Source organism: Streptomyces sp. NPDC090083, from assembly GCF_044747445.1.
Taxonomy (GTDB): domain Bacteria; phylum Actinomycetota; class Actinomycetes; order Streptomycetales; family Streptomycetaceae; genus Streptomyces.
In genome coordinates this window covers 1,090,202-1,147,872 of record NZ_JBIVED010000001.1, presented here as the reverse complement: position 1 = coordinate 1,147,872, position 57,671 = coordinate 1,090,202, and the positions used below count along the sequence as shown (strand labels likewise).

General features: G+C 70.5%; 48 protein-coding genes (2 of these 48 running past the window's edge). 24 read left to right on the top strand and 24 right to left on the bottom strand.

Annotated features, from left to right (window positions below):
- A protein-coding gene (locus tag ACIPTO_RS04815) for a hypothetical protein (protein ID WP_401189466.1) crosses the window boundary here: on the top strand, nt 1–402 show its final stretch. 35,919 nt of this gene lie to the left of the window's left edge; 402 of the gene's 36,321 nt are visible here — the last part of the coding sequence; its start codon lies beyond the left edge, outside the window; the stop codon is at nt 400–402.
- A 37-nt stretch (nt 403–439) separates the two neighbouring features.
- Nucleotides 440–1,678 carry a ricin-type beta-trefoil lectin domain protein gene (locus tag ACIPTO_RS04810; protein ID WP_401189464.1) on the top strand — a complete coding sequence of 413 codons (1,239 nt, stop codon included), beginning with the start codon at nt 440–442 and terminating at the stop codon, nt 1,676–1,678.
- A gap of 61 nt (nt 1,679–1,739) precedes the next feature.
- On the opposite strand, the gene ACIPTO_RS04805 is transcribed toward ACIPTO_RS04810, so the two are convergent.
- Entirely contained in the window at nt 1,740–3,269 is a 1,530-nt protein-coding gene (locus ACIPTO_RS04805; RefSeq protein ID WP_366312396.1) for a UDP-N-acetylglucosamine 1-carboxyvinyltransferase, read from the bottom strand.
- Nucleotides 3,270–3,333: 64 nt separating this feature from the next.
- Complete coding sequence (locus ACIPTO_RS04800; protein WP_366312394.1) at nt 3,334–3,531, bottom strand: DUF4236 domain-containing protein; 198 nt, start codon at nt 3,529–3,531, stop codon at nt 3,334–3,336.
- Nucleotides 3,532–3,789: 258 nt separating this feature from the next.
- On the opposite strand from ACIPTO_RS04800, the gene acnA reads away from it, so the two are divergent.
- From acnA to ACIPTO_RS04785, 3 genes are all read left to right on the top strand, one after another.
- Entirely contained in the window at nt 3,790–6,504 is a 2,715-nt protein-coding gene (gene acnA, locus ACIPTO_RS04795) for an aconitate hydratase AcnA (protein ID WP_366312392.1), read from the top strand.
- Nucleotides 6,505–6,649: 145 nt separating this feature from the next.
- Nucleotides 6,650–7,375: a response regulator transcription factor gene (locus ACIPTO_RS04790; protein ID WP_366312390.1), complete on the top strand. Its 726-nt coding sequence runs from the start codon at nt 6,650–6,652 to the stop codon at nt 7,373–7,375.
- Nucleotides 7,372–8,910 (top strand): ATP-binding protein, encoded by a 1,539-nt coding sequence (locus tag ACIPTO_RS04785; protein WP_401189461.1) that lies wholly within the window; start codon nt 7,372–7,374, stop codon nt 8,908–8,910. Before ACIPTO_RS04790 ends, ACIPTO_RS04785 begins: the two co-directional genes overlap by 4 nt.
- Before the next feature lie 25 nt (nt 8,911–8,935).
- Here the strand turns inward: ACIPTO_RS04785 and ACIPTO_RS04780 are convergent, their stop codons facing one another.
- Nucleotides 8,936–9,505 (bottom strand): hypothetical protein, encoded by a 570-nt coding sequence (locus ACIPTO_RS04780; protein WP_401189460.1) that lies wholly within the window; start codon nt 9,503–9,505, stop codon nt 8,936–8,938.
- A gap of 224 nt (nt 9,506–9,729) precedes the next feature.
- Between ACIPTO_RS04780 and ACIPTO_RS04775 the strand changes: the two genes are divergently transcribed.
- The 3 genes from ACIPTO_RS04775 (at nt 9,730) to ACIPTO_RS04765 (ending at nt 14,862) form a co-directional block, all read left to right on the top strand.
- Nucleotides 9,730–10,824, top strand: a complete 1,095-nt coding sequence (locus tag ACIPTO_RS04775; RefSeq protein WP_401189459.1) for a lytic polysaccharide monooxygenase — start codon at nt 9,730–9,732, stop codon at nt 10,822–10,824.
- 323 nt (nt 10,825–11,147) lie between these two features.
- Nucleotides 11,148–14,420: a GH92 family glycosyl hydrolase gene (locus tag ACIPTO_RS04770; protein ID WP_401189458.1), complete on the top strand. Its 3,273-nt coding sequence runs from the start codon at nt 11,148–11,150 to the stop codon at nt 14,418–14,420.
- A gap of 67 nt (nt 14,421–14,487) precedes the next feature.
- Nucleotides 14,488–14,862 (top strand): hypothetical protein, encoded by a 375-nt coding sequence (locus tag ACIPTO_RS04765; RefSeq protein ID WP_366312380.1) that lies wholly within the window; start codon nt 14,488–14,490, stop codon nt 14,860–14,862.
- Between the two features lie 7 nt (nt 14,863–14,869).
- Here the strand turns inward: ACIPTO_RS04765 and ACIPTO_RS04760 are convergent, their stop codons facing one another.
- The gene (locus ACIPTO_RS04760) at nt 14,870–18,664 is read right to left on the bottom strand and encodes a GH92 family glycosyl hydrolase (protein ID WP_401189455.1); all 3,795 of its coding nucleotides are present in this window, start codon (nt 18,662–18,664) and stop codon (nt 14,870–14,872) included.
- 366 nt (nt 18,665–19,030) lie between these two features.
- On the opposite strand from ACIPTO_RS04760, the gene ngcE reads away from it, so the two are divergent.
- The 9 genes from ngcE (at nt 19,031) to ACIPTO_RS04715 (ending at nt 31,194) form a co-directional block, all read left to right on the top strand.
- Nucleotides 19,031–20,479, top strand: a complete 1,449-nt coding sequence (gene ngcE, locus ACIPTO_RS04755; protein WP_366312376.1) for an N-acetylglucosamine/diacetylchitobiose ABC transporter substrate-binding protein — start codon at nt 19,031–19,033, stop codon at nt 20,477–20,479.
- A gap of 59 nt (nt 20,480–20,538) precedes the next feature.
- The gene (locus ACIPTO_RS04750; protein WP_366312374.1) at nt 20,539–21,474 is read left to right on the top strand and encodes a sugar ABC transporter permease; all 936 of its coding nucleotides are present in this window, start codon (nt 20,539–20,541) and stop codon (nt 21,472–21,474) included.
- A gap of 17 nt (nt 21,475–21,491) precedes the next feature.
- Nucleotides 21,492–22,427 (top strand): carbohydrate ABC transporter permease, encoded by a 936-nt coding sequence (locus ACIPTO_RS04745; protein WP_366312372.1) that lies wholly within the window; start codon nt 21,492–21,494, stop codon nt 22,425–22,427.
- 199 nt (nt 22,428–22,626) lie between these two features.
- A complete protein-coding gene (locus ACIPTO_RS04740) occupies nt 22,627–23,826 on the top strand; it encodes an ROK family transcriptional regulator (protein ID WP_366312370.1) in 1,200 nt (399 codons plus the stop codon).
- Between the two features lie 132 nt (nt 23,827–23,958).
- Nucleotides 23,959–25,056, top strand: a complete 1,098-nt coding sequence (locus ACIPTO_RS04735; protein ID WP_401189711.1) for a sugar ABC transporter substrate-binding protein — start codon at nt 23,959–23,961, stop codon at nt 25,054–25,056.
- A gap of 209 nt (nt 25,057–25,265) precedes the next feature.
- Complete coding sequence (locus ACIPTO_RS04730) at nt 25,266–26,054, top strand: ATP-binding cassette domain-containing protein (protein WP_366312369.1); 789 nt, start codon at nt 25,266–25,268, stop codon at nt 26,052–26,054.
- A complete protein-coding gene (locus tag ACIPTO_RS04725; RefSeq protein WP_366312368.1) occupies nt 26,051–27,367 on the top strand; it encodes an ABC transporter permease subunit in 1,317 nt (438 codons plus the stop codon). Before ACIPTO_RS04730 ends, ACIPTO_RS04725 begins: the two co-directional genes overlap by 4 nt.
- Nucleotides 27,368–27,560: 193 nt before the next feature.
- Nucleotides 27,561–29,489, top strand: a complete 1,929-nt coding sequence (gene dxs / locus ACIPTO_RS04720; RefSeq protein WP_401189709.1) for a 1-deoxy-D-xylulose-5-phosphate synthase — start codon at nt 27,561–27,563, stop codon at nt 29,487–29,489.
- A 181-nt stretch (nt 29,490–29,670) separates the two neighbouring features.
- Nucleotides 29,671–31,194, top strand: coding sequence for an amino acid permease (locus tag ACIPTO_RS04715; protein ID WP_366312366.1), 1,524 nt, complete (start codon nt 29,671–29,673; stop codon nt 31,192–31,194).
- Between the two features lie 84 nt (nt 31,195–31,278).
- Here ACIPTO_RS04715 and ACIPTO_RS04710 read toward each other — a convergent pair whose 3' ends face one another.
- Nucleotides 31,279–31,650, bottom strand: a complete 372-nt coding sequence (locus ACIPTO_RS04710; protein WP_366312364.1) for an NTP pyrophosphohydrolase — start codon at nt 31,648–31,650, stop codon at nt 31,279–31,281.
- 67 nt (nt 31,651–31,717) lie between these two features.
- Here ACIPTO_RS04710 and ACIPTO_RS04705 point away from each other — a divergent pair, with 67 nt between their 5' ends.
- A complete protein-coding gene (locus ACIPTO_RS04705) occupies nt 31,718–32,737 on the top strand; it encodes a hypothetical protein (protein ID WP_366312362.1) in 1,020 nt (339 codons plus the stop codon).
- 10 nt (nt 32,738–32,747) lie between these two features.
- The gene (locus tag ACIPTO_RS04700; RefSeq protein WP_401189707.1) at nt 32,748–33,128 is read left to right on the top strand and encodes a hypothetical protein; all 381 of its coding nucleotides are present in this window, start codon (nt 32,748–32,750) and stop codon (nt 33,126–33,128) included.
- A 58-nt stretch (nt 33,129–33,186) separates the two neighbouring features.
- Here ACIPTO_RS04700 and ACIPTO_RS04695 read toward each other — a convergent pair whose 3' ends face one another.
- The 5 genes from ACIPTO_RS04695 to ACIPTO_RS04675 form a co-directional block, all read right to left on the bottom strand.
- Entirely contained in the window at nt 33,187–35,316 is a 2,130-nt protein-coding gene (locus tag ACIPTO_RS04695; protein ID WP_401189451.1) for a 3-hydroxyacyl-CoA dehydrogenase NAD-binding domain-containing protein, read from the bottom strand.
- Nucleotides 35,313–36,530 carry an acetyl-CoA C-acyltransferase gene (locus ACIPTO_RS04690; protein ID WP_366312358.1) on the bottom strand — a complete coding sequence of 406 codons (1,218 nt, stop codon included), beginning with the start codon at nt 36,528–36,530 and terminating at the stop codon, nt 35,313–35,315. The genes ACIPTO_RS04695 and ACIPTO_RS04690 overlap by 4 nt, the downstream gene beginning before the upstream one ends.
- Nucleotides 36,531–36,742: 212 nt before the next feature.
- The gene (locus ACIPTO_RS04685) at nt 36,743–38,020 is read right to left on the bottom strand and encodes an HRDC domain-containing protein (RefSeq protein ID WP_401189449.1); all 1,278 of its coding nucleotides are present in this window, start codon (nt 38,018–38,020) and stop codon (nt 36,743–36,745) included.
- A gap of 215 nt (nt 38,021–38,235) precedes the next feature.
- Nucleotides 38,236–38,898, bottom strand: a complete 663-nt coding sequence (locus ACIPTO_RS04680; protein ID WP_030605794.1) for a response regulator transcription factor — start codon at nt 38,896–38,898, stop codon at nt 38,236–38,238.
- Between the two features lie 237 nt (nt 38,899–39,135).
- Entirely contained in the window at nt 39,136–39,798 is a 663-nt protein-coding gene (locus tag ACIPTO_RS04675; RefSeq protein WP_366312354.1) for a DUF3000 domain-containing protein, read from the bottom strand.
- Between the two features lie 104 nt (nt 39,799–39,902).
- Here ACIPTO_RS04675 and hemE point away from each other — a divergent pair, with 104 nt between their 5' ends.
- Entirely contained in the window at nt 39,903–40,970 is a 1,068-nt protein-coding gene (gene hemE / locus ACIPTO_RS04670; protein ID WP_366312352.1) for a uroporphyrinogen decarboxylase, read from the top strand.
- 6 nt (nt 40,971–40,976) lie between these two features.
- Here the strand turns inward: hemE and ACIPTO_RS04665 are convergent, their stop codons facing one another.
- Nucleotides 40,977–41,801 carry a rhomboid family intramembrane serine protease gene (locus ACIPTO_RS04665; protein ID WP_366312350.1) on the bottom strand — a complete coding sequence of 275 codons (825 nt, stop codon included), beginning with the start codon at nt 41,799–41,801 and terminating at the stop codon, nt 40,977–40,979.
- A 125-nt stretch (nt 41,802–41,926) separates the two neighbouring features.
- On the opposite strand from ACIPTO_RS04665, the gene ACIPTO_RS04660 reads away from it, so the two are divergent.
- Entirely contained in the window at nt 41,927–42,250 is a 324-nt protein-coding gene (locus ACIPTO_RS04660) for a hypothetical protein (protein WP_366312348.1), read from the top strand.
- Between the two features lie 5 nt (nt 42,251–42,255).
- Here the strand turns inward: ACIPTO_RS04660 and ACIPTO_RS04655 are convergent, their stop codons facing one another.
- Both ACIPTO_RS04655 and ACIPTO_RS04650 read right to left on the bottom strand, forming a co-directional pair.
- Nucleotides 42,256–43,656 (bottom strand): FAD-dependent oxidoreductase, encoded by a 1,401-nt coding sequence (locus tag ACIPTO_RS04655; RefSeq protein WP_401189446.1) that lies wholly within the window; start codon nt 43,654–43,656, stop codon nt 42,256–42,258.
- A 27-nt stretch (nt 43,657–43,683) separates the two neighbouring features.
- A complete protein-coding gene (locus tag ACIPTO_RS04650; RefSeq protein WP_401189444.1) occupies nt 43,684–44,625 on the bottom strand; it encodes a DUF4349 domain-containing protein in 942 nt (313 codons plus the stop codon).
- A 162-nt stretch (nt 44,626–44,787) separates the two neighbouring features.
- Between ACIPTO_RS04650 and hemG the strand changes: the two genes are divergently transcribed.
- Together hemG and hemQ are read left to right on the top strand one after the other, a co-directional pair.
- On the top strand, nt 44,788–46,218 hold the full coding sequence (gene hemG, locus ACIPTO_RS04645; RefSeq protein WP_401189443.1) for a protoporphyrinogen oxidase: 1,431 nt from the start codon (nt 44,788–44,790) through the stop codon (nt 46,216–46,218).
- Between the two features lie 4 nt (nt 46,219–46,222).
- Nucleotides 46,223–46,954 carry a hydrogen peroxide-dependent heme synthase gene (hemQ, locus tag ACIPTO_RS04640; protein WP_366312340.1) on the top strand — a complete coding sequence of 244 codons (732 nt, stop codon included), beginning with the start codon at nt 46,223–46,225 and terminating at the stop codon, nt 46,952–46,954.
- 78 nt (nt 46,955–47,032) lie between these two features.
- Here hemQ and ACIPTO_RS04635 read toward each other — a convergent pair whose 3' ends face one another.
- The 7 genes from ACIPTO_RS04635 to ACIPTO_RS04605 all read right to left on the bottom strand — a co-directional run bounded on the left by ACIPTO_RS04635 (nt 47,033) and on the right by ACIPTO_RS04605 (nt 54,312).
- Nucleotides 47,033–48,637, bottom strand: coding sequence for an alpha/beta hydrolase (locus ACIPTO_RS04635; protein WP_401189440.1), 1,605 nt, complete (start codon nt 48,635–48,637; stop codon nt 47,033–47,035).
- 134 nt (nt 48,638–48,771) lie between these two features.
- Nucleotides 48,772–49,548 carry a TIGR04222 domain-containing membrane protein gene (locus ACIPTO_RS04630; protein ID WP_366312336.1) on the bottom strand — a complete coding sequence of 259 codons (777 nt, stop codon included), beginning with the start codon at nt 49,546–49,548 and terminating at the stop codon, nt 48,772–48,774.
- Nucleotides 49,549–49,665: 117 nt separating this feature from the next.
- Nucleotides 49,666–50,436, bottom strand: a complete 771-nt coding sequence (locus ACIPTO_RS04625) for a DUF4142 domain-containing protein (protein WP_401189438.1) — start codon at nt 50,434–50,436, stop codon at nt 49,666–49,668.
- 124 nt (nt 50,437–50,560) lie between these two features.
- Nucleotides 50,561–51,895, bottom strand: coding sequence for a DUF692 domain-containing protein (locus ACIPTO_RS04620; protein ID WP_401189436.1), 1,335 nt, complete (start codon nt 51,893–51,895; stop codon nt 50,561–50,563).
- Nucleotides 51,896–52,036: 141 nt separating this feature from the next.
- Nucleotides 52,037–52,825, bottom strand: a complete 789-nt coding sequence (locus ACIPTO_RS04615) for a DUF4142 domain-containing protein (RefSeq protein ID WP_366312330.1) — start codon at nt 52,823–52,825, stop codon at nt 52,037–52,039.
- A gap of 107 nt (nt 52,826–52,932) precedes the next feature.
- Complete coding sequence (locus tag ACIPTO_RS04610) at nt 52,933–53,559, bottom strand: TIGR03086 family metal-binding protein (RefSeq protein ID WP_401189434.1); 627 nt, start codon at nt 53,557–53,559, stop codon at nt 52,933–52,935.
- An 81-nt stretch (nt 53,560–53,640) separates the two neighbouring features.
- A complete protein-coding gene (locus ACIPTO_RS04605; protein WP_401189432.1) occupies nt 53,641–54,312 on the bottom strand; it encodes a TetR/AcrR family transcriptional regulator in 672 nt (223 codons plus the stop codon).
- A 180-nt stretch (nt 54,313–54,492) separates the two neighbouring features.
- Here ACIPTO_RS04605 and ACIPTO_RS04600 point away from each other — a divergent pair, with 180 nt between their 5' ends.
- The gene (locus tag ACIPTO_RS04600; RefSeq protein ID WP_401189430.1) at nt 54,493–55,116 is read left to right on the top strand and encodes a methyltransferase family protein; all 624 of its coding nucleotides are present in this window, start codon (nt 54,493–54,495) and stop codon (nt 55,114–55,116) included.
- 17 nt (nt 55,117–55,133) lie between these two features.
- Here ACIPTO_RS04600 and ACIPTO_RS04595 read toward each other — a convergent pair whose 3' ends face one another.
- The 4 genes from ACIPTO_RS04595 to ACIPTO_RS04580 all read right to left on the bottom strand — a co-directional run.
- The gene (locus ACIPTO_RS04595; protein ID WP_366312322.1) at nt 55,134–55,889 is read right to left on the bottom strand and encodes a peptidyl-tRNA hydrolase; all 756 of its coding nucleotides are present in this window, start codon (nt 55,887–55,889) and stop codon (nt 55,134–55,136) included.
- Nucleotides 55,890–55,982: 93 nt separating this feature from the next.
- Nucleotides 55,983–56,126, bottom strand: a complete 144-nt coding sequence (locus tag ACIPTO_RS04590; protein ID WP_366312320.1) for a hypothetical protein — start codon at nt 56,124–56,126, stop codon at nt 55,983–55,985.
- A gap of 30 nt (nt 56,127–56,156) precedes the next feature.
- Nucleotides 56,157–56,999: a polysaccharide deacetylase family protein gene (locus tag ACIPTO_RS04585; RefSeq protein WP_401189428.1), complete on the bottom strand. Its 843-nt coding sequence runs from the start codon at nt 56,997–56,999 to the stop codon at nt 56,157–56,159.
- A gap of 62 nt (nt 57,000–57,061) precedes the next feature.
- Nucleotides 57,062–57,671 carry the 3' portion of a polyphosphate kinase 2 family protein gene (locus tag ACIPTO_RS04580; protein WP_401189427.1) on the bottom strand. Its footprint extends 344 nt past the window's final position, so 610 of the gene's 954 nt are visible here — the last part of the coding sequence; its start codon lies beyond the right edge, outside the window — the gene reads right to left on this strand; the stop codon is at nt 57,062–57,064.

The following is a 57,671-nucleotide window of genomic DNA, read 5'->3' as shown; positions in this document are numbered from 1 at the left end:
CTCCTCGCCTGGGCCCAGGCCGACGTGACGGCTCACGGCGCCCCGGACGACGCCCCGCTCCCCACGCCGGAGACCGCGGTGCCGACCGACCTGCTCGCCGAAATCGGCGCGCTCACCGAGGAGTTGCGCGCCCAGTCGATCCTGCAGAGCGGCACGGTGACCGTCGGGGAGGCCGGGCTCGACGACACCGCGCGGCTCGCCCTGGTACTGGCCCGCCCCGACGACGCCGCCTACGCGGCCACCCTCGCGGCCCTGGTCGCACGGGACACCGGGCGGCCCCTCGTGCTGCACGGCCCCGGCGCGCTCACCCGGCGCTTCGGCCCGGCCGAGGGCGCCCCGCTGACCTTGTATTTTGACGGCAACCGGTTCACGGTCAACCCGCCCGCCCCGGACGACGACTGACCGGTCGTCCCCCGATCCCCTTTCTGGAAGGACCCTCATGTCCGGCAAGAACAGCCCGCAGCACCAGGCAGCGACGGGCGGGGCGGAGCCCACTCCGGCCCCGGACACCACCGCGAGCGGCGCCCCCGAGGCAGGCACCGAACTCCCGGCGACGAGCGGTGAGTCGGAGAGCGGTCGCACGGCCGCCACCGGCACCCAGGAGACCGCGGCGACGGCGGAGGCGGCGCCGACGCCTCCCGCGCAGCCCGCCGCGACGGCCCAACTCCCCGCCGCGGAAGCCGCCGTGGACACTGCCGCGGGAACCGATGCCGGCACCGATGAGGGTGCGACCGCGGAAGCGGCACCGGCTCCGGGGCACGCCGACCCTGACCCCGACCCGGCTCCCGAGGCCCTCGCCGGAGCGGCGACGGCCGAGTCCTCGGGCGGAGCGGGGGCGGGGACGGGTGAGGACGCCGCCACCGCGGCCCCCGCCTTCGGCCGCCCCTCCCGGGGGCTGCTCGCCGGTGCGGCGATAGCCGGCGCGCTGCTGATCGGGGTGCCGTTCCTGGTGTCGGGGATGCTCGGCAAGTCGAGTTCGGACAGCAAGCCGTCCGATCAGGTCGCCGACGCCGGCACGGTGTTGAACGGTGCGACGACGGACAGCGGCGCGGGCGCCTACGGTTCGGCCAGCCCGGACCCGACCTCGCCGAAGCCGACGCCCTCGCACCCGTCCGGCGGCAAGAACAACACGGTGAAGAACGGCGCGGGAGCGGTGGTGGCCGGTGCCGGTTCCGGTGCCGGGGTGATCGCGGGCAGTTCCGCCGAGGCCCCCAAGAAGGCGTCCTCCGGGAAGAGTTCGACGAAGAAGTCCACCACGCCCAAGGTCACGGCCACCAAGACGGTGATCAGCGCGCCCGGCACCACCATCTACAGCCACGCCTCCAACAAGTGCATCGAGATGGTGGGTCACAAGGGCGCCGACGGTTCGCCGCTCCAGATCAACAGCTGCACCGGCAAGAACTGGCAGAAGTGGGACTTCCGTTCGGACGGCACGATCCGCTCGATGGGCCTGTGCATGGACGTCGCCTGGGGTTCGTCGGCGAACGGCGCGGTGATCCAGATCGCGGTGTGCAGCGGCAACCCGGCCCAGCAGTTCCGTCTCAACTCCAGCAACGACCTGGTCAATCCGCAGGCCAACAAGTGCGTAGACGTGAAGGACCAGAAGACCGGCAACGGCACCCGGCTCCAGCTCTGGGACTGCAACGGCCAGGACAACCAGAAGTGGAGCACCCGCTGAACACGGCGGTGCCGCCGCACCGGTGACGGCACGGCGGCACCCGGGACATCCGGAACGCGTCCTAGATGTCGCGGAAGATCTCGATCTGCGCCCCGATCGAGTTGAGCCGCTCCGCCAGATCCTCGTAACCGCGGTTGATGACGTACACGTTGCGCAGCACGGACGTGCCCTCCGCCGCCATCATCGCGAGCAGGACGACCACCGCGGGCCGCAGCGCCGGCGGGCACATCATCTCGGCCGCCCGCCAGCGGGTCGGACCCTCGACCAACACCCGGTGCGGGTCCAGGAGCTGGAGCCGGCCGCCGAGACGGTTGAGGTCCGTGAGGTAGATCGCGCGGTTGTCGTAGACCCAGTCGTGGATGAGGGTCTGGCCCTGCGCGACCGCCGCGATGGCCGCGAAGAACGGCACGTTGTCGATGTTCAGGCCGGGGAACGGCATCGGGTGGATCTTGTCGATCGGCGCCTCCAGTTTGGAGGGCCGGACCGTCAGGTCCACCAGGCGCGTGCGGCCGTTGTCCGCGACGTACTCCGGGGTGCGGTCGTGGTCGAGGCCCATCTCCTCCAGGACCGCGAGCTCGATCTCCAGGAACTCGATGGGCACCCGGCGGACCGTCAGCTCCGACTCGGTGACGACGGCGGCGGCCAGCAGGCTCATCGCCTCGACCGGGTCCTCGGAGGGGGAGTAGTCCACGTCGACGTCGATGGTCGGCACGCCGTGCACGGTGAGGGTGGTGGTGCCGATGCCCTCGACCTCGACGCCCAGCGCCTCCAGGAAGAAGCACAGGTCCTGGACCATGTAGTTGGAGGACGCGTTGCGGATGACCGTGACACCGGCGTGGCGGGCGGCGGCCAGCAGCGCGTTCTCGGTGACCGTGTCGCCGCGCTCGGTCAGCACGATCGGGCGGTCGGGGGAGACGGACCGGTCGATCCGCGCGTGGTAGAGACCCTCGGTCGCGGCGATGTCGAGGCCGAAGCGGCGCAGCGCGATCATGTGCGGTTCGATCGTGCGCGTCCCGAGGTCGCAACCGCCCGCGTACGGCAGCTTGAAGCTCTCCATGCGGTGCAGCAGCGGGCCGAGGAACATGATGATCGAGCGGGTGCGGCGGGCCGCCTCGGCGTCGATCGACTCCATCTCCAGCTCGGCCGGCGGCACGATCTCCAGGTCGACGCCCTCGTTGATCCAGCGGGTGCGGACGCCGATCGAGCCGAGTACCTCCAGAAGGCGGTACACCTCCTCGATCCGCGCGACCCGGCGCAGCACTGTGCGCCCCTTGTTGAGGAGCGAGGCGCACAGCAGTGCCACGCACGCGTTCTTGCTGGTCTTCACGTCGATCGCGCCGGACAGCCGGCGTCCGCCGACCACCCTCAGATGCATCGGACCGGCGTAGCCCAGGGAGACGATCTCGCTGTCCAGGGCTTCACCGATTCGGGCGATCATCTCAAGGCTGATGTTTTGGTTGCCGCGCTCGATGCGATTGACGGCGCTCTGACTGGTGCCGAGCGCCTCGGCGAGCTGCGTCTGTGTCCAGCCCCGATGTTGCCGGGCGTCACGGATGAGCTTGCCGATACGTACGAGGTAGTCGTCTGCCATGAGGCCGAGGTTATCTCAGATATGAGATGGCACCTCTTGGGGGGTCCATTCGGGTGACGCCCGGTCAGTCGTCCTTCTTCGTGCGGGTCTTGCGCCACCCGAAAGGTCCGGGCAAATCCATCGATGTCGTACGACGTCCCGTGGTGCTGCGCGTGTAGCGCGGACCGCGCTTGCCTCCTGTCGTGATCGACATGGAGCGCTTGTTGATGTTCAGCCGGAGCCAGGGGAGGATCCGGAAACTCTTGCGGAACGTGAGCGGCATTCCCGCCCCCTTTCGTCCCGCACCGGATACCCCGAAGGCGCGCGGATATGGCCGCGGAGGAGGTCCGGGCATGACCAGCCCGCCCCCATGTACTAGAGTTATCTCGACATCGAGATATCTGCCGAGGTGCACCGCAGCCGCACACTCCGCCGATCCAGCAGTAAGGCTTACCTAACTTAGCCTTACCTTAGCGGATCGGCCAAGGGGTCGTAGCGGCAGGATGCGGTGGGAACGCGCACATCAATGAAGGAGACTGTCGTGTCGGCGAACAGCTTCGACGCCCGCAGCACACTGCAGGTGGGCGACGAGTCGTACGAGATCTTCCGCCTGGACAAGGTGGAGGGCTCGGCCCGGCTCCCCTACAGCCTGAAGGTCCTGCTGGAGAACCTGCTCCGCACCGAGGACGGCGCGAACATCACCGCCGACCACATCCGCGCCCTCGGCACCTGGGACTCGCAGGCCCAGCCGTCGCAGGAGATCCAGTTCACGCCGGCCCGTGTGATCATGCAGGACTTCACCGGTGTGCCCTGCGTGGTGGACCTCGCGACCATGCGTGAGGCCGTCAAGGAGCTGGGCGGCGACCCGGCGAAGATCAACCCCCTCGCGCCGGCCGAGCTGGTCATCGACCACTCCGTCATCGCCGACAAGTTCGGCACCCACGAGGCGTTCGCGCAGAACGTCGAGCTGGAGTACGGCCGCAACCGCGAGCGCTACCAGTTCCTGCGCTGGGGCCAGACCGCGTTCGACGAGTTCAAGGTCGTCCCGCCGGGCACCGGCATCGTCCACCAGGTCAACATCGAGCACCTGGCCCGCACCGTCATGGTCCGGGGCGGCCAGGCGTACCCCGACACCCTCGTCGGCACCGACTCGCACACCACGATGGTCAACGGCCTCGGTGTGCTGGGCTGGGGCGTCGGCGGCATCGAGGCCGAGGCCGCGATGCTCGGCCAGCCGGTCTCCATGCTCATCCCGCGCGTCGTCGGCTTCAAGCTCACCGGCGAGCTGACCCCGGGCACCACCGCCACCGACCTGGTCCTCACGATCACCGAGATGCTGCGCAAGCACGGTGTCGTCGGCAAGTTCGTCGAGTTCTACGGCGAGGGCGTCGCCGCCACCTCCCTCGCGAACCGCGCCACCATCGGCAACATGTCGCCGGAGTTCGGTTCCACCGCCGCGATCTTCCCGATCGACGACGAGACCCTGAACTACCTGAAGCTGACCGGCCGCAGCGCGCAGCAGGTCGCGCTCGTCGAGGCGTACGCCAAGGAGCAGGGCCTCTGGCTCGACCCGGCCGCCGAACCCGACTTCTCCGAGAAGCTGGAGCTCGACCTCGCGACGGTCGTCCCCTCGATCGCCGGCCCGAAGCGCCCGCAGGACCGCATCGTCCTCGCGAACGCCGCCGAGCAGTTCAAGAGCGACGTACGCAACTACGTCTCGGACGACGACGAGGCGGGCAAGGAGTCCTTCCCGGCCTCCGACTCCCCGGCCGCGAGCAACGGCGTCCCGTCGAACCCGGTCACGGTGACCGCCCCCGACGGCTCGACCTACGAGCTGGACCACGGCGCGGTGACGGTCGCGGCCATCACCTCCTGCACCAACACCTCGAACCCGTACGTCATGGTCGCCGCCGCGCTCGTCGCGAAGAAGGCCGTGGAGAAGGGCCTGACCCGCAAGCCGTGGGTCAAGACCACCCTCGCCCCGGGCTCCAAGGTCGTCACCGACTACTTCGACAAGGCCGGGCTCACCCCCTACCTCGACAAGGTCGGCTTCAACCTCGTCGGCTACGGCTGCACCACCTGCATCGGCAACTCCGGCCCGCTGCCGGAGGAGGTCTCCAAGGCCGTCAACGACCATGACCTCGCCGTCACTTCGGTGCTCTCCGGCAACCGCAACTTCGAGGGCCGGATCAACCCGGACGTCAAGATGAACTACCTGGCGTCCCCGCCGCTGGTCGTCGCCTACGCGCTGGCGGGCTCCATGAAGGTGGACATCACCCGCGACGCCCTCGGCACCGACCAGGACGGCAAGCCGGTCCACCTCGAGGACATCTGGCCCACCGAGGCCGAGGTCAACGACGTCGTCGCCAACGCCATCGGCGAGGACATGTTCAACAAGTCCTACCAGGACGTCTTCGCGGGCGACGCCCAGTGGCAGGCGCTCCCGATCCCGGAGGGCAACACCTTCGAGTGGGACGCGGAGTCGACCTACGTCCGCAAGCCCCCGTACTTCGAGGGCATGACGATGGAGACCACCCCGGTCTCGGACATCGACGGCGCCCGCGTGCTGGCCAAGCTCGGCGACTCGGTCACCACCGACCACATCTCCCCGGCCGGTGCCATCAAGGCCGACACCCCGGCCGGCAAGTACCTCACCGAACACGGCATCGAGCGGCGTGACTTCAACTCCTACGGCTCCCGCCGAGGCAACCACGAGGTCATGATCCGCGGCACCTTCGCCAACATCCGCCTGCGCAACCAGGTCGCGCCCGGCACCGAGGGCGGCTTCACCCGCGACTTCACGCAGCCGGACGCCCCCGTCTCCTTCATCTACGACGCCTCGCGCAACTACATCGAGCAGGGCGTCCCGCTGGTCATCCTGGCCGGCAAGGAGTACGGCTCCGGCTCGTCCCGCGACTGGGCCGCCAAGGGCACCGCGCTCCTCGGCGTCAAGGCCGTCATCGCCGAGTCGTACGAGCGCATCCACCGCTCGAACCTCATCGGCATGGGCGTCGTCCCGCTCCAGTACCCGGCGGGCCAGAACGCCGAGTCCCTCGGCCTGACCGGCGAGGAGTCCTTCTCCGTCGCCGGCATCACCGAGCTGAACGACGGCACCACCCCGAGCACGGTCAAGGTCACCACCGACACCGGCGTGGAGTTCGACGCGGTCGTCCGCATCGACACCCCCGGCGAGGCCGACTACTACCGCAACGGCGGCATCCTGCAGTACGTCCTGCGCAACCTGATCCGCAACTAGCGGCTCCGGTACGGCAGTTGAGGGCCGCATCCCCGGCGACGGGGGTGCGGCCCTTCGCGTTCGCCGTCGTCAGAGGCGTACCGGACATCGCCAGGACTCAGGTGGAACACAGGGTTCCCTCAGCGGGCCGGGACAGAATCGGGACATGACTGGCACCTCGGGGTCCCGCAGCAGCCGTGTCCGCGTGCTCATCGTCGACGACGAGCCCGCGCTCACCGAGCTGCTCTCCGTCGCGGTCACCGAGGCCGGCTGGCGGCCCTACCCCGCGCCGGACGGACACAGCGCGCTGCGCATCGCCCGCGGCTGCGCCCCGCACGCCGTCGTCCTCGACGGCATGCTGCCCGACCTCGACGGCATCCAGGTACTGCGCAGGCTCCGCTACGAGAACCCGCGGCTGCCCGTCCTCATGCTCACCGCCCGCGACGCCGTCGAGCACCGCCTCGACGGCCTCGAAGCGGGCGCCGACGACTACGTCACCAAGCCCTTCTCCCTGGAGGAGGTCGTCCTGCGGCTGCGCGGACTGCTCCGCCGCGCGGGCGGCGAACGCACCCCGGCCGACGACTCCGTCCGCGTCCTCGGCGACCTCGTCCTGACCGGCGAGACCCGCGAGGTCCGCCGCGCCGGAGCACCGATCCGGCTCACCGCCAAGGAGTTCGACCTGCTCACCCTGCTCCTCGACCACCCTCGCCAGGTGCTGAGCAAGGCCCAGATCCTCGACCGGGTGTGGAGCAGCGCCTTCGACGGCGGCGGCAACCTCGTCGAGGTCTACATCTCCAGCCTCCGCCGCAAGATAGACCGCGGCCGGGCACCGATGATCCACACGGTGCGCGGCATGGGATACGCCCTACGGCCCGTGGAGGACGGCAGATGAACCTCCTGACCCGCAACCCAGGCCGCCGGCACGGCCGTTCACTCCGCACCCGCCTCCTCCTCTTCATCAGCGCCACCCTGGTCGTCGTGTGCGCCGCGATGTCCCTCACCACCGTGTTCGTGCAACGCGCCTATCTGATCGGCAACTTGGACGACCGCGTCGGCAACGCGGCCGAACGCAGCCTCGGCGGGGCCGAACTGCAGCCGACGCTGGCCGACAACCTCGGCTTCCTCCTGGAGAACGGCCACGCCGTCGGGACGCTCGCCGCGCGGTTCGACGACCAGGGCACGATCACCGCCGCGGCCGTCGTCCGGCAGGACGCCCCGCCCCAGGCCCTGACCGCCGCCCAGCGCACGGCCCTCAAGGGCATCGGCGCCGACGGCGCCATGCACACCCGGACCGTGCCCGGCCTCGGCACCTACCGGCTCACGGCGCTCGACAGCGACGGCGTCCGGGTCCTCACCGGCCTCCCGATGGACGACGTGCAGGACATGATCAGCGGTCTGGTCGTGGTCGAGGCGCTCCTCGCCCTCGCCGGCCTCACCGTCGCGGGCTGCCTGTGCGCGGTCGTCATACGACGGCAGCTACGGCCGCTGGGCCGCGTCGCCGCCACCGCCGTCGAGGTCTCCCGCGCCCCGCTCGGACGCGGCGAGGTCACCGCCCTCACCCGGGTGCCCGAACAGGACACCGACCCCGGCAGCGAGGCCGGCCAGGTCGGCGCCGCGCTCAACCGCATGATCGACCACGTCGAGTCCTCCCTCGCCGAACGCCGGCGCGGCGAGGAGCGGATGCGCCGCAGCGAGGAACGCATGCGCCGCTTCCTCGCCGACGCCAGCCATGAACTCCGCACCCCGCTCGCCTCCATCGCGGGCTACGCCGAGCTGATGAACCGCGGCACCGACCGCATCGAACCCGGCCTCGCCTGGCGCCGGGTCACCGCCGAATCGGCGCGCATGACAGGCCTGGTGGAGGACCTCCTGCTGCTCGCCCGCCTCGACGAAGGCAGGCCCCTCCAGTCCGCCGAGGTCGACCTCGCGGCCCTCCTCGCCGAGGCGGTGTGGGACGCGCGCGCGGCCGGCACCGGCCACGAGTGGCAGCTCCACCTCTCGCTGGACGCACCGGCCCTGGTGACCGGCGACGAGGCCCGCCTGCACCAGGTGCTGGCCAACCTCCTGGCCAACGCGCGCGTCCACACACCCGCCGGCACGACCGTCACGGCGAGCGTCGAGGCCACCGCCGCCCGGACCGTCGTCGTCCGGGTGCGCGACGACGGCCCCGGCATCCCAACGGCCCTCCTCCCCACGGTCTTCGAACGCTTCACCCGCGCGGACGCCTCCCGCGCCCGCGCCGCCGGAAAGGAGGGCGGCTCCGGCCTGGGCCTCGCCATCGCGACGGCGATCACCCGCGCCCACGACGGCCGCATCGACGTGACCAGCGTCCCGGGCCGCACGGAGTTCACCGTCGAACTCCCGGCGGCCACCTCCGAACTCCCGCCCGGTGAAACGGCGTTGCACGTCCGCACGGCACCGGTCTAGGACGCGGCGGACGGGATGGTGGGCGTCACCGCGGTCCCGCCGTGGCGCCGCCCGCACGCCCGCCCAGCAACCGCGCCTGCTCCCGCTTCAGTTCGCCGAAGGCCCGCCGCGCGTACCCGGCCAACTCCGCACTCGGGAACGCGACCAGCGACAGGTGCTCCGTGAGGTCACCCCGCGCCCAGCGCGCCACGGTGATCTCGTAGCCCGCCGCGTGCGCGCACAACTCCAGCAGCAGCGGCGGCATTTCCGGCTCCCGCAACAGATCGGCCCGCCCTACGACGAGTTCGCGCATCTCGCGCAGCACCGGCAGGAAGACCGTCGTCACCCACAGCCGCCACTCCGCGAGTTCCTCGTCCGTCGGCGGGGTCGCGTCGCTGAAGGGCGAGGCGCCCGCGGCACGGCCGTGCCGCTGCGCGAACGCGGCGAAGGTGCGCGCGTTGGCCTCCGTCAGCGCGAACAACGGCCCGTAGAAGTCGCTGAGTTGGCGATTGACCCGGGCGAGCCGCTCCTGCCGCTGCGTCAGCCGCAGCCCGTTGAGATACGTGGCGGCGTACCCGGCGAAGGCCAGCGCGACCGTGACGACGACTGCGATCATCCCGGGATCGTACGAGACCCGGCCCCACCACACTCCAGCACCACTTCGGCAGCCACCAGACGTTTACAGCCCCCCGAGTCCGCGCTAACTTCACGGACAGGTGGGGTGGGAGCGCTCCCATCCGTTCGGTGGTCCGGAACCCGCCGGGCGGTCGGACCGCCCCGCCCCGCCCGTCCATCCCGCACGTTCCTCGCACCCGCCGACCGAAGGGACGTAGAACTGTCATGTCTGCGCCAATTCCACGCGCAACTCCCGCCCCCGTACCGCGATTACCGCACCCCACCCCGCACCGGGCCCTCTTCCTCGTACTCCTGGCACTCCTCACCACCGTCCCCGCCCTGGCCCTGATCCTCGCCACCGGCGGACGGGCCGAGGCGCACGGTACGCCGATGAAGCCCGGCAGCCGGACCTTCCTCTGCTGGCAGGACGCGCTCACCGACACCGGGGAGATCAAACCCGTCAACCCGGCGTGCAGGGCGGCCCAACAGGTCAGTGGGACCACGCCGTTCTACAACTGGTTCTCGGTGCTGCGCTCCGACGGCGCAGGCCGCACCCGGGGCTTCGTGCCGGACGGTTCGCTGTGCAGCGGCGGCAACCCGAACTTCACGGGCTTCGATCTCCCGCGCGACGACTGGCCGTTGACCCACCTCACCTCGGGCGCGACGGTCGACTTCTCCTACAACGCCTGGGCGGCACACCCGGGTTGGTTCTACGTCTACCTCACCAAGGACGGCTTCGACCCGACGAAGACGCTCACGTGGGACGACATGGAGGACACCCCGTTCCTCACGGTCGACCACCCGCCGCTCAACGGCACGCCGGGCACGGTCGAGGCCAACTACTCCTGGAGCGGGCGGCTTCCGGTGGGCAAGTCGGGGCGCCACATCATCTACATGGTGTGGCAGCGCTCGGACAGCGCGGAGACCTTCTACTCGTGCTCGGACGTCGTGTTCGACGGCGGCAACGGCGAAGTGACGGGTATTCACGACCCGGGCAACCCCACCGACCCGGTCCCCGGCGTCTGCTCGGCCACCCGCCGCACGACCGGCAGCTGGCCCGGCGGCTACCAGTCCGAGGTGACCGTCACCAACTCCGGCGACGTCCCGATGCTCGGCTGGATGGTCAACTGGTCACTCCCCGCAGGGCAGTCGGTCGCCAGCCTCTGGAGCGGCAACGCGACCTACAGCGGCCAGGACGTGATGGTCCACAACGCCGACTGGAACGGCTCGCTGAGTCCAGGACAGACCGCCACCTTCGGCTACGTCGTCAACGGCGACGGCGGTGATCCGGCGACCGCCCTGCCCTGCCAGGTCGGTTGACCCGGTGCTCGGGGCGGACCCGGTGGACGGGGGCCACCGGGTCCGCGAGCCGGGCGGGGAATGGGGGTTCGACCCGCCCGGGTGGTGCGTGGCTTGGTACGGCACTGCGGTGCGACAACGTTGTCGAATGATCTGCCCCTGACTGTACCGCCCCAACGGACAACGATGTCAACCCACTTGGCCCACGGACGCCGTCCGGGTGGGTGCCGCGCGTGCCCCACCGGCGCACGCGGTCTTCCGTGGTACGGGTGGCGCACGTTACTGTCCACGCGGCTTGTGCGACCTGTGGTGCGCGACCCGTCCGGAGGAGGAGGGGCCGCGTCATGCGTTTCCGTCCCATGTCCCTGCTGCTGGCCGCCGCACTCGCGGTCGCCGGTGCCACCCCCGCCCTGGCGGCGACCGCCGCCCCGCCACGACTCGTCAAGGACCCCAGCGCCTACGTCGATCCGCTGATCGGCACCAAGAACGGCGGCAACGTCTTCCCGGGCGCCGTCGTGCCCTTCGGCATGCTCTCCTGGAGCCCGGAGAACACCAGAGGCAGCGCCACCAGCACGGCCGCGCCCGGCGGTTACCAGTACGACGCCACCCGCATCCGGGGCTTCAGCCTCACCCACATGTCCGGCACCGGCTGCGCGGGCGGCAGCGGCGACATCCCGTTCTACCCGTACGCCGGTGAGGTCACCTCGTCCCCGGCGAGCGACACCAAGGACGCGGTCTACGCCTCCGACTTCAGCCACTCGGACGAGACCGCCGAGCCCGGCCACTACAAGGTCGGCCTCGCCTCCGGTGTCACGGCCGACCTCACCGCGACGGCCCGCACCGGCTCCGGCCGCTTCACCTACCCCGCCGGCAAACCCGCCTCGCTGCTGATCCGCACCGCCAACTCCGAGGTGGGGTCCACCGATTCGGCGGTCACCATCGACCCGAAGACCCGCACGGTCTCCGGCTCGGTCACCTCCGGCAACTTCTGCGGCTACCTCGACCCCGAGGGCCAACGCTCCTACTACACCGTGTACTTCACCGCCCGCTTCGACCGCGCCTTCGCGTCCACCGGTACCTGGCAGGACGACAGGCTGACCCCGGGCGCCACGAGCGCGACCGGCGGCACGGGCGGTTTCTCCACCGGCGGCCGTCCCGTCGCGGGCAAGGGCGCGGGCGGCTACGTCGAGTTCGAGCCCGGCACCGGCCCGGTCGGCGTCAAGGTCGGCATCTCCTACGTCAGCCAGGCCGGAGCCGCGGCCAACCTCGCGGCGGAGAACCCGCCCGAGCGGTCCTTCGACGCCGTCGAGAGCGCGGCCCACCGCGCCTGGCGCGACCAGCTCGGCGCGATCAAGGTGGGTGGCGGCACCGACACCGAGCGCACCACCTTCTACACCGCGCTCTACCACTCCCTCCTGCACCCGAACGTCATCAGCGACGCCGACCGCAGATACACCGGCAGCGACGGCAAGGTGCACCGGGTCGGCCGGGGCCACGCAGCGCAGTACGGGACCTTCTCCGGCTGGGACATCTACCGGTCGCAGGTCCAGCTGCTCACGCTGCTCAGCCCCCGCACCGGCTCGGACATCGCGCAGTCCCTCTACGAACTCGCCCGGCAGAACGGGGGAGTCTGGGACCGCTGGCTGCACGGCGCGAACGGCACCCACGTCATGAACGGCGACCCCTCACCCACCGCCCTGGCCGGCATCCGCGCCTTCGGCGGCACCGACTTCGACCTGAAGGGAGCGCTCGACTCCCTCGTCCGGGCGGCGACCGTGCCGACCGCGCAGGACCTGTCCTCCTCGGGCAAGCCGGTCCTCTCGGTGGGCCAGCGCCCCTCCCTGGACAAGTACCTGAAGCTGCACTACATGCCGTCCGTCTCCAACGCCTGGGGCGGCGCCGCCGAGACCCTGGAGATGTCCACGGCGGACTTCGCGCTCTCCCAACTCGCCACGGCAGCGGGGAAGAAGAGCACCGCGTCCGACTTCGCCCGGCGCGCCCAGTGGTGGCAGAACAACTTCAACATCGCCGCCGACCCCACCGGCGGCTACATCGCCAACCGCAAGGCGGACGGCAGCTGGGTCACCGGCTTCACCCCGGGCACCGGCAACGGCTTCGTCGAGGGCACGGCCGCCCAGTACACGTGGATGGTCCAGCACAACCCCGCCGGCCTCTTCGCGGCGATGGGCGGCACCGACAAGGCGCTGGCCCGTCTCGACTCCTTCTTCCACGAGGCGGACGGGAGCTGGGCCTTCACGGGCAGCGGCGGCGACAAGTCCGAACTGGACAACGAGCCGTCCGTCAACGTCCCCTACCTGTACGACTACGCGGGCGCGCCCTACAAGACCCAGGAGACGGTCAGGGCTGCCATGAAGCAGCTCTGGACCACCGACCCGGCCGGCATCCCCGGCAACGACGACCTCGGCGAGATGTCGTCCTGGTACGTCTTCTCCGCGCTCGGCATGTACCCGCAGGTCCCCTCCCGCGCCGAACTCACCCTCGCCTCCCCGCTGTTCGAGCGCATCGAGATCACCCGCCCGGACGGCAACGACATCTCGATCCGCGCGAAGGGGGCCGCGGCCGATGCCCCGTACATCCAGTCCCTGAAGGTCAACGGCCGTACCAGCGACCGCCCTTGGCTCTCCTCCTCGCTCGTCAGGAACGGCGGCACGCTCGACTACACCCTCTCCGCCACCCCGAACCGCACCTGGGGCAGCGACCCCGCCGACGCCCCGCCGTCCTTCCGCACCGGCGAACAGCCGTACCAGATCGGCGTCGGCCCGACCGCCGCGACCCTCGCCCCCGGCGAGAGCACCAAGGTCGGCATCAAGGCCCTGTCGCTGGGCGGCGGGACCGGACCCGAGGTCCGCTTCACCGTCGAGACCCCTGCCGGAGTCACCGCGACTCCCGCACAGGGCACGGTCGTCGACGGCTCCCAGGACGTCACCCTCACCGCCGCCGACGACATCCAGCAGGGCTTCTACGACGCGAAGGTCACCGTCACCTCGGGCGGCACGTCGTACGAGCAGCCGGTGTCCCTGACCGTGGCCGCGCCCGGCACCCTCCTCGCCGCCTACAACAACACCGGTGTCTCCGACGACACCGGCGAGCACGACGAGGCGGACTACGACGGGGGCGGCTGGAGCTACTCCCGCCAGGCGCTCGCGGCCGCCGGGCTGACCCCGGGCGGCGCGGGCACGGTGGACGGGCTCGGCTTCACCTGGCCCGGCTCGCCCGACGGGCGCCCCGACAACGTCTCGGCGGCCGGTCAGACCGTCCAACTCCCGCGGCCCGCGGCCACCTTGTCGTTCATCGGCAGCGCGGTCAACGGCAACCAGCGGACCAGCGCGACCGTCACGTACACCGACGGCAGCACCGGCGCCGTCGACCTGTCCTTCACGGACTGGACGGTCGGCGGGGGCGGCGGCACCGTGCAGTACGGCAACGAGGTCGTCGCCCGGGCCGCGTACCGCAATGTCGCGGGTGCGGACAAGGACCCGGTCGTCACCTATGTGTTCGCCACCAAGCCGTTCGCGGCCCCCACGGGCAAGACCATCAAGAGCGTGACACTTCCGGACGACCCGGATCTCCATGTGTTCACCCTTGCGGTGAACTGACGTCCGCAATGTGCGCCCTCGCCCGTTTCGGTGGCGGGGGCGCACTGCCGCGTGCGAGCATCCGCAGATGGTGAAACGGCCGCACATGCCCGAGGAGTTCAGGGCCGAGGCGCGCACCGCCTTCGCGTTCCTGGTGGGGGACGAGGGCTTCGCGCCGCCGGAGGACATAGACGGGGGCCTGCGATATCTGCGCGCCGACCTGATGGTGCGGGTCTGGTTCCTGGGCGGCGCCGAATCGGAGGTCCTGACACGACTGATCCCCCTGGCGCCGGACGGCACCAGGGGGAGCGGGGCGTGGCTCGACGACCTGTACACGGCCGCCGCGCTGGGTCCCGCCCAGGACGTCCCCGTCTTCGCGTCGACCAGACGGGGCGTCCTGAGACGGGTCCACCAGCACGCGGAGGCGTTGCGGCGGCTGCTGCCCCGCCTCCCCGTGCCGTGAGGGCGTCTCAGCCCAGCAGTTCCACCTCCGCGAGCGTCGAGGAACCGTTCAGCACCAGCCGGTAGTGCGCGTACGTGCCGGGCGTCGTGACCGAGAAGACGCGCGTCTGGCGGTCCCAGGTGAAGGACTCGCCGGAGCGTTTGTCGAGCGTCTTCCACGTGGTGCCGTCGGCCGAGCCCTGGAGGGTCCAGCCGGTCGGCGCCAGCGTGTGGTCCTTGGACGACGTCAGCGTGTACTGGACGCCCTTGGTGGCCTTCGCGACCGGCAGGTCCACCGAGGTCACCGTCGCCTCCGTCGCCGACGTGTTGTCGAACAGGGCTCCGTCACCGGCCAGTTGGTCGCTGCGAGGCGTGGGCACCTTGTCGTCCTTGGTGATGGACACGGGTGCCGCGTCCTTGCCGGTGCCCCAGGACGAGGGCTTCGAGCCCATGGCGAAGTCCAGCACCCCGCCCTTCTCCAGCAGCGAGTGGGGGAGCGAAGTCTTCGTCCAGGTACGGCCGTTGACCTTCAGCCCCTGCACGTAGACGTTCTTCGCGCTGTTCTTCGGCGCCTTGACGACCAGGTCGTGGCCGTTCTCCAGGTGGACGGTCGCCTTGGTGAACAGCGGGGAGCCGATGGCGTACTCGCCGCTGCCCATCACCAGCGGGTAGAAGCCGAGCGCGGAGAAGAGGTACCAGGCCGACTGCTCGCCGTTGTCCTCGTCGCCGTGGTAGCCCTGCCCGATCTCGCTGCCGGTGTAGAGGCGCGACAGCACCTCGCGCACGTCCTTCTGCGCCTTCCAGGGCTCGCCGGCCGCGTCGTACATGTACGTCACGTGGTGGGCGACCTGGTTGGAGTGGCCGTACTGGCCCATGCGGACGTCCCGGGCCTCGGTCATCTCGTGGATGACACCGCCGTAGGAACCGGCGTTGGTGGGCGAGGCGGTCTCCGGAGTGCTGAAGTACTGGTCCAGCTTGTCCCCGAGGCCCTTTTGGCCGCCGTAGAGGTTGGCGAGGCCGCGGCTGTCCTGCGGGGCGGTGAAGGCGTAGCCCCAGCCGTCGGTCTCCGTGTAGTCGTAGCCCCAGATCTTGGGGTCGTAACTGCCAGAGTCCACCCGCCAGTTGCCCTTGGCGTCCTTGCCCTGGAAGAACCCGGCCTGCTTGTCGAACAGGTTCACGTAGTCCTGGGCGCGGTTGAGGAAGTACGCGGACTCCTCCTTGTAGTGCTTCTCGCCGGTCTTCTGATAGAGGGCCTGGCCCATCTGCGCGATGCCGTAGTCGTTGACGTAGCCCTCCATCGCCCAGGAGAAGCCCTCGCCGGTGTCGGTGCTGGTGTAGCCGAGGAAGGGCGAGGTGGCCATGCCCTTGCGGCCGACGCCGGAGGCGGGCGGGACCACGGTCGCGTTCTTCACGGCCGCGTCGTAGGCCGACTTGGCGTCGAACTTCACGCCCTTGACGTACGCGTCCGCGAACGCGACGTCCGAGGAGGTGCCCGTCATCAGGTCCGCGTAACCGGGTGAGGACCAGCGCGAGGTCCAGCCGCCGTCCTTGTACTGCTGCACGAACCCGTCGACCATCTCACCTGCCTGACTGGGTGTCAGGAACGAGTAGGCGGGCCAGGTGGTCCGATATGTGTCCCAGAAGCCGTTGTTGACGTACACCTTCCCGTCGACGATCTTCGCGCCGGTGTGGGTCGGGGTGTCCTGGCTCGGCATCGGGGAGAACGGGGAGGCGTACTGGTACGTCGAACCGACCTTCTCGAAGCCGGAGTTGGGATACAGGTACAGCCGGTACATGCTGGAGTACAGCGTGGTCAGCTGGTCCGGTGTCGCGCCCTCCACCTCGACCTTGCCGAGCAGCTTGTCCCAGACCTTCCGGGCCTGCTTCCTGACCGAGTCGAAGGACGTGCCGTCCGGGATCTCCTGGCGCAGGTTGTCCTTCGCCTGGTCGACGCTGATCAGCGAGGTGGCCAGGCGCAGGGTGACCGTGTGGTCGGCGCCCGGCTTGAACCTCAGGTAGCCCTTGACCCCGCTGGAGGAGCCGTCCGTCACCGGCGCGTCGAACGTGCCGTAGACGAAGAGCCGCGTGGCGCCCGTGGACAGCCCGGACTTGACGTCCGAGTAGCCGGTGACGGTGCCGTTCTCCTTGTCGAGGGTCAGGCCCGCCTGCTCGGTAACGTTGTCGAAGACGACGCTCGCGTCGTCGCCGGGGTAGGTGAAGCGCAGCGAGGCCGCGTGGTCGGTCGGGGCCATCTCGGCCTTGAGACCGTTCTCGAACGTGACGCCGTAGTAGTAGGGACGGGCCGTCTCGTTCTCGTGCCGGAAGGCCAGCTCCCGTGCGTCCGGGGCGGTGTCGGGGGTCCCGGAGGCCGCCGACGGCATCACCTGGAAGGTCTGCCGGTCGCCCATCCAGGGGCTCGGCTCATGGCTCGCGCTGAACGCCTGGATCGTCGGCAGGTTGTCGGCGTTGTTGGCGCGCGCGTAGTCGTAGAGCCAGCTGAGCGACCCCGAATTCGTCACCGGCGTCCAGAAGTTGAAGCCGTGCGGCAGCGCCGTGGCGGGGAAGTTGTTGCCGCGCGAGAAGCTGCCGCTGGAGTTGGTGCCCCGGGTGGTCAGCGCGTAGTCGGCCAGATGCGCCTTCGGCTTCTCCGGCGCCACCGACTTCAGGCTCACGTCGTCCAGCCAGCCGCGGAACTTCGCCGGGCCACTGGGGGAGTCGTAGTCCAGCAGGATGCGGTCGACGGTCTTGCCGGCCGCCACCGAGCCGATCCGCGCGACCACGTTGTTCCACTGGTTGACGTAGAGGATCTTCGCCGCGCCCTGCCCCTGCGGCGTCAGCGCGAAGCCGTGCGCGTCGGTCGCGCCGAGGTCGCTGAGGTAGGTGCCGTCCGTGAAGGCGAGGTCGACGGAGACGTTCGTGGCGTCGTAGTCGAGGTCGCCGTCGGACATCTGCGGGAAGAGCCGGTAGGAGAGCGCGGTGTCCCGGCCGACCCGCACGTTCACGTCGAAGACCTTGTTGTACGAGTACGCCCGCCCCGTCGCCGTGTGACGGCCCGCGTAGCGCAGCGCCCGCTTCCCGGTGAAGCCCGCGCCCGCCTTGGCGGTGGGGGAGCCGCTGGGGCCCCGGTCGACGAGCGAGAGCATGTCCTCGGGGACCGGGGCGGTGGTGCCGCCCGTCGAGAACTGGACGTCGGCGAGCTGGAGTATCCCGCTCGCGCCGTTGTTCTTGGTGATGTCGAGCCGGAAGTGCTGGTACTCGGCCGGCTCGGCGAGGTCGTACGACTTCGTCTGGAACCGGTTGGCGAAGCTCTCGCCGGAGCGGGTGTCGAGGGTCTTCCAGTCCTTGCCGTCCGTGGAGCCCGACAGCGTCCAGTCCTTCGGATCGCGTTCGGCGAAGTCGTTCGCCGATGTCAGGGCGTAGGTCACGAGCTTGGCCGGTTTGTCGAGGTCGAACTCGACCCAGCCGGTGGGCTCGAAGGTCAGCCACTTGGTGCCGGACTCGCCGTCGACGAGGTTCTCCTTCACCTCGCCGCCGCCCGTGTTCTCGGAGCTGGCCCGGACGTCGGTGACATGGTCGGTCACATTGCCCGGGATACCGGTGCTGTAGCCGCCGTCGACCCCCGAGGCCCGCTTGGAGCCGTCGGGCGCGGTGTCGACCGTGTTCAGCCAGTCCGGTGCCGGATCGCCCGTCTCGAACGAGGAGGCGAACTCCCCGCCGGCGGCCGGGGCCTTCACGGGAAGGGCGACCGCCACCCCCTGAGAACCCACGAGCAAAGCCAGTGCGGCGGTCGACACGACCGCCGGACCCCACCATCTGTGATGCATACGAGGGCATCCTCCCTGCACGCTGGACAACGTTGTCAGCTTCGATGCGCAAGGAACAGTAGGGAGTCAAGTGCCCTGGTGTGTCAAGGGTGTTGAGTGAGGCATTCGAGGGCAATAACGGGGATTTCTCCGTCATCGAACACACAGGGCGTTCATATTTCCGCGAGGTCTCACTTCGGAAAAGACCGACAACCCACCCTGCATTCGATCTTGCTCTGTCGGCCGGAAGTGGACTATACCTGTCGCGTTCGACACCGCTCTCGCAGCACGCACCAAGTACTCCTGCACGACCAAGCTCGACCTGACCGCGGTGCCGGGGAGGATCCGGTTCACCGCCTGAGTCCTGGAGAAGGCGAGGACTTGAGCATGGGATCCACTTCCGCCGAGAACAACGGTTCCAAAGGCGTCGGCCGCCGTGATCTGATCAAGAGGTCGGCCGCACTGGGCCTGATCTCCGTACCCACGATGAGTTTCCTGTCCGCGTGCGCGAGCGGCGGCGGGGACGGCGGCAGCAGCGACGACAGCACCAAGGGCACCACGTCGAAGTCGAATCCCTTCGGCGTGAAGAAGGGCAGCACCCTCGACGTCGTCGTCTTCAAGGGCGGTTACGGCGACGACTACGCCAAGGCGTGGGAAGCCAACTTCAAGACGAAGACGGGCGTCGGCTCCACCCACACCGGGACGCAGGAGATCACCGGCAAGCTGCAGCCCCGCTTCAACGCGGGCAACCCGCCGGACATCGTCGACGACTCCGGCGCGCAGCAGATCAAGATCGACGTCCTGTACAAGAACGGCCAGTTGCTCGATCTCTCCCCGGTGCTCGACGCCCCGGCGATCGACGACCCGACCAAGAAGGTCAGCGACCTGCTGATCCCCGGCACCCTCGACCCGGGTGTCCAGGAGGGCAAGGTCGTCGCCCTCAACTACATCTACACGGTCTGGGGGTTGTGGTACTCCGGCAAGCTCTTCAAGGAGAAGGGCTGGACGCCGCCGAAGACCTGGGACGAGTTCATCGCGGTCTGCCAGCAGGCGAAGAAGGCCGGCATCGGCGGGCTCGCGCACCAGGGCAAGTACCCGTACTACATCAACGTCGCCATCATGGACCTGATCGCCAAGAAGGGCGGGATCGACGCCGTCAAGGCGATCGACAACCTCGACCCCAAGGCGTTCGTCGGCTCGGCCGCCGCGCAGGCCGGTGTCGAGGCGATCTACGAGGTGGTGGAGAAGGACCTGTTGATGCCCGGCACCAACGGCCTGACCCACACCGAGTCGCAGACCCGCTGGAACCAGTACAAGGCCGCGTTCATCACCTGCGGTTCCTGGCTGGAGAACGAGCAGCTGAAGCAGACGCCCACGGACTTCGACATGAAGTTCCTGCCGATGCCCCTGCTGCCCGACAGCAAGATGCCGTTCGAGGCGATCCGGGCCGGCTCGGGCGAGCCCTTCATCATCCCGGCGAAGGCCAAGAACCTGCCCGCCGCCAAGGAGTTCATGCGGCACATGCTCTCCAAGGAGTGGTCGACCCTCTTCGCCAAGGAGGCCAACTCGCTCACCATCCTCAAGGACGGCGTCGACTCCAGCGTCACCCTGCGGCCGGGCACCCAGTCCACGGTCGAGGCGTCCAAGGCGGCCGGCGAGAACACCTTCCGCTTCCTGTACCCGGACTGGTACAGCGAGATGGACACCTCCATCCAGAACGCGTCCAACGAGCTGATGGCCAAGCGCATCCAGCCCAAGGAGTGGCTGAAGCGCTGCCAGGCGGCGGTCGACAAGCAGGCCAAGGACCCGGCCTCCAAGAAGAACGTGCACTCCTGATCACAACGCCTGATCGCACCACCTGATCACGCTCGGGACACCAGGGGCAGGAAACGCCAATGCGCAAAGGGCAGTACAGGTTCGTCGCGGGATTTCTCTTCTTTCCCGTGGCGCTCTATCTGATCTTCGTGATCTGGCCGTACATCCAGACGTTCGGCTATTCGCTGACCGACTGGAAGGGCGAGTCACAGACCTTCAAGTTCGTCGGACTGGACAACTATCGAGCGCTGTTCCACGACGACGTCTTCCTGGGGGCCATCTGGCACAACCTCCTGTTCCTGGTGTTCATCCCGGTGATCACCATTCTGCTCGCCCTCTTCTTCGCCTTCATGGTCAACGCGGGAGGCAGCAGCAGGGCCGGCGGAGTGCAGGGAGTCGCCGGTTCCGGTTTCTACAAAATCATCTACTTCTTTCCGCAGGTGCTGTCGCTCGCGATTCTCGCGGTGCTCTTCAACGCGGTGTACCGCAGCGACGGCGGCGGCCTGCTCAACGGTTTCCTGATCAAACTCCACCTGGTCGACGCCAACAACCCCGTGGAGTGGCTCAACGAACCGCACATGGTGCTGTGGGCACTGATGGCGGTCGTGGTCTGGCACGGCGTCGGCTTCTATCTCGTGCTGTTCTCCGCGGCCATGCAGTCCATTCCGCGAGACGTCTACGAGGCCGCCCTGATCGACGGTGCGAGCCGCTCCCAGTCCTTCTTCCGCATCACGCTCCCGCTGCTGTGGGAGACCGTCCAGACGGCCTGGGTGTATCTCGGCATCATCGCGATGGACATGTTCGTCCTGGTCTCCTCCATGACCTCGAACATGGGCGCCTACGGAGGCGGTCCCGACCATCACAGCGACGTCATGTCGACCGTGATGATGCGCAACTTCCTCTACTACGGGAAGAGCGGCTACGCCTGCGCGATGGGCGTCGTCATGCTGCTGCTCACCCTGGTCCTGTCCGTGGTCACGCTGCGCGCCACCCGCCGTGAGCGCATCGAGTTCTGAGCGGGAGACATACGACGATGAGCGCACCCCTCAAGGAGACCGCCCCCACCGGCGGCACCGTCCCGCCCCAGCCCTCGGCCGGCCGGGCCGGTGCCCGGCCCCGTGAGCCGCGCGGCGAGGGCACCGTACTGAACGTCTTCTCGCACGGCTTCCTAGCCCTGTGGGCCCTGCTGATCGTGCTGCCGCTGCTGTGGCTGGTGCTGAGTTCGTTCAAGACGGACGTGCAGATCGGCAACTCGGCCTTCGGCTGGCCGCACAACTGGTCGTTCGACGTGTTCCGGCGGGCCTGGAGCAAGGGCATCGGCGACTACTTCGTGAACACCGTCATCGTGCTGGTGTTCTCGGTGCCGCTGACGATGCTGTTCGGCTCGATGGCCGCGTACGTGCTGGCCCGCTACCAGTTCTGGGGCAACCGGCTGCTGTACTACTTCTTCGTCGCCGGGGCGATGTTCCCGGTGTTCCTGGCGCTGGTCCCGCTGTTCTTCATGGTCAAGCGGCTGGACATGCTCAACACGTACCAGGGGCTGATCCTGGTCTACATCGCCTACTCGATGCCGTTCACGGTGTTCTTCATGCACGCGTTCTTCCGGACGCTGCCCACCGCGGTCTTCGAGGCGGCGGTCCTCGACGGCGCCTCGCACACCCGGACGTTCTTCCAAGTGATGTTGCCGATGGCCAAGGCCGGTCTGATCAGCGTCGGCATCTTCAACACCCTCGGCCAGTGGAACCAGTTCATCCTGCCGACGGTCCTGATGCAGCCGCAGAGCGGCTCGGACCCGGAGCGCTATGTCCTCACCCAGGGGCTCATCCAGCTCCAGCAGCAACAGGGCTACGCCTCCGACCTGCCGGTTCTCTTCGCGGGCGTCACGATCGCCATGATCCCGATGCTCGTCGTCTACCTCTCGTTCCAGCGTCAGGTGCAGGCCGGTCTGACCTCGGCGACGCTCAAGTAGCGCGTCCGGAGAACGCGGGAGGAAGCCCTCGTTCCGACACCGCTCCCGGAAGGCCGGGAGCGGTGTCCACGTATGTGTCCCGAACCCTCGATGCGGTTCAACCTCTTGACGGGAGGCAGCCCGAACGGCTCAGCTTAGAGTTCACTAGTTGGACATAGACGGGGCCTCATCGATGCGGTCCCGCGCGCAGGAGGTCGTCGTGGAGACTCCGGGGTCGCAGTCGTCACTGCACCGAGCCAATCTCGAGCGGGTCGTGCGAGCGGTGCGGCTGGCCGGGTCGCTGACGCAGGCGGAGATCGCGAGGACGACGGGTCTGTCCGCGGCGACGGTCTCCAACATCGTGCGCGAGCTCAAGGACGGCGGAACGGTCGAGGTCACCCCCACCTCGGCGGGCGGCCGACGGGCGCGCAGCGTCTCGCTCAGCGGCGACGCCGGCATCGTCATCGGAGTCGACTTCGGGCACACGCATTTGCGCGTCGCGGTCGGGAATCTCGCCCACCAGGTGCTGGCCGAGGAGTCCGAGCCCGTCGACGTGGACGCCTCCTCCTCGCAGGGGTTCGACCGGGCCGAAGAGCTGGTCAACCGGTTGATCGAGGCCACCGGAGTGGACCGTTCCAAGATCGCCGGGGTGGGGCTCGGCGTGCCCGGACCCATCGACGTCGAGTCGGGCACCCTGGGCTCCACCGCGATCCTCCCGGGGTGGACCGGCACCAGACCCGCCGAGGAGCTGGGCAGCCGTCTGGGCGTACCGGTGCACGTGGACAACGACGCCAACCTCGGCGCCCTCGGTGAGCTGGTCTGGGGCAGTGGGCGGGGCGTCAGGGACCTGGCGTACATCAAGGTCGCGAGCGGGGTCGGCGCCGGGCTGGTCATCAATGGCAAGATCTACCGGGGCCCGGGTGGCACAGCGGGAGAAATCGGGCATATTACTCTTGATGAGTCCGGCCCTGTCTGCCGCTGCGGAAACCGGGGCTGCCTGGAGACCTTCACGGCCGCGCGCTATGTGCTGCCGCTCCTCCAGCCCAGCCACGGCACCGACCTGACCATGGAAGGAGTCGTGCGGCTGGCGCGGGACGGAGACCCGGGCTGCCGTCGGGTGATCGCCGACGTCGGCCGACACATCGGCAGTGGAGTCGCCAATCTCTGCAATTTGCTGAACCCGAGCCGAGTGGTCCTCGGTGGCGATCTCGCCGAGGCCGGTGAGCTGGTGCTCGGGCCGATCAGGGAGTCTGTCGGCCGCTACGCGATCCCCAGTGCGGCACGTCAACTGTCCGTTCTCCCGGGGGCACTTGGGGGCCGCGCGGAGGTGCTCGGAGCGCTCGCTCTCGCACTGAGCGAGATGGGCGATTCGACCCTTTTGGATGGGTCGTTGACCGCGGCCACACCTGTCTTCACTTAGAGAACGCACGACGCCGTTGCCATCTCGTTAAGTATTTACTTCTTGACGCCGAACGCGCGGCCGAGTTGACTTCCAGCCACCTCGGCCGCAACGACGCGGCCTCGTCAGGGAGGTTTCAAAGTGAACACGCGTATGCGTCGTGCCGCCGTTGCCGTTATCGCCACCACGATGGCCGTCTCGATGGCCGCCTGTGGCAAGGCAGGCGACGACAAGAAGTCCGACAGCAGCTCCAGCTCCTCGGGCGGCGGTACGAACGCCTCGATCGGCCTGCTCCTGCCCGACAGCGTCACCGCTCGGTACGAGAAGTTCGACAAGCCGTACTTCGAGGCGAAGGTCAAGGAGCTCTGCTCCGGCTGCACCGTCCAGTACGCCAACGCCAACGCCAGCGCGGCCACCCAGGCCCAGCAGGTCAGCACGATGATCACGAAGGGCGTCAAGGTCATCGTGATCAGCGCCCAGGACTCCGCCGCGATCAAGTCCTCGATCCAGCAGGCCGTCAACAAGGGCATCAAGGTCGTCGCGTACGACCGCCTGGCCCAGGGTCCGGTCTCCGCGTACGTCTCCTTCGACAACGTCGAGGTCGGCAAGCTCCAGGGCGAGGCGCTCCTCACCTCGCTGGGCTCGAAGGCCACTCCTTCGGCGAACGTCGTCATGATCAACGGTGACGACGCCGACCCGAACGCCGCGCAGTTCAAGAAGGGCGCCCACGAGGCCCTCGACGGCAAGGTCAAGATCGCCTACGAGCAGTCCGGCCTGTGGAAGGACACCGTCGCCGGGCAGAAGATGTCGGCGGCCATCACGCAGCTCGGCGCCAAGAAGATCGCGGGCGTCTACTCGGCGAACGACGGCATGGCCGGCGGTATCGCCACCGTCCTCAAGGGCGCCGGCATCAGCGGCATCCCGCTGACGGGCCAGGACGCGGAGCTCGCCGGTATCCAGCGCATCGTCGCCGGTACCCAGTCCAGCACCGTCTACAAGGCCTTCAAGCCGGAGGCCGAGGCCGCCGCGACGCTCGCCGTCGACCTGGCGCAGGGCAAGAGCATCTCCTCGCTCGCCACCACGACCCAGACCAGCGGCTCCGGCAACAAGGTGCCCTCGCAGCTGCTGACCCCGGTGTCGGTCACCAAGGCCAACATCAAGGACACGGTCATCAAGGACGGTCTCTACACCGTCGCGCAGATCTGCACCGCCGACTTCGCCAAGGCGTGCAAGGCGGCCGGTCTGCAGTAATCACCGCCCAGCGGTGACAGACCCCCTTCGGCGCCCGCCCCGCCTTCAGACCCCGCTGCGGGGCGGGCGCCGATCGGAACCCGTGCGAACGCAGCCGTTGCCAACTGGCACCGGCCGCGCGCATGTTCATCTTGTAAATCTGTGCCTAGGCACAACCCTCCGCGCCTTTTGACAAGCGCGGCATCCCCGCCGGTCAGGCGGCGAAGGAGATGGTTCACGTGTCCGCTACGCCCGTGCTGGCGTTGCGCGGAGTCTCCAAGCGATTCGGTGCGGTGCAGGCCCTCACCGAAGTAGAGCTGGAGGTCCACGCCGGAGAAGTCGTCGCACTGGTCGGCGACAACGGCGCAGGAAAGTCCACCCTGGTGAAGACCATCGCCGGAGTGCACCCCATCGATGAAGGAGTCATCGAGTGGGAGGGCAGGCCGGTCAGCATCAACAAGCCGCACGACGCCCAGGGACTCGGCGTCGCGACGGTCTACCAGGACCTCGCGCTCTGCGACAACCTCGACGTCGTCGGCAACCTCTACCTCGGGCGTGAACTGCTGCGCCGCGGGGTCATCGACGAGGTCACGATGGAGAAGAACTCCCGTGAGCTGCTGAGCACGCTCTCGATCCGCATCCCGAGCGTGCGCATCCCGATCGCCAGCCTCTCCGGTGGCCAGCGACAGGTCGTCGCGATCGCCCGCGCGCTGATCGGCGACCCGAAGGTCGTCATCCTCGACGAGCCCACCGCCGCCCTCGGCGTGGAGCAGACCGCGCAGGTCCTCGACCTGGTCGAGCGGCTGCGCGAGCGCAACCTCGGCGTCATCCTCATCAGCCACAACATGGCCGACGTCAAGGCGGTCGCCGACACCGTCAACGTGCTGCGGCTGGGCAAGAACAACGGCTCCTTCCCGGTGAAGGACACCAGTCAGGAAACGATCATCGCCGCGATCACCGGTGCCACGGACAACGCCGTGACCCGTCGTGCGGTGCGCAGCACGGAGGCGGCAAAGTGAGCGACACGTCAGGCACCGTGAAGAAGGACGCGGTGGAACCCGCCGCGGCTCCCGTGGAGGACCCCACGGCGGCGGCCGGTGCCGCCACCGTCGTCGACCCGCGTCTGCTGGTCCGCGAAGAGGGCTTCCGGGGCTACATCACCGAGTTCAAGCGCAAGGTCAAGGGCGGTGAGCTCGGCTCCCTGCCGGTCGTCGCCGGCCTGATCGTCATCGGCATCATCTTCCAGGTCCAGAACAGCCGGTTCCTGAGCGCGGACAACCTGTCCAACATCAGCTACTACCTGTCCGCGACCGGCATGCTCGCCATCGGCCTGGTCTTCGTGCTGCTGCTCGGCGAGATCGACCTGTCGGTCGGCTCGGTCAGCGGTCTGGCGTCCACCCTGTTCGCCGTCTTCGTGGTCAACCACGGAATGAACGGCTGGCTGGCGCTGGTCCTCACGATCCTCACCGGTATCGGCATCGGCGCGCTGCACGGATTCTTCTTCGCGAGGATCGGGGTACCGGCCTTCGTGGTGACCCTGGCCGGCTTCCTCGGCTGGAACGGCCTGATGCTGTGGCTGCTCGGTTCGAGCGGCACCATCAACATCCCGGACAGCGGCCCGGTGCACCTGTTCGGCCAGAGCTCGTTCTTCATGGACCAGTCGATCGCGGGCGCCTACATCCTGGCCGCCCTCGGCGTCGCCTCCCTGCTCATCGGCTCGCTCACCGACCAGCGCCGCCGCAAGGCCGCCGGCGTGCCGTTCCGGCCCACCAGCGAGATCGCGCTGCGCGTCGTCCTGCTCGCCGTCGCCGCGTTCGTCACCGCGTACGTGCTGAACTCCTCGGCCGGTGTCTCCAACGCGCTGGTGATCTTCCTCGCGTCCCTGGTGATCGTGGACTTCGTGCTCCGCCGTACCCCGTACGGCCGCAAGGTCTTCGCGGTCGGCGGCGGCATCGAGGCCGCGCGCCGTGCCGGTATCAACGTGCCGATGATCCGCATCACCGTGTTCGCCATCTCCGGCGGCTTCGCGGCGGTCGGCGGTATGTTCTTCGCCGGTCAGACCCAGAGCGCCACGCTCAACGCCGGTGGCGGCAACACCCTGATGCTGGCCATCGCGGCCGCGGTCATCGGCGGTACGAGCCTCTTCGGCGGACGCGGCACCGTCTGGTCCGCCCTCCTCGGCATGCTCGTCATCCAGTCGATCCAGACCGGCCTCGACCTGCTCAACATGAACACGTCGATCCAGTACATGATCACGGGTGGCGTCCTGCTCGGCGCGGTCGTCATCGACTCGGTGTCCCGCAAGAGCCAGAAGGCGTCCGGTCGCGGCTGACCTGTGCCCTTCCGTACTGTGCCCGGTACCGACCTCGGTACCGGGCACAGTCATGTCGTACGAAAGGCTGTTCTTGGGTACAGCCGATCGCGTGACGTATGACGCACAGCCCGAGCGACGTCCGCAACGGCGGAACATTAGACTCGACAAGCCCGGCAACAGCTCGATCAGCTCTACTCGCAAGGAGGCACGGGTGCCGCTGCTGACCCGCATCAGGGGACCGCGCGATCTGGACCGGCTCAGCCTGGAGCAGCTGGACCAGCTGGCCGGGGAGATCAGGACCTTCCTCGTCGACGCCGTCTCCAAGACCGGCGGCCACCTCGGCCCGAACCTCGGCGTGGTCGAGCTGACCATCGCCCTGCACCGTGTCTTCGAGTCCCCGAAGGACCGGGTCCTGTTCGACACCGGCCACCAGTCCTACGTCCACAAGCTGCTCACCGGCCGCCAGGACTTCTCGAAGCTGAAGATGAAGGGCGGCCTCTCCGGCTACCCCTCGCAGGCCGAGTCCGAGCACGACGTCATCGAGAACTCGCACGCCTCGACGGTCCTCGGCTGGGCCGACGGCCTCGCCAAGGCCAACCAGGTCCTCGAACGCGACGACCACGTGGTCGCGGTGATCGGTGACGGCGCGCTGACCGGCGGCATGGCCTGGGAGGCGCTGAACAACATCGCCGCCGCCAAGGACCGGCCCCTCGTCATCGTCGTCAACGACAACGAGCGGTCCTACGCACCGACCATCGGCGGCCTCGCCAACCACCTGGCGACCCTGCGGACCACCGACGGCTACGAGCGCTTCCTGGCCCGCGGCAAGGACCTCCTGGAGCGCACCCCGGTCGTCGGCAGGCCCCTCTACGAGACGCTGCACGGCGCGAAGAAGGGCCTCAAGGACTTCATCGCCCCGCAGGGCATGTTCGAGGACCTCGGCCTGAAGTACGTCGGCCCGATCGACGGCCACGACATCGAGGCGACGGAGTCCGCGCTCGCCCGCGCCAAGCGGTTCGGCGGCCCGGTGATCGTCCACGTCCTCACCGAGAAGGGCCGCGGCTACCAGCCCGCCCTCCAGGACGAGGCCGACCGCTTCCACGGCATCGGCCCCATCCACCCCGACACCGGCCTCCCGATCAAGGCCTCCGGCGCCGACTGGACCTCCGTCTTCGGCGACGAGATGGTCGCCCTCGGCCAGGAGCGCGAGGACATCGTCGCGATCACCGCCGCGATGCTCCAACCCGTCGGCCTGAAGAAGTTCGCCGACGCCTTCCCGCACCGCATCTACGACGTCGGCATCGCCGAGCAGCACGGCGCCGTCTCCGCGGCCGGCCTCGCCACCGGCGGCCTCCACCCCGTCTTCGCCGTCTACGCCACCTTCCTCAACCGCGCCTTCGACCAGGTGCTGATGGACGTGGCCCTGCACAGGTGCGGGGTGACCTTCGTCCTGGACCGGGCCGGCGTCACCGGCACCGACGGCGCCTCCCACAACGGCATGTGGGACATGTCGATCCTCCAGGTCGTCCCCGGCCTGCGGCTGGCCGCGCCGCGCGACGCCGACCAGGTCCGCGCCCAGCTCCGCGAGGCCGTCCAGGTCAAGGACGCGCCGACCGTGGTCCGCTTCTCCAAGGGCGCGGTCGGCCCGGCCGTCCCCGCCGTGGGCCGGATCGGCGGCATGGACGTGCTGCGCGCGCCCGGCACCGACGCCCCGGACGTCCTGCTGGTGTCGGTCGGCGCCCTGGCGCCGATGTGCCTGGAGATCGCCGCGCTCCTCGACCAGCAGGGCATCACCACCACGGTCGTCGACCCGCGCTGGGTCAAACCCGTCGACGAGGCCATGGCCCCGCTCGCGGAGCAGCACCGCGTGGTCGTCACCGTCGAGGACAACTCCCGTGTCGGCGGCGTCGGTTCGTCGATCGCACAGGCACTGCGCGACGCCGGTGTGGACGTCCCGCTGCGCGACTTCGGCATCCCGCCGCGCTTCCTCGACCACGCCTCCCGCGCCGAGGTGATGACGGAGATCGGCCTGACCGCGCCGGACATCGCCCGCCAGGTCACCGGCCTGGTCTCCAAGCTGGACGGCCGGTTCGAACGCCCCACGGCGGAGTCCGACCCGGTGGAGTCAGCCCGCGACTGAGCACGGCAGGTACCGCCGAACGGGCCGCTTTCAGCACTCTTCGCAGTGGTGAAAGCGGCTCGTTCGCGTGAATCCGCTCGCGCCGGGCATACGCTCCCCCAGTCTCGGCTTCGCTCGACCGGGGGACCCCCATCGCCCCCTCTCGGCCAGGCCGAGGACGCCGAGCGTGGGAGGTAGACCCGTGAGCAGCACACTCTTCCGGACGAAGAGAGTCGAACAGTCCATCCAGGACACCGAGGAACCCGAGCACGCGCTCAAGAAATCCCTCTCGGCCCTGGATCTCACCGTGTTCGGCGTCGGAGTCGTCATCGGCACCGGCATCTTCGTCCTGACCGGCACGGCCGCCAAGAACACCGCCGGACCCGCGGTGGCCCTGTCCTTCGTCGTCGCCGGCGTCGTCTGTGCCCTCGCGGCGCTCTGCTACGCCGAGTTCGCGTCCACGGTCCCGGTCGCGGGCTCCGCGTACACCTTCTCGTACGCCTCGCTCGGCGAGTTCCCCGCCTGGATCATCGGCTGGGACCTGGTCCTCGAACTCGCCCTGGGGACGGCGGTGGTGGCCGTCGGCTGGTCCGGCTACATCCACTCGCTGCTGGACAACGCGGGCTGGCACCTGCCCGAGGCGCTCAGCGGCCGGGACGGCGCCCACGGCTTCGGCTTCGACCTTCTCGCCGCGCTGCTCGTGCTGGTCCTCACCGCGATCCTCGTCCTCGGCATGAAGCTCTCCGCGCGGGTCACCTCGGTCGTCGTCGCCATCAAGGTGGCCGTCGTCCTCGTGGTGATCGTCGCCGGTGCCTTCTTCATCAAGGGCGACAACTACAAGCCGTTCATCCCCAAGTCGCAGGCCGTGGAGGCGGGCGGCAACCTCAAGGCCCCGCTGATCCAGCTGATGTTCGGCTGGGCGCCCTCCAACTTCGGCGTCATGGGCATCTTCACCGCCGCCTCCGTGGTCTTCTTCGCCTTCATCGGCTTCGACGTCGTCGCCACCGCAGCCGAGGAGACCCGCAACCCGAAGCGGGACGTGCCGCGCGGCATCCTCGGCTCACTGGTCATCTGCACCACGCTGTACGTCGCCGTCGCGATCGTCGTGACCGGTATGCAGAAGTACAGCTCGCTGTCGATCGACGCCCCGCTCGCCGACGCGTTCAAGGCCACCGGACACCCGTGGTTCGCGGGTCTGATCAGCTTCGGCGCGGCGATCGGTCTGACGACGGTGTGCATGATCCTGCTCCTGGGCCAGGCCCGCGTGTTCTTCGCGATGAGCCGGGACGGCCTCCTGCCCCGCTTCTTCTCGCACGTCCACCCGCGCTTCCGCACCCCGTACCGCCCGACCATCCTCCTCGGCGTGATCATCGCGATCGTCTCGGGCTTCACGAGCCTCAGCGAACTCGCCGAACTGGTCAACATCGGCACCCTGTTCGCCTTCATCGTGGTCGCGGTCGGCGTCATCATCCTGCGCCGCTCCCGCCCCGACCTCCCGCGCTCCTTCCGCACCCCCCTGGTCCCGGCCCTCCCGATCCTCTCGGTCCTGGCCTCCCTCTGGCTGATGCTCAACCTCCCCGCCGAGACCTGGCTCCGCTTCGCCATCTGGATGGCGATCGGCTTCCTCGTCTACTACTTCTACGGCCGCACCCACAGCCGCCTGGCCCTGGAGGAGTCGGCGGACGCGGACCGGTCCACCACCCCGCCGGCCGGAAACGCCTCGTAGGCGGCCCAGTCGGCCGTACGGCCCCGCACATCCCGCTCGCTGGAGCGGATGTGCGGGGCCGTGTGCTTCGGGGGCGTCCTCGGGTCAGCCCCGTACGCTGCGCGGCCCCGTGACCTCCGCGCCCAACTCCGTCACCCTGCGGCGGAGTTCGCGGTCCGCGGTGACCACGAGACAGGGGCGGCCGGCGGCCTCGGCGACCAGTTCGACCATGCGGTCGTCCCCCTCGGCGGGAGCCGAGTCCACCCGTACGCCCGGCACCGACGTCACACCGCGGGCCGCGCCCTCCACGACGAGGACCAGTTCCACGGGGTCCGTGCGGCCCGGCAGACCGTCGCTCGCGAGGCGGTCGCGGAGACGCTCGGCGGCACCCTTGCGGTCCCGCCACCAGCCGTCCGGCACCGACCCGACGACGTTCGCGCCGTCGACGATCACGAGCAGGGGAGTGTCCTCGTCCATGGGGCAAGGGTCGCACGCGGACGGGGGCGGCCCCCGCGGATCCGCCCGCCCCAATTAGAGTGAACCGGTGAACGGCGACTGGCTCATACGCGGCCGCGACGGCCGGCTCAGTGTCTATCTGCCCTCGGGCGACGCCGTCCGGTGCCGGGCGGAACGCGGCCCCGGCGGCCTCTGGAGCGCCCCGCGCACGGTGGGCGGCGACCAGAAGCTGCTGCCGGGGCCGCTCGGGATCGGACAGGGCGCGGACGGCTACGCCCATCTCGTGTCCTGGCGCCCCACGGTGGCCGGCGAGTCCGGACTGGTCCACTCCACCCACTTCAGGCCCCGGCTCGCCGCCCTCGACTGGAACCCGGTCGGCCATCCGGACAAGAAGGGCGACCGCACCGGCGTACCGGCCATGGCGGTCGACGCGGAAGGCCGCGCCCACCTCTTCGTGCGCAACGCGGGCGGCGGGGTCAGCCTGCTGGCCCAGAAGGAGAAGGGCGGCTGGGAAGCCTGGCGCGATCTCAAGGGGAGCGACGTCCACGAGGACCTGGCGGCGGTGACGGGGGAGTCCGGCACGGTCGAGCTGTACGCGTCCGTGCCCGGCGCGATCCTGCACTGGCGCCAGCTGGAGCCGGGCGGCCAACCCGTGCTGGAGGAGGCGATGGAGGCCCGGGTCCGCCCCGGCACGCTCCGCGCCCTGGCCACCTCCGCGCAGCGCACCACCCTCTTCTACACGGACGACTCCGGCGACCTCTGCGTGTGGCGCCCCGGCACCAAACCGGTCGCGCTCCTGCCTTCGGCGGGCCCCGGCCCGGTCTCCGCCGTCCGCTGCGAACTCGACGGCCACGACTGCACGTTGCTCGCCCAGCGCTCGGCCAGCGGCCGGGTCGCCTTCGCCGCGTACCCCACGGAACAGGAGTCGGCCGGCGCCTGGTGGACCGAGTCGGGCCCCCAGCTCCCGGCCGACGCCGAGGTCTCCCTCACCCTGGACGAGGACGACCGGGTGGCCGCCGCGACGGTGTCGCCGTCGACCGGCCAACTCCTGCTCACCCGGCGGAAGGACGAGCCCGGACTGGCCCTGGAGGCGTGGCGGGAGGTGTGAGTGCGCCATGATGGCCACCGTGGACACCGAATCACTCGTCGCCGTCTGGCGGCTCATCCTCAGCGGCTCCGAGAAGCCGTGGGTCCTGTTCGAGCACGGCACCTGTGTGCTGCTGGAGGAGCCGGACGGCGATCCCGCCGAACAGGCCACCGCGATCCTGCGCGAGTTCGGCCCCGTACAGGTGGCGACGTCGGCGGGCGACTTCCGCGTGCTCGAACTCAACAACGGCGAGGGCTGGTTGGTGACGAGCCATCACCGGGACGTCGTCACCTTCGTCGCGACGGACGAGCCCGACGATCCCTCGCACCTGGCGGTCGGCATGCACGGCCGGGCCAAGCGCGACCAGGACGGCACCGGACTGCGCGTCGTCCACGTCGAGGACATGCCCTGACGCACCGGTGCCCGGTACATCGGCCGATGTACCGGGCACCGCGGCAAGGGACCAGGGGCTAGGCGGGCACGCTCGCCAGACCCGGCGCCAGGAACGGCTTGCCGTTGACCCGCTGCGAGACACCCTCACGGTCCAGGTACGGCGTGATGCCGCCCAGGTGGAAGGGCCAGCCCGCGCCGGTGATCAGGCACAGGTCGATGTCCTGGGCCTCGGCGACGACGCCCTCGTCGAGCATCAGGCCGATCTCCTGCGCCACCGCGTCCAGGACCCGGTCCCGCACCTGCTCCTCGGTCAGCACCGAGTCGCCCTGCTGGAGCAACGCGGCGACCTCGGGGTCGAGTTCGGGCTTCCCGCTGTCGTAGACGTAGAAGCCGCGCTTGCCCGCCTTGACGACGGCCGCGAGGTTCGGGGAGACCGTGAAGCGGTCGGGGAAGGCCCGGTTGAGGGTCTCCGAGACGTGCAGGCCGATCGCCGGACCGACCAACTCCAGGAGCACCAGCGGGGACATGGGCAGACCGAGCGGCTCGACGGCCTTCTCGGCGACCGCGACCGGGGTGCCCTCGTCGATGACGTTCTGGATCTCGCCCATGAAGCGGGTGAGGATGCGGTTGACGACGAACGCCGGGGCGTCCTTCACCAACACCGCTGTCTTCTTCAGCTTCTTGGCCACCGCGAACGCCGTCGCCAGCGAGGCGTCGTCCGTCTGCTCGCCGCGCACGATCTCCAGCAGGGGCAGGATCGCTACCGGGTTGAAGAAGTGGAAGCCGACGACCCGCTCCGGGTTCTTCAGCTTCGACGCCATCTCGGACACCGACAGCGAGGAGGTGTTCGTGGCGAGGATCGCGTGCGCCGGGGCGACCGCCTCGACCTCCGCGAACACCTGCTGCTTGACGCCGATCTCCTCGAACACGGCCTCGATGATGAAGTCCGCGTCCGCGAAGCCCTCGGCCTTGTCCAGCACACCGGTCACCAGGGCCTTGAGGCGGTTGGCCTTGTCCTGGTTGATACGGGACTTCGACAGCAGCTTGTCGATCTCGGCGTGGACGTAGCCCACACCCTTGTCGACGCGCTCCTGGTCGATGTCCGTGAGGACGACCGGTACCTCCAGGCGGCGCAGGAACAGCAGGGCGAGCTGCGAGGCCATCAGGCCCGCGCCGACCACGCCGACCTTCGTCACCGGACGCGCCAGGTTCTTGTCGGGCGCACCCGCCGGACGCTTGCCGCGCTTCTGGACGAGGTTGAACGCGTAGATGCCGGCGCGGAGTTCACCGCCCATGATCAGGTCGGCGAGCGCCAGGTCCTCGGCGTCGTAGCCCTGCTGGAGGTCGCCGTTCTTCGCCGCCTCGACGATGTCGAGCGCGCGGTAGGCGGCCGGGGCCGCGCCGTGCACCTTGGAGTCCGCGATGAAACGGCCCTTGGCGACGGCCTGGTCCCAGGCCTCGCCGCGGTCGATCGCCGGACGCTCGACCTTGATGTCGCCCTTGAGGACGTTCGCCGTCCAGATCAGCGACTGCTCCAGGAAGTCGGCGCCCTCGAAGAGCGCGTCCGCGATCCCGAGGTCGAAGACCTGCCGGCCCTTGAGCTGCTTGTTCTGGTTGAGGCTGTTCTCGATGATCACCGAGACGGCCTTGTCGGCGCCGATCAGGTTCGGCAGCAGCGTGCAGCCGCCCCAGCCGGGCACCAGGCCGAGGAAGACCTCGGGCAGCGAGAAGGCCGCGATGTGCTGGGAGACCGTGCGGTACGAGCAGTGCAGACCGACCTCGACGCCGCCGCCCATGGCCGCGCCGTTGTAGTACGTGAAGGTCGGGACCGCGATGTCCGCGAGGCGCTTGAAGACCTCGTGGCCGCCCTTGCCGATGGCGAGCGCGTCGTCGTGGTTCTTCAGCAGCTCGACGCCCTTGAGGTCCGCGCCGACGGCGAAGACGAACGGCTTGCCGGTGATGCCGACACCGACGATCTCGCCGGCCGCCGCCTCCTTCTCGACCTGGTCGATGGCGGTGTCGAGGTTCGCCAGCGAGGCTGGGCCGAAGGTGGTCGGCTTGGTGTGGTCGAAGCCGTTGTCCAGCGTGATGAGCGCGAACCGCCCGGCGCCGTACGGCAGTTCGAGGTGGCGGACGTGCGCGGACGTCACGACCTCGTCGGGGAACAGCTCGGCCGCACCCTTCAGAAGCTCGGTGGTGGTGCTCACTTGTCCCCCTCGAAGTGCGGGTTCTCCCAGATGACCGTGGCGCCCATGCCGAAGCCGACGCACATCGTCGTCAGGCCGTAGCGGACGTCCGGCTGCTCCTCGAACTGACGGGCCAGCTGCGTCATCAGGCGTACGCCCGACGAGGCCAGCGGGTGACCGAAGGCGATCGCGCCGCCGTACTGGTTGACGCGCGCGTCGTCGTCGGCGATGCCGTAGTGCTCCAGGAAGGCCAGCACCTGGACGGCGAAGGCCTCGTTGATCTCGAAGAGACCGATGTCACCGATGCCGAGGCCCGCCTTGGCGAGCGCCTTCTCGGTCGCGGGGATCGGGCCGTAGCCCATGACCTCCGGCTCGACGCCCGCGAAGGCGTACGACACGAGGCGCATCCGCACCGGCAGGTCGTGCTCGCGGGCGAAGTCCTCGCTCGCGATGATCGACGCGGTGGCGCCGTCGTTCAGACCGGCCGCGTTGCCCGCGGTGACCCGGCCGTGCACACGGAACGGCGTCTTGAGACCGGCCAGGTTCTCCAGCGTGGTGCCCGGGCGCATCGGCTCGTCGGCGGTCACCAGACCCCAACCCACCTCGCCCACCTGGTCGTTGGTGTTGCGGACCGAGATCGGCACCAGGTCCTGCTGGATCTTGCCGTTGGCGTACGCCTTGGCGGCCTTCTCCTGCGAACGCACCGCGTACTCGTCGGCGCGCTGCTTGGTGATCGTGGGGTAGCGGTCGTGCAGGTTCTCCGCGGTCATGCCCATGAACAGCGCGGAGTCGTCGACCAGCTTCTCGCTCACGAACCGCGGGTTCGGGTCCACGCCCTCACCCATGGGGTGGCGGCCCATGTGCTCGACACCACCGGCGATGACGGCGTCGTAGGCCCCGAAGGCGATGGAGCCCGCGGTGGTCGTGACGGCGGTCAGCGCGCCCGCGCACATGCGGTCGATGGAGTAGCCGGGCACCGACTGGGGCAGCCCGGCGAGGATGCCGGCGGTGCGGCCCAGGGTCAGACCCTGGTCACCGATCTGGGTGGTCGCCGCGATGGCGACCTCGTCGATCTGCGCGGGGTCGAGTCCGGGGTTGCGGCGCAGCAGCTCCCGGATCGCCTTCACGACGAGGTCGTCGGCCCGGGTCTCGTGGTAGATGCCCTTCGGGCCCGCCTTGCCGAACGGGGTGCGGACGCCGTCTACGAAGACGACGTCCCTGACGGTACGAGGCACGATTGGCTCTCCTCCAGGGTGCGGGATCGGCACTGCTGCGATGCGCTGAGCGCGCGCTCAGGACCCATGCTACTTACGAGTAACCAAGCTGCCCAGTCCCGGGGCCGGGAGCGGCGAACGTCACACCCCGCCCGGACGCGGTTCCCCGCCCCTGCTCCGAGGATCTTGGCCTGATCTCGACGCCGACGCACCCGGAGAACCACGCCAAACCCTTACGGCGCCTTCGCGGTCAGCGCGTCCACCAGCACCGGTGCGACCTGCTCGACCTGCCAGGCCCGTGCCCCGTACCCGGAGAGCGCGGCCCCCACGGAAGCCACGTCCAGGTTCTTCGGCGGCTCCCAGCAGACCCGACGCACGGTGTCCGGGGTGATGAGGTTCTCCTGGGGCATGTTCAGCCCCTCGGCCACCGCGGACACCGCGGCCCGTGCGGCGGACAGCCGGGCCGCGGCCTCGGGATCCTTGTCGGCCCAGGCGCGCGGCGGAGGCGGCCCGGTGACCGGCTGCCCCGGCTGCGGCAGCGCCGAGTCGGGCAGCGTCTTGGCCCGGTCCACGGCCACCTGCCACTGCTCCAGCTGCCGCCGTCCCATCCGGTGCCCGAACCCGTTCAGCGCGGCCAGCGCCTGCACGTCGACGGGAAGGGAGAGCGCGGCCTCGACGATCGCCGCATCCGACAGCACCTTGCCCGGGGACACATCCCGCCGCTGCGCGATCCGGTCCCGCGTCTGCCACAGCTCGCGGACGACACCGAGCTGCCGGCGCCGCCGTACCTTGTGCATCCCGGACGTACGCCGCCACGGATCCTTGCGGGGCTCCGCGGGCGGTGCGGACGCGATGGCGTCGAACTCCTGGCGGGCCCAGTCCAGCTTGCCCTGGCGGTCGAGTTCCTTCTCCAGGGCGTCCCGCAGGTCGACGAGGAGCTCGACGTCGAGGGCGGCGTAGCGCAGCCACGGCTCGGGCAGCGGGCGGGTGGACCAGTCGACGGCGGAGTGGCCCTTCTCCAGGACGAAACCGAGCACGCTCTCGACCATGGCGCCGAGGCCGACCCGCGGGAATCCGGCGAGCCGGCCGGCCAGCTCGGTGTCGAACAGCCGCGTCGGCACCATGCCTATCTCGCGCAGGCACGGCAGGTCCTGGGTGGCCGCGTGCAGCACCCACTCGACGCCGGAGACGGCCTCGCCGAAGCCGGACAGGTCGGGGCAGGCGACGGGGTCGATCAGTGCGGTGCCCGCGCCCTCACGGCGCAGCTGCACCAGATAGGCGCGCTGTCCGTAGCGGTAGCCGGACGCGCGCTCGGCGTCGACGGCGAGGGGGCCGGTGCCGGCGGCGAAGGCCGCGATGGCCTCGGCGAGGGACTCCTCGTCGGCGATCACGGGCGGAATGCCCTCGCGGGGCTCGAGCAAAGGGATCGGCGCCGGTTCGACGTCGTCCGGAGGGGCGCCTCCGGTGGTTCGCAGTGAGCTGTCTGCTGCGGTTTCTTGGGCGTCGGTCACCTGTCAAGGGTATCCGTGTATGGACAACGCCCGCCGACGGAACGTTCCGTCGACGGGCGTCTGGGGGTCGTAAACCAGTCAGGTAAGTGAAAGATCCGGTTCACGGCTCGAAGGGGGAGAGGCGGGAGGGGGAGGGGGAGGAAGGAAGGCGAGCGGAGACGGGGAGGTGGAGCGGAGGGAGGGGAAGCGAGGACGGGGTCGGGACAGGGGCGGGGTCAGTGGATGATGCCGGTGCGCAGCGCCACCGCCACCATGCCGGCGCGGTCGCCCGTGCCGAGCTTGCGGGCGATGCGGGCGAGGTGGCTCTTGACGGTCAGCGCGGACAGGCCCATGGAGACGCCGATGGCCTTGTTCGACTGGCCCTCCGCGACCAGGCGCAGGACCTCGACCTCTCGGCCGGACAGTTCGCGGTAGCCACCCGGGTGGCTCGGGGAACCCGGGGGGCGGCGGTGCATACGGGCGGCGGCGGAGCCGATGGGGGCGGCGCCGGGCCGGGTGGGGAGCCCGACGTTGGTGCGGGTGCCGGTGACGACGTAGCCCTTGACGCCGCCCGCGAGGGCGTTGCGCACGGCACCGATGTCGTCGGCGGCGGACAGGGCCAGGCCGTTCGGCCAGCCTGCGGCTCTGGTCTCGGAGAGCAGGGTGAGACCGGAGCCGTCGGGGAGGTGGACGTCTGCGACGCAGATGTCACGGGGGTTGCCGATGCGGGGACGAGCCTCCGCGACGGACGAGGCCTCGATGACGTCGCGTACACCGAGCGCCCACAGGTGGCGGGTGACGGTGGAGCGGACGCGCGGGTCGGCCACGACCACCATGGCGGTCGGCTTGTTCGGGCGGTAGGCGACCAGGCTTGCGGGCTGCTCGAGGAGAACGGACACCAGGCCTCCTGGGGTGTGGGACGACTTTCAAGGTCACAGTCGTCTTCGGCACCAAACCCCGGGTCCTTTAGAGAAAGATCACGATTTAGTGAGTAGCAATCAGTGCAATTCGGACACGCTGTCGATCGTTCGGTGCACGAAACGGCTCGTTCGATGGGCCACTCCTGATTGAAAGTGGCCGTATCGACAAAGACACCGGAAATGATCGGTAAGACCTCGGTGTGCCTCGGGTAAGGCTCAGCGCGACTGCGGACCCCTGCGCTGCGGCAGCGTGACGATGGACGCGTCGCCCGGGCCCGCCGGCGGCAGGCCCGCGACCTGGGCCAGCAGATCGCACCAGGAGGCGAGATGCGCCGCCGTGTCCGGCACACCGCCGAGCCCCTCGCGCGGCGTCCAGGAGGCACGGATCTCGATCTGCGAGGCGGACGGCCGCTCGGACAGCCCGCCGAAGTAGTGCGAGCTGGCCCGGGTGACGGTGCCGCTCGGCTCGCCGTACGTCAGCCCGCGCGCCTGGAGCGCGCCGGTCAGCCAGGACCAGCACACGTCGGGCAGCAGCGGGTCCGCCGCCATCTCCGCCTCCAGCTCGGCGCGCACCAGCGTCACCAGCCGGAACGTGCCGTGCCAGGCGTCGTGCCCGGCCGGGTCGTGCAGCAGCACCAGCCGCCCGTCGGCCAGATCCTGGTCGCCGTCGACAACCGCGGCCTCCAGCGCGTACGCGTAGGGCGCGAGCCGCTGGGGAGCGGGCGTCGGATCGATCTCGATCTGCGGCCTCAGCCGGCTGTTCCGCAGGGCCTGGACCGCGGCCTGGAAAGCCGGCGGCGCCGCACCGCCCCCATCCCCCTCCTTGGAGTCGTCCATCCCGTCAGCGCCATCCGACAATCGTCCCTGAGCCGCAGCCATGCGGGAAGATTAAGGGGAACGGAGGCATCGTGCGGGACTAGACACCCGCTCTTCCGCTCAGCACACCGTGTAATCGCCTTCTGGCGCCGTGCGAGACTTGCCCCGTGAGTGCCAACCAGAGCCCCGCGGGCCAGCAGCAGACCGCCACTGACGACTCCGCCTTCATGAAGGCGTGCAGGCGTGAGCCCGTACCGCACACGCCCGTGTGGTTCATGCGGCAGGCCGGGCGCTCACTGCCGGAGTACCACAAGGCGCGCGCCGGCATCCCCATGCTGGAGTCCTGCACGCGGCCCGAACTGGTCGCCGAGATCACCCTCCAGCCGGTGCGCAGGCACCACGTGGACGCGGCCGTCTACTTCAGCGACATCGTCGTCCCGCTCAAGGCCATCGGCATCGACCTCGACATCAAGCCCGGCGTCGGCCCGGTCGTGGCCAACCCGATCCGCACCCGCGCCGACCTGGCCCAGCTCCGCGACCTCACCCCCGAGGACGTCTCCTACGTCACGGAGGCCATCGGCCTGCTGACCGCCGAGCTCGGCTCCACTCCGCTCATCGGCTTCGCCGGCGCCCCGTTCACCCTCGCGAGCTACCTCATCGAGGGCGGCCCGTCCCGCACGTACGAGAACGCCAAGGCGATCATGTACGGCGACCCCGAGCTCTGGGCCGACCTCCTGGACCGCCTCGCCGACATCACGTCCGCCTTCCTCAAGGTCCAGATCGAGGCGGGCGCCAGCGCCGTCCAGCTCTTCGACTCCTGGGCCGGCGCCCTCGCCCCGGCCGACTACCGCCGCTCGGTCCTCGCCGCCTCCGCGAAGGTCTTCCGGGCCGTCGAGGGCTACGGCGTCCCGCGCATCCACTTCGGCGTCGGCACCGGCGAACTGCTCGGCCTGATGGGCGAGGCGGGCGCGGACGTCGTCGGCGTCGACTGGCGCGTCCCGATGGACGAGGCCGCCCGCCGCGTCGGCCCCGGCAAGGCGCTCCAGGGCAACCTCGACCCGACCGTCCTGTTCGCCTCCACGGAGGCCGTCGAGACCAAGACCCGCGAGGTCCTGGACGCGGCCAAGGGCCTGGAGGGGCACATCTTCAACCTCGGGCACGGCGTGATGCCGAACACCGACCCGGACTCGCTCACCCGGCTCGTCGAGTACGTCCACACCCAGACGGCCCGATAGGCCCGCTCACCACGTGTGCCGGGGCCTCGCCCGCCTGCCGAACAGCAGGCCGCGCGGTTCCGGCGGCGGGGGAGTGCCCGCCTTGAGCGGCCAGGCCAGCAGCATGCCCGCCAGGAACCCGACGACATGCGCCGCGTACGCCACCGTGCCCGCGCCGGAGACGCCCTCGCCGGACGAGTAGAACGCCTGGAGCACGAACCAGAAGCCCAGCACCAGCCAGGCCGGCAGGCGCAGCGGCAGGAAGAACAGGAACGGCAGCAGGACCCACACCCTGGCCCTCGCGTACAGCACCAGATACGCGCCCAGGACCCCGGCGATCGCCCCGGAGGCGCCGATCAGCGGATCCCCGGAGTCGGCGTTGAGCACCGCGAAGCCGTAGCCCGCCGCGTAACCGCACACCACGTAGAAGAGCGTGAAGCGGATGTGGCCCATGCGGTCCTCGACGTTGTTGCCGAAGATCATCAGGAACAGCATGTTGCCCAGCAGATGGATCCAGCTGCCGTGCAGGAACATCGCCGTGAACACGCTCAGCGGGGCCGACTTGTCGTAGGTCGGCGGTCCCGCCGCGCAGGTCGCGCCGCCGGGGCCCGTCAGGACGTCGCCCGTCGGGACGATCCGCGGCATCTGGTGGTGGATCAGCTCCCGCGGCACGGCCGCGTAGTGGTCCAGGAACGCCTGCAGATGGCACAGCTGCGAGAGGTCGCTGCCGCCGGCCACGGAGCCCGCCATTCCGGGTGTGAACAGGAAGACGAGCACGTTCGCGGTGATGAGCGCATACGTCACCCAGGGCGTGCGGCGCACCGGGTTCACGTCATGGACGGGGATGACCACATGAAAGTACTGCCCACGATCCGCGCGGCGAACCGGTGAACACCGTCGTCCGCCTGTGCGTATGTCTCCTCAACCGCCCGCGGCGCGGGGAAGGCGGGTCGCGGGGACGACGTGAGGATCAGGCGATGAACGACCGAATTTCTCCGCAGCTGACCGCCTCGCCCGACGGCGAGGCCGAGATCTCCCTGGTGGTGCGCCTCCCCTGGGAGGACGTCGCCCGGCTGGGCCAGGAGGCGGGCCGCCTCGCCGCCCAGATGCAGCGGCCGGTGACCCTGGACGAGGCGGTGAGCAACCGGCTGCGGTCCAACGCCCTGGGCGCCCACGCGAAACCCGCCGGGGCCCAGCCGGCCGCCATGGTGCCGCCGAGCGCGTCCGTGTCGTCCCTGCCCGCCAGGCCGCCGGCCGAGCAGGCACGGCAGGCCATCGACCGCATCAACGGCACCGCGTAAACGCTTTACCGCAGACCCGCCCGGACCTTCGCGTCGGCCTTTCTGGCCGCCACCAGGACCGGGTCCCACACCGGGGAGAACGGCGGCGCGTACCCCAGGTCCAGGGCCGTCATCTGTTCCACCGTCATACCGGCCGTGAGGGCGACCGCCGCGATGTCGACACGCTTCGCGGCGCCCTCCCGGCCGACGATCTGCACGCCCAGGAGACGGCCGGTACGGCGTTCGGCGAGCATCTTCACCGTCATGAGCGAGGCCTCCGGGTAGTAGCCCGCGCGGCTGGTCGACTCGATGGTCACCGCCTCGAACCGCAGGCCCACGCGGTGGGCGTCCTTCTCGCGCAGCCCCGTACGCGCGATCTCCAGATCGCACACCTTGCTCACGGCCGTACCGACCACTCCGGGGAAGGTGGCGTACCCGCCGCCCACGTTGGTGCCGATCACCTGCCCGTGCTTGTTGGCGTGCGTCCCCAGGGCGATGTGCCGCTCCTGCCCGGAGACCAGGTCGAGGACCTCGACGCAGTCGCCCCCGGCCCAGATGTTCTTGTGCCCGCGCACCCGCATCGCCAGGTCGGTGAGCAGCCCGCGGTGCTGCCCGAGCGGCAGCCCCGCGGCCTTCGCGAGCGTCGTCTCCGGGCGTACGCCGATCCCCAGGACCACCACGTCCGCGGGATACTCCGCGTCCTCCGTGACCACGGCCCGCACCCGCCCGTCGTCCCCGGTGCGCAGCCCGGTGACCCGGGCGTCGTTGACCATGGTGATGCCCAGGCCCTCCATCGCCTTGTGCACCAGCCGCCCCATGTCCGGGTCGAGCGTCGACATCGGCTCCGTGCCCCGGTTGACGACGGTCACGTCATACCCGCGGTTGACGAACGCCTCCGCCATCTCGACGCCGATGTACCCGGCCCCGACCACCACCGCCCGACGTCCACGCGTGCGTGCCAGCGAGTCCAGCAGCGCCTGCCCGTCGTCGAGCGTCTGCACCCCGTGCACCCCGGGCGCGTCCACCCCGGGCAGATCCGGCCGCACCGGCCGCGCCCCGGTCCCGATCACGAGCTTGTCGTACGACGTCCAGGACTCCTCCCCGGAATCGACGTCACGCGCGCGTACCCGCCCGCCCGCGACGTCCAGCTCGACCACCTCGGTCCGCATGCGCAGGTCGATGTCCCGCTCGCGGTGCTCCTCGGGAGTACGGGCGATCAGCTTCTCCGGGGCGGACACGTCACCGCCCACCCAGTAGGGGATCCCGCACGCCGAGTACGAGGTGAAGTGGCCGCGCTCGAAGGCCACGATCTCCAGTTCGTCGGGCCCTTTCAGACGGCGGGCCTGCGACGCCGCGGACATGCCCGCGGCGTCACCGCCGATGACGACCAGTCGTTCCCGGGTACCCCTCGCACGGCTCATGCTCATGCGAACACGCTACGGGGGCCGACCATTTCAGTCCTGTCCGCCCCGCTCCGGCAGAGCGCCCGCGCCGGTGGCGGCCGGCCCGGTCCCCGCCCGGCGCGGCCGCACGAGACGCAGCCACACGAAGAGAGCCGACGCCGCCACGGCCGCGAACGGCAGCACCGCGCCGAGGGAGAGGGCGATCCAGCGCAGCAGCGTCAGGAAGACGTGCCAGCCGCCCGCGACGGCGTCCACGAAGCCGGGGCCGTCGTCCTTGACGGCCGCCTTGGCGACCGGGGTCTGCGACAGGGACAGCGTGATGGTCGCCAGGCCGGTGCGGTCCTTCAGGGAGGCCTGTTGCGCGAGGAGTGCCTCCAGGTCGGACTCCCGGGTGCTCAACTCGCCCTCCAGCTCCACCACATCGCTGAGCCTGGTGGCCCGGTCCATCAGCTCACGCACGCGTGCCACGCTGGCCCGCTGCGAGGCGATCCGGCTCTCCACGTCCACGACCTGGTCGGTGACGTCCTGCGCCTTCGCGGTCCGCCGCAGGAGCCTGCCCGCGCCCTCCAGGTCGGCGAGGACCCCGTCGTACTTGTCGCTGGGCACCCGCAGCACGACCCGGGTGCGCTCGTGCCCCTGTCCGTCGCGGCTGGTGGACTCGTCGCCGACGAACCCGCCCGCGTTCTCGGTCGTGGTGCGGGCCTCGTCGAGCGCCTTCGGCACGTCCTCGACCCGCACCGACAGGGAGGCGGTACGGATGATGCTGCTCGCGGTGAGCGGCGGCACCGCCTTGGTGTTCCTGGCGTTGCCGCTGCCGGCCGCGCCCTCCTGCCGGGCGGTGTCCGGAGCGGCGGCCTTGGCGTTCCCGCCGGCGTCACCGGCGCTGGAGCTCTTCTCGCTCGTGCCGTCGCTGCACCCGGCCAGCGCGAGCGCCGAGGCCAGCAGGAGCGCGGCGAGGGCCTGGACGGGCCGTACGGAGTGTGGTGTGCGCATGGGTCGCTACCCCCGGGGGTTCGTCGTGACGGCTGACGCACCTTCGACGCCGGGACCGGTCGGGACGTTGGCGGGAAACGGTCCCGATGCGGTCACGGTCGGGACTCGCGCCGGACACCGGCCCGGGACCGGACTGTCAGTGGGGTCTGAGAGGCTGGGGGCATGCGCGAAGTGGAGACTCGTACGGACCCAGGGCATGTCGTCGTCATCGGCGCCGGCATCGGCGGACTGGCCGCCGCGCACCGGCTGCTGGACAGCGGCGTGCGCGTGACCGTCGTCGAGGCGTCGGACCGGGTCGGCGGCAAGCTGCTGCCCGGTGAGATCGCGGGCTCCCGCGTGGACCTCGGCGCCGAGTCGATGCTGGCCCGCCGCCCCGAGGCCGTCGCCCTGGCCCGCGAGGCGGGCCTCGCCGACTTCCTGCGGACGCCGGCCACGGCCACCGCGTCGATCTGGACCCGGGGTGCCCTGCGCCCCATGCCCAAGGGCCATGTCATGGGCGTCCCCGGCACCGCGTCCGCCCTCTCCGGAGTCCTCTCGGACGAGGGCCTGCACCGCATCGAGCGCGACGCCGACCTGCCCCGCACGGAGGTCGGTGACGATGTGGCGGTCGGCGCGTACGTGGCGGCACGCCTGGGCCGCGAGGTCGTCGACCGCCTCGTCGAACCGCTCCTGGGCGGGGTCTACGCGGGCGACGCGTACCGCATCTCCATGCGCTCGGCCGTCCCGCAGCTCTACCAGGCGGCGAAGAGCCACGACTCCCTCACCGAGGCCGTCCGGGGCATCCAGGAGCGTGCCGCCGCCGCACAGCAGACCGGCCCGGTCTTCATGGGCGTCCAGGGCGGAGTGGGCCGACTCCCGCTCGCCGTGGCCGAGTCGGCACGCGCGCGCGGCGCCGAGATCCTCACCGGCACCCCGGTGACGGAGCTGCGCCGCCACGGCACAGCGGGCTGGCGAGTGGTGGCCGGCGACCGTGTGATGGACGCGGACGGCGTGATCGTCGCCGTCCCCGCCCCGGTCGCCGCCGCGCTGCTGCGCCCCGAGGCGCCGGGCGCGGCAGCGGAGTTGGCGGCCGTCGAGTACGCCTCGATGGCGCTGGTCACCCTCGCCTACCGCCGCGCGGACGTCGAACTCCCCGAAGGCAGCGGATTCCTGGTGCCCCCCGTCGACGGCCGCACCATCAAGGCGTCCACGTTCGCCTCCCAGAAGTGGGGCTGGATCGCCGACGAGAACCCGGAGGTGGTCGTCCTGCGCACCTCGGTCGGCCGGTACGGCGAGACGGCGATCCTGGAGCGCGACGACAGCGGCCTGGTGGACGTCTCGCGCCACGACCTGCGCGAGGCGACGGGCCTGGACGCCTCCCCCCTGGAGACCCGCGTCACCCGCTGGACCGACGGCCTGCCCCAGTACCCGGTGGGCCACCACGCGCGCGTGGCCCGCGTCCGCGAACACGTGGCCAAGCTGCCCGGCCTCGCCGTCTGCGGCGCGGCGTACGACGGGGTGGGCATCCCGGCCACCATCGCCAGCGCGTACACGGCCGTCGAGCGGCTGACCGGTGACCCGGTGCCGAGCGCCTCCGGCGGAGCGGGAGAATAGCCCCATGAGCGACGACGCACCCACCACCGAGTCCGGCCGTGTCCCGAACAAGGGCAAGCTGGCCAAGGACCTCAACGAGGCCATCCGCTACACCCTGTGGTCCGTCTTCAGGCTGAAGGACGTGCTGCCCGAGGACCGCTCCGGTTACGCCGACGAGGTCCAGGAGCTGTTCGACCAGCTCGCCGCGAAGGACGTGACCGTCCGCGGCACGTACGACGTCTCGGGCCTGCGTGCCGACGCCGACCTCATGATCTGGTGGCACGCCGAGACCGCCGACCAGCTCCAGGAGGCGTACAACCTCTTCCGCCGCACGAGGCTCGGCCGTGCCATGGAGCCGGTCTGGTCGAACATGGCGCTGCACCGCCCCGCCGAGTTCAACCGCTCGCACATCCCGGCCTTCCTGGCCGACGAGACCCCGCGCGACTACGTCAGCGTGTACCCGTTCGTGCGCTCCTACGACTGGTACCTGCTCCCCGACGAGGACCGCCGCCGCATGCTCGCCGACCACGGCAAGATGGCCCGCGGCTACCCGGACGTCCGTGCCAACACGGTCGCCTCGTTCTCCCTCGGCGACTACGAGTGGATCCTCGCCTTCGAGGCCGACGAGCTCTACCGCATCGTCGACCTCATGCGTCACCTCCGGGCCTCCGAGGCCCGCATGCACGTCCGGGAAGAGGTCCCCTTCTACACGGGCCGCCGCAAGGACATCGGCGACCTGGTGGCCGGCCTGGCGTAAGTGCCCCGGAAGGGCGCGGGGCTGGGTCGGCCTGCGGCTCCGCCGCACAGGCCCGACCAGCCCCCACCGTCCGGTGGACTACTTGCGGGCCGCCTGCGCGGGGCTCGGCTTCGGCTCCTGATGCGGCGCGCACGCCGCGCGCCGCTCGGGCAGCCGCCCCTCCAACAGGTAGGCGTCCAGATACCCGTTGACGCACTTGTTGGATCCCCCGGCGATGCCATGGGTCCCGGCATCCCGCTCGGTCACCAGCACCGAGCCGGACAACCGCCGCTGCAACTCCAGCGCCCCGTCGTACGGCGTGGCCGCGTCCCGCTCGGCGGCCATGATCAGCACCGGCGGCAACTCCCCGGGCCCGGTCCGCACATCGAGAGGCTGCTGACGCGGGGCGGGCCAGTACGCGCACGGCAGATTCATCCACACGTTGTCCCACGTCTCGAACGGCGCGACCCGGGCGAGCCGGGTGTTGTCCCGGTCCCAGGTCCGCCAGTCGGTCGGCCAGGGCGCGTCGTTGCACTCGACGGCCGTGTACACCGCGTTCCCGTTCTCCGCCTCGACAGCGGCCTCCGGCGTGGGCCCGGCCTGCTGGATCAGCGGCTTGGGGTCACCCTTCAGATACGACGACAACGCGGCCGCGGTGTGCGGCCAGTAGTCGTCGTAGTACCCGGCGGACAGGATCGCGCCCTGCAACTGCGCGGGCCCCACCTTCCCGCCCGCCGGCTTCTCGGCGAGCCGCGCCTCGGCCTCGCGGTAGCCGGCGAGCACCTTGTCCGCCGTGTCGCCGAGGTGGTAGACGTCGTCGTGCCGGGCGATCCACTCGCGGAAGTCCGTCCAACGGCCCTCGAACGCGGCCGACTGGTCGAGGTTGTTGCGGTACCAGACCTGCTCGGGGTCCGGGTTCACCGCCGAGTCGAACACCATCCGCCGCACGTGCGTGGGGAACATCGTCGCGTACAGCGCCCCGAAGTACGTCCCGTAGGACGCGCCCATGAACGTCAGCCGGTCCTCGCCGAGCGCGGCGCGCAGGACGTCGAGGTCGCGGGCGTTGTTGAGGGAGGTGTAGAAGCGGAGCTTGGCGCCGGAACGCTGGGCGCAGCCGCGCGCGTAGGCCTTGGCCTGGGCGATGCGCTCCTTCTTGTACGACTCCGAGGGGTACGTCGGCGACTGCGAGGGCGCCTTGAAGAAGTGCTTCGGGTCCTCGCAGGAGAGAGGCGCCGACTTGTCGACGCCACGCGGGGCGTAGCCGACGAGGTCGTAGGCCGACGCGATGCGCTTCCACTCGGGGAGCATGGCGATCAGCGGGAAGTAGAGGCCGGAGGCGCCGGGGCCGCCCGGGTTGTAGACCAGGGAGCCCTGGCGGGGGACTCTGCGCTTGCTGTTGTGCGGGTCCTTGTGGGTGGCGTGGGCGCGGCTGACGGTCAGTCTGATCTGCTTGCCGTCGGGGTGCGCGTAGTCGAGCGGGACGGAGACCGTGCCGCACTCCATGGTGCCGGGCAGGTCCTGTGCGTCGGGGCACTTCCCGAAGGTGATGCCCTTCGCCCGGGCGTGCGCGGCGGCCAGTGCGGTGCCCGTGGACTCGGCGGCCCGCACCGCGCCGGGAACGGCGGGGGTACCGGTGGCCGGGGTGGCGGCGAGGCTGGTCAGGAGCAAGGACCCGGCGGCCGAGTACAGGGCGGCGGCTCGCATGGTGGCGTTTCCCTTCGGAGCACGGCAGCAACAAAGGGGATGTTTCGTTCGCTACCGGGTGAAGGCAAGCACTGTCGGGCGGTGTCGGCCCCAATGACCCCCGTGCGCCCCCGGGGAGCGCCTTCACGCTGCGGTCAGCGGCGCCGCTCGAACTGCTCGCGGTGTGCGAACGCCGCCCGCAGATCGGGCTCGCCGACCGCGCGGATGCCGCGTACGGCGACGGACGTCAGATAGGTGCGGTCGTCCCCGCTGCCCGCGTGCCGCGCCAGCGTGCCCAGCAGCCGCTGACCGGCCGGAGAGGCCCAGCGCGAGTACGGATGCACCTCGATCCGCGCTATCGCGAGGCAGCTCAGGGTGAGGGCCAGTGGCAGCGCGAACCAGAGCGCGACCAGGCCCCGCGGCATCTCGGCCCCCGGCGTCAGCAGCGCGATCGCGCCCAGCCCGAGCACGGCGAGCGCGGCGGCCCGCACCTGCCGGACCCCGGACGCGACGGTCGTCGTACTCCCGTCCGGTACGGCAAGACCCGCGTCGACGAGTCCGACCGCGAGGTCGCGCACCGCGTCCGTGGCCGCCGCGGTGGCCCGCACCGGGCCGATCCTGGACTGCCCCTCGGGACCGATCGCGCCTATCACCGACCGCTCGATGGCGTCCCGGCCGCGCGGGTCGACGACGGTCGCCCAGCCGGTGTGGGCGAGCAGCAGCCGGTGCTGGCGCGCCATGGAGACCAGCGTCAGATCGGCGACCCGCGCGGGACCGCCGGAGAGGAACGCCGCCTCGTAGAGCGTCAGATCATGTCCCGTGCCCGCGTCGTCCGCGTCGGCGGCCGCCGCTCTGACGGCGGCCAGGCACAGCCGCGTGCACGCCGTGCCGGCGACGGCCCAGGCCAGGAGCAGGAGAAGGACCCAGAACATGCCAAGTTTCTATGCCAAAGGCGGACCGCGACGCCATGCCTTGTTCACAATCCGGACAGAGCGTTGTCGGCATGTGACGTTCCGGTTGTCCGGAAACCGCCCACGGCCGAAACAGGTCTACGGCCGCGCCGACACCAGGGGGCTGGAGGCGGCCGGCGGGAGCGTGTAGGTCGGGGAGGCCGACGGGCTCAGCGGGACGACCTGACCGGGGTCGGCCGCGGCGGAGACGCTGGGCACGGGCGAGCTGGACGCGGCCATGTCCCGGGCCAGCTCGGCGAAGTCGACGTAGCCGGTGGCCTCCAGGACCTTGATGTGGTCCAGGACGGTCGTGTTGGCGTCGTCGGCGAGCGAGCGCACCAAGGAGTTCTGCGTGGTGGCCCGGACCTGCGCGACCACCGTGAACACCCGGCCGTGCGCGAGGCGCAGGATGTTGGCGAACTTGCGGTCGAAGTCCACGCCCCGCGCCGCGCCGAGCGTGGCGAGCCACTGCTGTTGCTGCGCGTTCGGCTGGTTGGGCAGCGGCACCCCGAGCCGCGCGGCGACGTCCCGCACCCGCTCGTCGAGGAACGTGTGCCCGTCGATGAGGTGCTGCCCCGCCGTCCGTACGGCCGCGGTGGTGCCCTTCTCCTCCGCCTGCCGGCCGGCCGGCAGCTCCCACAGCCCGGCCAGCCGGACCTTCGTGACGAAGTCCCGGTCCAGGGCGGACAACGGCCCGTACGGCGTCGTCACGGTCTGGTCGCTGAGCACGCCGGCACCTGCCGTACCGGACCGGTCGGCGTAGGACCAGACCGGGAAGACCAGTGCGGCGAGGGTCACGGTCAGGCCGATGACGATGACGCCGGTGCCACTGAAGATGCCTCGGCCCTGAGCGGGGGGTCGCGGTCGCATGGGGTGCCTCCTGTCCCGGCACCGCACGTGAGTGCGCTTCTCGTGCGGAACCACCACATTACTGTGGAGTCACAGGCGCCTCCCAAGGCCCCACGTCAGCCCCGCTCCGGCCCCGCGCCGGACCTCAACGGCCCAGCAGCACCCGCCGGGTGGCCCGGGCGAGCCGCACCGCGGGCCGCTTCGACCGGGGGACGGGCCCCGAGCGCTCCAGCCACCACTCCCGCAACTCCCGCCGCGCGTCCGCGTCCTCGGGCCCGCCGGACAGCAGCAGCTGCCCCGCGAAGTCCAGCGCGTCACGCCGGTAGCCGCCGGTCATCGGGTGCGAGTGCGCGTACGCGAGGAACGCCGTGCGGTACGACTCCCCGAGGATCTCCGGCAGTTCGGGAGCGACCTTCGCCACGACGTCCGCCCGCTTCACCCCGAGCGCCCGGGCCTGCACACCGAGCCGTATCCGGTCGAAGCCGTCGGGGACGGGGGTGCCGGCGACCAGGGCGGAGAGCAGGGTGGTCTCGGCCAGGGCGAGGCGCTGGCGGGCGGGGCCGGAGTCCTCCGGCGGCCCCGCGGCCCGGGTCGCCTCGGCCGTTGTCCAGGCCTTCGGCTCCGGCGCGGTCGCCCGGCCCGTCGTCCGCCGGGCCCACCCCTTGGTCAGCGCCCCCTGGATCGCCTCCAACTCCCGCTCCAGCTCGGCCGGTTCGGGGAAGTTGTCGTCCCGCTCCAGCAGTACCCCGGGCGGAGAGACGCGGGACGCCAGATCCGTGAGGATGCCTAGGACCGGCGCGGGCACGGGATGGGCGTGGGTGTCGTGCCACACGCCGTCGCGTTCGACGCCGCCCGCGACATGGACGTAGGCGATGGCCTCGACGGGGAGTTCGGCGAGGGCCTCGGCCGGGTCCTCGCCGCGGTTGACGTGGTTGGTGTGCAGGTTGGCGACGTCGATGAGGAGGCGTACGCCGGTGCGGTCGGCCAGGTCGTACAGGAACTGGCCCTCGGTCATCTCCTCGCCCGGCCAGGCGAGCAGCGCGGCGATGTTCTCGACGGCGAGGGGCACGGGCAGCGCTGCCTGGGCGACGCGGATGTTCTCGCAGAGCACGTCGAGGGCGTCGCGGGTGCGCGGTACGGGCAGCAGGTGCCCGGCTTCCAGGAGCGGTGAGGCGGTCAGCGGGCCGCCCGCGCGGACGAACGCGATGTGCTCGGTGACCAGCGGCGCGCCCAGTGCCTCGGCACGCTCGGCGAGCGCGGTCAGCCGGGCCTCGTCGGGGCGGTCGGCGCCGCCGAGGCCGAGGGAGACGCCGTGCGGGACGACGGTCACGCCGCGGGCGCGCAGCCGCAGCAGGGAGTCGGGGAGGTGACCGGGGCAGACGTTCTCGGCCACTGCCTCGACCCAGTCGATGCCCGGCATGCGCTCCACGGCGTCCGCGATCTCCGGCCGCCAGCCGATGCCCGTCCCCAGTCGCTCCATCGTCCGCCCCCGTCGTCCAGGTATTCCATGAACTCCTCATGGCCGCTGTTCCGGCGTGACCGAGGTATCGCCGGAACAGCGGGCCCCGAACCCCCGCCGCGTCACCTTCAGAGGAACATTTGAGGTTCGGGGAGCTCTGCCCTAACCCAGGATGCCGTTCGAGTCGACCGGATCCGGTCGGCCCGTGTTCACGGTGCCGGGCGCCGCGGGGGACGGCCGCGAGGTGGTACCGATGTTGCCGCTCGCCTCGGCGGCCGGCGCGGAGGGCGCGGGCAGACCGGGCACCGGCGCGGCGGGGCCGGTCGGGCTGGCGGTGGAGGCGTTCGCGATCTCGTTGGCGATGGCGTCGAAGTCGACCCGCCCGGTCTTCTCCAGCACCGTGATGTGGTCGAGCACGGTCTGGTTGGTGTCCGAGGCCAGCTGCCGCACGAGGCTGTTGCGGGTGCTGTTCCGCACGGCGCCGATGGCCGGGAAGATCTTGCCGTGCGCGGCGCGCAGCAGGTTGACGAACTTGTACTCGTACTCGGCGCCGGTCGCCGCGCTCATCTCCTGGAGCCAGCCCTGCTGCTGCTCGTTCGGCACGTTGGGCAGCGCCACGTTGAGCTGGGCCGCGACGATCCGCACCCGCTTGTCGAGGTCGGTGTGGCCGACGATGAGATGGTCCCCGGCCTCCTTGATCGCCGCGCTGGGCGCCCGCTCGATGGCCTGCTGCCCGGCCGGCAGCTCCCACAGCCCGGCCAGCCGCACCCGCACGATCAGATCCCGGTCGGAGGCCGTCAGCGGCCCCCACTCGGTGTTCACCGTGCCCGCCGCCACGTTCGCCTGTCCGGTGCCCGCGCGGTCGGAGTACGACCACACGGGAAAGGCGAGTGCGCCGGTGGTGGCGACGATGGCCGTGATGAGCACAGCCGTACCGTTGATACGACTCAAGGGAGCCTCCCGGGGAAACCAACTGGCCGGTGGAGAAGCCGGCGCGTGGCCGGTGCCAGAAGGTACGAGCGGGCCGGGCGACTTGTTCAAAGGGAGGGAAGCTTTCCTCAAAGGGAAGGCAAAGAAGGCGAGTTCGTGGGCCAGTCCTCCGGAGCCCGGCCCAGCAGCCGCAGCGTCTCGTCGAGCGCTCCGGCGTCCGGCGGCACGTCGAGGGACGGGCCGAAGGTGAACCCCGGTCCGCGCCCGGCCGGGTCGGTCGGCACCGACTGGGCGACGGTCAGGGCGATGTCGAGCACGTCGTCCGACAGGTCCAGCCGTACACCGAGGGTGGCGGCGACGTCCCAGGCGTGCACGACGTAGTCGACGAAGTGGAAGCCGATCGCCATCCGGCCGGGGAAGCTCGCGCCCAGCTCCGGAAGGGTGAACTCCCGCTCGACGACGCCGGGTTCGGCGAACGCGGCGAGGACGTCGGTGGCCGCCTCGCGATGCGTACGGGCCGGGTCGCTCAGGTCCGCGGGCTCCCGCCAGGAGTCCGGGTCCTGGCCCGTGCCGCGCGCGGCGGCCGCGAACCCGCGGTGCTGCGCGGCCATGTGTGCCACGAGCCGCCGCAGGTCCCAGCCCGCGCAAGGGGTGTCCCGCTCCCAGTCCTCCGCGTGCGCCGACTCCACCATGCGCAGCGCCTCGTGGACGGCGATCCGGTCGAGCTCGACGATGTCCGTTCCGGTGGTGGTCATGAGGCCCGAGCCTAAAACTGTGCGAACGATCGTGCTACTTGTTTTCGGCCGACCTGAGGTGGAGAGGAAGTGCCGTTCGTGTCAGGGGACTTGGGGAGCCGTGGCGGGATCGGTGGCCGCGCTCCGCAGCCGTGCCGCTATGCCGGCCCGGGCCCTGCGGTACACGGTCTCCTCGTCGTGCAGCACGGAGAACGCGTTGGACGTCTCCATCAACGCGACGATCTCGAAGGCGAGTTGGGGTATGTCGGTGTCGGCCCGCAGCTCGCCGGTGTCCCGGGCCTCGGCCGCCGTCCGCTCCACGAGGGACATCCAGGCCCGGTGCGCGCCGGCCATCGCGTCGTGCACCGGCCCGGAGCGCGCGTCGAACTCGGCGATGACCCCGTAGAAGAAGCAGCCGCCGGGGAACACCCGGCCCCGCGAGTACTCCAGCCACAGGTCGCACAGCCGCCACAACCGGCCCATTCCGGGGGCGACTTCGGCGGCGGGCCTGATCACCTGCTCGGTGTAGATGCGGGCGGCCTCACGCACGGTCGCCAGCTGCAGTTCCTGCTTGGAGCCGAAGAGCGCGAACACCCCGCTCTTGCTGAGCCGCAGCTCGGTGGCCAGCCGCCCCACGGACAGTGCCTCCAGGCCCTCGACGGAGGCGATGTCGACGGTGCGGCGCAGGACGAGGCGCCGCGTGCGGTTGCCCCGCTCGACCCGGCCGTCGAGCCGTGTCGTCGCCGTGTCCTCGTCAACCCCGCCCGCTCCCATGGTGGTCCACCCTAAGCAACGCGGGGCAGACGGGCCCCGCCCGGGACGTGACGCGACGGCGCGCGGTGCGGGCGGGGCCGAGGGCGTCGGCCCCGCCGCGGGTCTCCACCCGGGGGTGGAGCCCATGAATCAGCCCGTGGGTGGTGGTGAACGACGCAGGTCAGGGCGCAGCCTTGTGGCATGGGCTCACTGCATTCCGCACTCGCCGCCCTCACGGGCATCTGCGTCGCGATCTTCGTCGTGGCCTGGCTCGTGGGTGCCGTCTACTTCGGCGTGAAGAGCGGGACCGGGCTGCGGGACCGGGTGCGCGGACTGCGCCGCACCCTGCCCCGCCGGGTGCTGCTCCTCGCGGGCTGCTGGGCGTTCTCCGTCCTGGTCGCCCGCTCCCCGGACTCCTTCTGGCACCACCTCCAGTACTGGCAACCTGAGCTGGCGGTCCTCGGCGCCGTGCTCGCCGTGGCCTCCACGGCCCTGCTCCTCCGGGCCCCCTGGGTCCTGGGCGTCATGTGGGCCAGCATCCCCGTGGTCCAGGAACACCACGAACTGCGCACCGAGGGCCCGTACCGCATGGTCCGGCACCCCATCTACACCGGGCTCCTCGGCCTGGCCTTCGGCGGGATGCTCGCCTGCGGCTTCGGCATATGGATCGTGTTCCCGGCCGTCGCGGTGCCGTGGCTGCTGCGCCGGGTGCGCATCGAGGACCGCCTGATGGCGGACCGGTTCGGCGCGTCCTACGAGGCGTACCGGGCGCGGGTTCCCGCGCTGATCCCGTGGACCCGGCCGGGAGCGGTGGTGCGGACGTAGGCCGGGGGGGGGGTGCCTCAGCCGGTCGGCGGTGCTGCGTCGCCCGGCGGATCGCCGGCGCGCTCGTGCCCCTCGACGGCGACCGTGAGCCCCGGGGCGATCTCGGTGAAGCCCGCGTCGCGGACCAACGGCCTTTCGGTGCTGATGAGTTCGGCCCAGTGGGCGGGGGTGGCGGTGCGCACGGAGAGGGGGAAGCCCGCGCGGCGCCAGGCGGTGCGGTCGTCGTCGGACAGTTCCCACCAGGCGAGCTGGGCGCCGTGGCCGGTCTGGGCCATCGTCTTGCCGGCGGACATGTCGAGCTCGGGGTTGAGCCAGAGCACCGGCGCCGTCGGGTCCGCGTCGGCCGGCGGTTCGGGGTCGTCGAGGTCGGTGCCGGAGACCTGGAGCCGGGCGAGGTCCTTGGGCCAGCCGTCGAGCGGGACGGGCGGGAAGACCCGTACCTCCGCCGACTTCCCGGTGACGGTGATGCCCGGCAGCGCCTCGGCCCGCCGCCACTCGGCCCCGCGCGCCCGCCGGACCACCTTCCGGATCCGCGCGTCCTGCCAGTCCCGCACGGCCTGCGCCCACTCGCCGTCCCCGAGGGCCCGCTCGTCGCTGAGGATCGTCAGCACCGCACGCGCGGCCGTCTCCAGCGCGTCCGTGCGGACCGGCGGCGCGTCCCGCTCGATCCGCACCACGAGAGGCAGCACGAACTGCGGAGCCTCGTCGCGCGCGGTGGGTTCGTTGCGGAAGGGGTCGGCGCTGTCGCCGGGAACGGTGGAGTCACTGGTCACCCCCTCAGTCTGCCAGCCGGGGGAACGGCTCCTGGAGGCACCGCCGAGGGGCCGCCTCAGGGGCGCGGGGAACTGCGCGGGTCGGCCCGCCGTTCACCCCGAGCAGGCGGTGCGCTGTGCCTCCTGCCACTCGCAGACGGGGCACAGCGTGATCCCCTTGTACGACTCCGGGTACTCGGTCGGTTCCCGGCACAGCACACACTCCGCGTACGCCGGTGCCGTCTCCTCGTCGCTCATGACACCAGCGTACGAGGGAGCGCCGGGCACTCAGCCGTGCCGGCCGGTCGCTCCGATCAGCTGGGAGACCTTGACGAAGCGGTACCCCTGCTTCCGCAGCTCGGGCACGATCATGCGGACGGCCCGCTCGGTCGCCGGGGCGGCGCTGCGCGTGCAGTGCATGACGACGACGGAGCCGGGCCTCACCCCCTCCAGCACCTGCTGGGCCACCGCGTCCGAGTCCGTCGCGAACGCGTCGCCGCTGACCACGTCCCACTGCACCGCCGTGACACCGACCGCGCTCAGCGTCCTCAGCGCCTGACGGTCGTAACACCCGCCGGGGAAGCGGAAGTACGGCATCGCGTTCGGCACGCCCGCCTTCTTGAAGGCGGTGTACGCCCGCTCGACATCGGCCTTCATCCGGTCCGGGGCCACGGTCGGCAGGCCGTAGCAGTCGCCGGTGAAGGCGTAGTGGCTGTACGAGTGGTTGGCGATCTCGAACTGCGGGTCACGGCCGATGGCGCGGGCCTCCGCCGGGTACTCGTCGGCCCACCGGCCCGTCATGAACACGGTCGCCGGCACCTTCAGCGTGCGCAGCGTGGAGATCAGCTGCGGATTGTCGAAGTGCTCGCCCTTCGCCGCGCGGGGACCCTCGTCGGCGGTCATGTCGGCGTCGAAGGTCAGCGCGACGGTCCTGCCGCCGACCCGCGGTCCGTTCTTGAAGACGGGGGTCAGTCCGGCGGGTCCGGGCGCGAGCGTGGGTGGCCGCGACTCGGCGGCGGAGGGCGCGCTGGGCGCCGGACGGCTGGCGTGGGGCGCCGAGGGGGCGCCGCAGGCGGTGAGCGCGGCGCCGAGCGCACAGGCGGCGGCGACTTGGCGTACTCGAATGGTCACCGTAGGAAGATAGAAGGATAAAAGGGATTATTTGCTCACCGACACGGCGGGGGGCGGGGCGGTCAGCCCGGGCCCAGCAGCCGTTCCCGGCACTCCTCCACGTCGAAGTCCGCCTTCGGGTACTGCGGGTCCATCGCCGTCAGGCGGTCCAGGAGGAGACGGCTGATGGCCCAGTTGCGGTACCACTTGCGGTCGGCCGGGATCAGGTACCAGGGGGCGTCCGGGGTGGAGCAGCGGGTGAGGGCGGTCTCGTAGGCCTGCTGGTAGGCGGGCCACAGGGCGCGTTCCTCGATGTCGCCGGGGTTGAACTTCCAGTGCTTGTCCGGGTTGTCGAGGCGTTCCAGCAGGCGGCGGCGCTGCTCGTCGTAGGAGATGTGCAGGAAGCACTTGACGACGGTCACGCCGTCGTCGGCGAGGGACTTCTCGAAGCGGTTGATCCGGCCGTAGCGGTCGTTGATCTCGCGGTGCGGGGCGAGGTCGCGGACGCGGGCGATGAGGACGTCCTCGTAGTGGGAGCGGTCGAAGATGCCGATCTCGCCGGGGTGGGGGAGGGCGCGCTTGATACGCCACAGGAAGTCGTGCCGGCGTTCCTCGGGGGTGGGCGCCTTGAAGGCTCTGATCCGGCAGCCGGACGGGTTGAACAGGCCGATGACGTGCTTGACCGTGCCGCCC

Bases quoted from the DNA above. Each gene is read 5' to 3' on its own strand.
- ACIPTO_RS04810 (WP_401189464.1), top strand. From the start codon at position 440: ATGTCCGGCAAGAACAGCCCGCAGCACCAGGCAGCGACGGGCGGGGCG.
- ACIPTO_RS04805 (WP_366312396.1), bottom strand. From the start codon at position 3,269: ATGGCAGACGACTACCTCGTACGTATCGGCAAGCTCATCCGTGACGCC.
- ACIPTO_RS04800 (WP_366312394.1), bottom strand. From the start codon at position 3,531: ATGCCGCTCACGTTCCGCAAGAGTTTCCGGATCCTCCCCTGGCTCCGG.
- ACIPTO_RS04790 (WP_366312390.1), top strand. From the start codon at position 6,650: ATGACTGGCACCTCGGGGTCCCGCAGCAGCCGTGTCCGCGTGCTCATC.
- ACIPTO_RS04785 (WP_401189461.1), top strand. From the start codon at position 7,372: ATGAACCTCCTGACCCGCAACCCAGGCCGCCGGCACGGCCGTTCACTC.
- ACIPTO_RS04780 (WP_401189460.1), bottom strand. From the start codon at position 9,505: ATGATCGCAGTCGTCGTCACGGTCGCGCTGGCCTTCGCCGGGTACGCC.
- ACIPTO_RS04775 (WP_401189459.1), top strand. From the start codon at position 9,730: ATGTCTGCGCCAATTCCACGCGCAACTCCCGCCCCCGTACCGCGATTA.
- ACIPTO_RS04770 (WP_401189458.1), top strand. From the start codon at position 11,148: ATGCGTTTCCGTCCCATGTCCCTGCTGCTGGCCGCCGCACTCGCGGTC.
- ACIPTO_RS04765 (WP_366312380.1), top strand. From the start codon at position 14,488: ATGGTGAAACGGCCGCACATGCCCGAGGAGTTCAGGGCCGAGGCGCGC.
- ACIPTO_RS04760 (WP_401189455.1), bottom strand. From the start codon at position 18,664: ATGCATCACAGATGGTGGGGTCCGGCGGTCGTGTCGACCGCCGCACTG.
- ngcE (WP_366312376.1), top strand. From the start codon at position 19,031: ATGGGATCCACTTCCGCCGAGAACAACGGTTCCAAAGGCGTCGGCCGC.
- ACIPTO_RS04750 (WP_366312374.1), top strand. From the start codon at position 20,539: ATGCGCAAAGGGCAGTACAGGTTCGTCGCGGGATTTCTCTTCTTTCCC.
- ACIPTO_RS04745 (WP_366312372.1), top strand. From the start codon at position 21,492: ATGAGCGCACCCCTCAAGGAGACCGCCCCCACCGGCGGCACCGTCCCG.
- ACIPTO_RS04735 (WP_401189711.1), top strand. From the start codon at position 23,959: ATGCGTCGTGCCGCCGTTGCCGTTATCGCCACCACGATGGCCGTCTCG.
- ACIPTO_RS04730 (WP_366312369.1), top strand. From the start codon at position 25,266: ATGGTTCACGTGTCCGCTACGCCCGTGCTGGCGTTGCGCGGAGTCTCC.
- ACIPTO_RS04710 (WP_366312364.1), bottom strand. From the start codon at position 31,650: ATGGACGAGGACACTCCCCTGCTCGTGATCGTCGACGGCGCGAACGTC.
- ACIPTO_RS04700 (WP_401189707.1), top strand. From the start codon at position 32,748: ATGGCCACCGTGGACACCGAATCACTCGTCGCCGTCTGGCGGCTCATC.
- ACIPTO_RS04675 (WP_366312354.1), bottom strand. From the start codon at position 39,798: ATGGCTGCGGCTCAGGGACGATTGTCGGATGGCGCTGACGGGATGGAC.
- ACIPTO_RS04660 (WP_366312348.1), top strand. From the start codon at position 41,927: ATGAACGACCGAATTTCTCCGCAGCTGACCGCCTCGCCCGACGGCGAG.
- ACIPTO_RS04655 (WP_401189446.1), bottom strand. From the start codon at position 43,656: ATGAGCATGAGCCGTGCGAGGGGTACCCGGGAACGACTGGTCGTCATC.
- ACIPTO_RS04650 (WP_401189444.1), bottom strand. From the start codon at position 44,625: ATGCGCACACCACACTCCGTACGGCCCGTCCAGGCCCTCGCCGCGCTC.
- hemG (WP_401189443.1), top strand. From the start codon at position 44,788: ATGCGCGAAGTGGAGACTCGTACGGACCCAGGGCATGTCGTCGTCATC.
- hemQ (WP_366312340.1), top strand. From the start codon at position 46,223: ATGAGCGACGACGCACCCACCACCGAGTCCGGCCGTGTCCCGAACAAG.
- ACIPTO_RS04635 (WP_401189440.1), bottom strand. From the start codon at position 48,637: ATGCGAGCCGCCGCCCTGTACTCGGCCGCCGGGTCCTTGCTCCTGACC.
- ACIPTO_RS04630 (WP_366312336.1), bottom strand. From the start codon at position 49,548: ATGTTCTGGGTCCTTCTCCTGCTCCTGGCCTGGGCCGTCGCCGGCACG.
- ACIPTO_RS04625 (WP_401189438.1), bottom strand. From the start codon at position 50,436: ATGCGACCGCGACCCCCCGCTCAGGGCCGAGGCATCTTCAGTGGCACC.
- ACIPTO_RS04620 (WP_401189436.1), bottom strand. From the start codon at position 51,895: ATGGAGCGACTGGGGACGGGCATCGGCTGGCGGCCGGAGATCGCGGAC.
- ACIPTO_RS04610 (WP_401189434.1), bottom strand. From the start codon at position 53,559: ATGACCACCACCGGAACGGACATCGTCGAGCTCGACCGGATCGCCGTC.
- ACIPTO_RS04605 (WP_401189432.1), bottom strand. From the start codon at position 54,312: ATGGGAGCGGGCGGGGTTGACGAGGACACGGCGACGACACGGCTCGAC.
- ACIPTO_RS04600 (WP_401189430.1), top strand. From the start codon at position 54,493: ATGGGCTCACTGCATTCCGCACTCGCCGCCCTCACGGGCATCTGCGTC.
- ACIPTO_RS04590 (WP_366312320.1), bottom strand. From the start codon at position 56,126: ATGAGCGACGAGGAGACGGCACCGGCGTACGCGGAGTGTGTGCTGTGC.